Here is a 57,671-nt window from a genome sequence, read left to right as displayed (position 1 = left end):
GGATCTCCACGAGGCCCGCAACCGGATCACAGATGAGGCCCAGTGTATTTTTTAACGCGAGACCTACCGCATGGACAACCTGCTCTGGTGTACCTCCTCGTAGTTCAACCATGGCACCCGCAGCCATGCCGATTGCTGAACCTACTTCCGCCTGACAGCCGCCTTCAGCCCCGGAAATAAACGAGTTGTTGGCAATAACATATCCAATCGCACCTGCACAGAACAGACCGTTTACCAAATGCTCGTCACTCCAGCCAAAACGCTCCTGGGAGCTGATAAACACACCTGGAATAATGCCGCAGGAGCCCGCTGTCGGTGTCGCTACGATCCGGCCCATGGAGGCATTCACTTCCGATACACATAAGGCATACGCCATAGCTAATGCAGAAGCATCTCCAGAGCAAGTCTCGCCTTGGCGAATATATTCGGCCATTTTTTTGCCGTCTCCGCCTGTCAGACCGCTGCGTGATGTCGTATCTTCAGTCAGCCCCTTGTGCACAGCTTCCTTCATCACCTGATAGTAATCCGACATCTGCCGCACAACATCGGCTCTCGGAGTATTGGTTTCCTGAACCTGCTCTTCGATCATCAGTTCGGCAATGGTTTTGGACTCCGCTGTACAAATGGTATTCAGTTCATGTAGATGTTTAAACCGCATCCGGCTCCACTCCTCTCTTCAAATCGATGACGCGAATTTCAAGGACATGGTCCAGCGATCGCAGACGATTCAACATCTCGGGATTTGGCACACCATCCATCTCCATCGCAGTCAAGGCTTCACCATCCCTGGCTTTCCGATCAACTTGCATATACCCGATGTTCACACCTGACGAGCTGATTGTGGACGTTACCGAAGCGAGAACCCCGGCTTTGTCTGAATGACGCAGAACAAGCGTCGGAAACTCTCCGCTGATCTGTACCCGGAAATCATTCAAGGCATGAACCGATACACTGCCACCACCAATGGATGCACCGATTAAAGAACATTTGCGCTCCCCATGCCACAATTCAATCTTGACCGTATTCGGATGGGGAGCCGGCAGACCGCTTGTGAAAAACTCAACCTCCATGCCCGCTTCCTCAGCATATTGCTCTGCATCCGGGATACGCGGATCGTCGGTGACATAATCAAGCAGACCACCGATCAACGCGAGATCCGTGCCGTGCCCCTGATACGTATCGGCAAACGAGCCGTACAGAGTAAGCCGGGCCCGTTCTGGCGTGCATCCCAGCCACTGACGGGCAATTCGTCCCAATCGTGCCGCTCCAGCCGTATGTGAACTTGATGGCCCTGTCATCGACGGGCCAATAATTGAAAAAACGTCTTTAAAACGCATCGCAAACCCTCCATTTATAATCGTCATTTTCATCCAGACCTACGCCCATAATGTTCCTTTATTACTGAATGATGACATCAAAAAAGGACAGAAGAAGGCTATGAGCCCTCTCTCTGTCCTCGATACCTGAGAGTTTCATGATAAGAAGCACGTTAGATGCCTTCCCTGTATTTCACAGGTTACACCTTGCCGCTTGATCATATACCCCTTGGGTGGCGCATTTCGCGCACTCTCCAGAGTTGCGTCCAACGATGGTACATTTACCTGAGAGATTAACTGCTGCGCCGGGTGCGCAGCAGCTTGCTCCTTCGGTGCCTGAATGCCAGCCATAACTCAGCCTGCCCAGGTCTCTCCCGCTCGCTATCATCCGCTGTATGGAACCATTCTGATCTTGGATCAGAATGATAATTGAAGTTTTGACTACTTTCTCATTAAGATTAATCGACCGGAAGATCAGTGTCAACAAACTTAACGATTTATTTGTTAACATTCGCTTATTTCCATTTTACACACAGAAAAATCAACAAATTGTAAACTTTCATCACATGAATGTGTTAATGCTTTTCATTACGAAAGCGCATACATTATTTTATTTTCTATGAGCCATATCTGTGGTTAGTACTATTTATGTTACGATCGACAGAACGGTTCGGGTATTCATCGCCTTCTTTGTATCAAATTAGAGTGGTACGTACGAATATCGTAGTATGATTGTTTTTATTATGGGAAACTATTCCATATGAAGGATCATACAAAAAAGCATAACCCCCGAACTATATCGCCCGGGTGTTACGCTTACTTCTCTATTTATAGCTCTATACTGTACTCCATCCAATTCAATTCGATTAACCGAAACGTCCCATAATATATTCCTGCGTCAGACGGTTGTCCGGGTTGGTAAAAATATGCTCCGTATCCCCGTGCTCAATCATATTTCCCAGGTAAAAATAGGCCGTATAATCCGAGATGCGTGCCGCCTGCTGCATGTTATGGGTAACGATCACGATCCGCAGCTCCTTCTTGAGCTCCGAGATCAGCTCCTCAACCTTGCCCGTGGATACCGGGTCAAGCGCAGATGCCGGTTCGTCGAGCAGCAAAATTTGCGGCTCAACTGACAATGCACGGGCGATGCAGAGACGCTGCTGCTGTCCGCCCGAGAGGGCCAGGGCTGACTCATTCAGTCTGTCCTTGACCTCATCCCAGAGCGCAGCGCGGCGCAAGCTTTTTTCCACAATCTCATCCAGTGCCTTCTTACTCTTGATACCGCGGTAGCGGGGGCCAAACGCGATATTGTTGTAGATGGACTTGTGGAAAGGGTTAGGCTTCTGCCACACCATGCCAATCTTCTGGCGCAGCTTGATTACATCTGTGCCGGGTTCATTCAGATCATTGCCATCCATCCAGATATGTCCCTCCGTGCGGGAACCGGCAATCTCGTCGTTCATCCGGTTGAGCGACCGCAGGAATGTGGATTTCCCACAGCCGGAAGGCCCGATGAGCGCCGTCACACTCGCTTCGGGAAACGTCAGGCTAATCTGCTTCACTGCCTGAAAATGCCCATAATATATGCTTAACTGTTCCGTACCGAAAGGTATGGCCATGTTGGTTCCTCCTTATTTCGAAGCTGTCATGCGGCGGTAAACCACCCGACCGATCCAGCGTGCACTCAGATTGAACGCCAGGACGAGAAGTACAAGCACGGCTGAAGCGCCAGCTGCTATCTCTTTGGAATCCGGGCCAATGCCTTCACTGTTCACTTTCCAGATGTGCACGGCCAGTGTCTCTGCCGGACGCAGTGGATTGATCGGTGATCTTGGGCTGGTTGGATTCCAATCCGTGAAGTCGAGCGGAGGACTACTCATACCCGCCGTGAACATCAGGGCTGCTGCCTCACCGAAGATCCGGCCCGATGCCAGAATCGTACCTGTAATTAAGCTGGGCAAAGCCACAGGCAACAGAATGGAAGTGATAATCTTCCATTTGGACAATCCGAGTGCAAGACCCGCTTCCTTCTGCTCTTTCGGTACGGCTCGGAACGCCTGCTCCGTTGTTCGCACCATCAGTGGAAGGTTAAATATGGCAAGCGCCATGGCACCCGATAACAGGGAGAAGCCTAGACCAAATGTATTAACGATCAGCAAAAGTCCGAACAAACCAATAACGATGGACGGGAAGGAAGATAACACTTCGACCACCAGACGAATAAAGCTTGTAATCCGGCCTGGTTTGGCGTATTCCGCCATATAAATACCGCCGCCCCATCCAAGCGGAATAGTAATAATCAAGGTCAGAACAAGCAGGAAGATCGAGTTAAACAGCTGCGGGCCGATCCCGCCGCCGCCCTTGAGCAACTGTGGTGCACTGGTCAGGAAGTGCCAGTTAATCTGACCAATACCCCGTATCAGAATGAAGCCGAGCAAGCCGAGCAGAAGAACAACAATGAACAGGGCCAGCACAACGATAACCGAAGTTGCAATTTTATCTACCGTTTTAGCCTTCATTTTCATACCCGGTTCCTCCTTTCAAGCAGGCGAACCAGAATGACGAAGACAAAGGTCATCACCAGCAGGACAAGCGCCATACTCCACAGTGCATTGTTATGAACAGAACCCATCGTGGTGTTACCCATACTCAGGGTAATTACACTTGTTAACGTTGATGCCGATTCGAGTAAGGATGTCGGTACATGCGGCGCATTCCCGATGACCATCTGTACAGCAAGGGCTTCACCAAATGCGCGAGCCATACCCAGTACAATCCCTGTCAGCAAGGCAGGCAGAACGGTCGGAATAATGACCCGATAGATCGTTTGCCAGCGAGTCGCACCCAAGGCGTAGGAAGATTCACGAAGACCTTTAGGCAAGGCAGACAATGCATCCGCCATAATACTGGTTACGGTAGGCAGAATCATAACGGACAGAACCAGACATCCGGCTGCAATCCCGACGCCAGCTCCACCAAAGATACTGCGCAGCAAAGGTACGATTACACTAAGACCGATAAAACCGTACACAACGGAAGGGATACCGGACAGAAGCTCTATCGCAGGCTGCAAGATTTTTTTACCTTTACCCGGTACGATCTCCGTCATAAAGAGCGCAGCACACAGGCTAAGCGGACTTGCAATCAGCGCTGCAAGAAATGTCGTTATGAAAGAGCCCGTAATGAACGGTAACGCCCCATAGGCAGCGGGTTCACCCGCCGGATTCCACGTTTTGCCGGATAAAAACTCACGCAAACTTACGCCATCCTGGAAAAAGGTCGACAAACCTTTGGACGCTACAAAATAAACGATGGAAAACATGACAACGATCAGGAAAACGACACAAATCGACGTATAGATTCGTCCCGTCCACTCTTCCCAGTAATGCTTTTCTCTCAAGGGCCGGCGCGATTTCAACTTGTTGTTCATTACCGTTCCCCCTTCGGTCTGTTCCATAACAACCATCCTTCTATAGTAGAATTCATGCAAAATATGGGATAAATCCAGAGCAAACCGCGCAAAGAGGCAGGACCTGGGTCCGCCTCTCTCGCTGTATGCGCAAGTTCAAAGATTATTTCGTCACAGTGCCTGCTGCATCACGTTTCACTTTCATGCCGGATACCGGGATGTAACCAAGCTCAGTCACGTCTTTTTGCTGAATTTCATCACTCAGGATGTAGTCGAGGAATGCTTTTGTTGCTGCGTCAGGGTCACCCTTGGTGTACATGTGCTCGTAAGCCCATACTGGATAAGTTCCTGCTTCTACGTTCTCAACCGTCGCTTCTACACCTTCGTATTTCAACACTTGCAGGCTGTCATCCAGGTAGGACAGAGCCAGGTAACCAATAGCTCCCGGAGTTTCAGCTACCAGCTTCTTAACTGTACCGGAGGAATCTTCCTGAATCGAACCTTGGATATCTTCTACTTTTGTGCCCAGTGCAAAGTTCTCAAATGTTGCACGAGTACCGGAGCTGCTAGGACGGTTTACGATAACGATCGCTTGATCCTTACCGCCAACATCTTTCCAGTTCGTAATTTTACCGGAGAAAATGTCGATAAGTTGTTGCTTCGTCAAGTCTTGTACACCTGCATCTTTGTTGCTTACAGGAGCGATTGCTACTACAGCCACTTGGTGATCTTTCAGTTCGCTCACTTTTGCTGCATCGTCGATTTTCTCTTCTGCAAATACGTCAGAGTTACCGATTGTAGCTTGTCCGTCGGATACTTGTGTCAGACCCGTACCACTACCGCCGCCTTGTACTTGTACCGTTACGTTCTTATATTCATCAACTGCCATAAATTTTTGTCCAGCTTGCTCTACCAGAGGTTGCAGTGCTGTTGAACCAACAGCCAGGATGTTCCCGCTGAGTTCAGTAGCGGTTTCGCCTGCACCATTGCTTGCGGCACCGTCTGTACCTGCGTCATTTTTCGATCCGCATGCTGCGAGCACCAGTACGAACGTTAAGGTCATCAAAATAAACGGCAACTTTTTAAACATGTTTTGTTTTCCTCCCCCAAATTAGTGATGGCGTTTTGTGAATTTGTTTGATCACCATCAACTCTTTACTCATTGTAGTTTTGTTATGTCATCTCAAAATCATTGTTTTGTAAACGCAATGTTAAAAATGTAGGCTGAATATTGAAATATTTGGGTTAAATCAACTTTCGAGCAACCATTCCGGTTCCGGATCGTTCTTCCGATCGCTGTTGTTTCCAAATTTTTTTGATCTAATATTCCAAATGGTAAAATTCAGAAACAAAGGCGAACGCTTCGCTTCTTCAGAATCGATTCCGTCTCCTCCACTACTTCGTTGTTGTTTGGTAGCTCCCAGACGTTTCAATCCACAGCCTGGGAGAAAGCAAAAAAAAGGCCAGCTCTATAAAAGGCTGGCCTTGTGTAAATACTTTATGTAGATATTGAATCAATCCGATATATAGAACAAACAAAAAACTTCTCTAACCAGCCAGTGCATGGCACCAGCTGGTTAGAGAAGTTATGCAGATTTCATAGTGGTTACGGCTTTCTTTTCTGATGGCTCGTTTGTATTACTCTGTGGTTGGTATACAGGTTTCTTTAACAATCCAATCATACAAGCTGTAATGATGGAACCTACTAAAATACAGACAATATAAAGTAATGGATTACTTGCCGCAATCGGAATAACAAAGATCCCACCGTGAGGAGCTTGTAACGAAATACCCAGAGCCATGCACATTCCTCCACCAATCGCTGCCCCTACAATGTTGGAAGGAATAACTCGCAAGGGATCATTTGCGGCAAACGGAATCGCGGCTTCTGTAATAAACGATGCACCCATAATATAAGCTGCTTTGCCTGCATTACGTTCTTCGATTGAAAATTTATTTTTGAATAATGTTGTAGCTAATGCAATACCCAATGGCGGAACCATGCCTCCAACCATCAGAGCAGCAGAAGGTTCAAAGATCTGGTTGGCGAACATCGCCAGTCCAAATGCAGATGCTGTTTTGTTAATCGGCCCTCCCATATCAGATGCCATCATTCCAGCCAGAAGTGCTCCTAATAAAATAGCATTCGAGCCTGTTAAGCCATTTAGCCAACCTTGTAACGACTCATTGATCCAAGCCATCGGACTGTTGATGACAAAGTACATAATCAAGGCGGTTATAAATGAACCTACTAATGGCAAGATCAGCACAGGTGACAGGCTTTGTAGTGAGTCGGGAATGCCTTTGACTAATTTTTTCAAAGCTAGGATCGTATAACCGGCGATAAATCCAGCTAGCATACCTCCCAAAAATCCTGAACCTCCAATAGTTGCCAGCATCCCACCAATCATACCAGGTGCCAAACCTGGACGGTCAGCAATACTATACGCAATATACCCTGCTAATACAGGAACCATCAATGCGAAAGCAGCACTACCCCCTGCTGTACTTAAAAAAGCGGCGAAAGCATTATAGTCCGGGCTAGTTGGATCAGCCGCATGAATACCAAACATAAACGAAAGCGCAATCAATATACCGCCTGCGACTACAAAAGGAATCATAAATGATACACCATTCATAATATGGCTGTATATTTTAGGCTGCTTTAAGCGTGTTTTTTCTTTTGCTTCTTTAAGATTACTGTTGCCTTGATTCAAAACGACACCTTTTCCAGCAATCGCATCTTCAATTAACTCTTGTGCATGATGAACTCCATTTTTGACAGATGTTTTGATCACTGGACGATCGCCAAAAACATCCATATCGACTTTGACATCTGCCGCCACAATAATACCATCAGCTTCAGCAATATCTTCAGGAGTCAATTGATTTCCAACACCTGTTGATCCATTGGTTTGCACTTTAATGTTTACACCGAGTTCTTTAGCCGCATTTTTCAATGCTTCCGCTGCCATAAACGTATGGGCGATTCCTGTAGGACAGCCTGTAACTCCAACCACTTTTTTGCCAGCATACTTTTTAGGACTATGAAGCGCCTGCGCATCTTGCTCTTCTGCCTGTTCAAATAAACGGACAATATCTTCTTGATCTCGAGCAAGGATAAGCTTCGCTCTAAATAGTTCATCCATCAAAAAGGTCGAAATTTTGGATAATGTCTGCAAATGCTCTGATGAAGAGTCTTGATCGACTGCAATCATAAAAAATAAATTACATGATTCGATACTATATTCAATACCGCTTAATGATCTGCCCATAATAATGGCAGGGGACTGTACTCCAGTAGACTTGGCATGTGGAATGGCTATTCCGAATCCCACTTCTGTAGGAACCTGTTCTTCACGTGCCCAGATATCTTTTTTAAATTGCTCAATATCGCTTAAATAGCCGTTATCGTTTAACTTTTGCGACAATTCATCTATTAATTCGGCTTTGGTCGTAGCGGTGACATCTAATATGATATTTTCTGGTTTTAAGACATTAGAAATCTTCATTATGGATCTCTCCTCTTAAATTTCTCCCAGTTTATAAAGGGATGCTTTACCTGTAGAACCGAACAGATCCATTTTTTTCTTCACCAGTTCTGTTGCCGCTTTGGTCGCCTCAGGCATCAGTTGATCCGGTTCATATGCATTCGGATTCGCATCGAGTGTCGCTCTTAATTGGTTATAGAATGCTCGCTTCATATCGGTTGATAAATTGATCTTCGCTATCCCATGCTTCACTGCTTCTCTAATCTCTTCATCAGGATTATCTGATCCACCATGTAGCACTAACGGAATTTTTACTTTTTCATGAATTTGTTTCAAACGATCGATCTTGATCGAATGATCTTTGGATTGAGGATAAATACCATGTGAAGTACCTACAGCGACAGCAAGTGTATCGATACCTGTTTGTTCTACAAAAATCGCCGCTTCTTCTGGATTTGTATACAAAATCTCGTCAGCTCCACCTTCTGAGCTGCCTTCATTACTCCCGATCGTACCTAGTTCACCTTCTACAGATACATCGACCAGATGAGCCAGTTCAACCGCTTCTTTGGTTGCCGCAACATTTTCCTCAAAAGGTAAATGAGATGCATCCATCATGACTGATGTATACCCATTACGAATCGAACGCGTAATATCTTTGATCGTCGCTCCATGATCCAGGTGAATAACAAACGGCACTTTAGACTTGGATGCCGCTTCTCGGACATAAGCTATAAACCCATCAGTGACTAGATCGATTTCATTCGGGTGAATCTGCATAATCGCAGGCGAATTCTGCTCCTCTGCGGCTGTAATTACCACTTTGACGAACTCGCTATTGGCTACATTAAATGATCCGACTGCAAATTTATTTTCATACGCTACTTTAAGTAAATCTTTCATATTGATTAACATTTGAATTCCTCCTAGGGTTTATTTGGAAGACCAGACTTCCAAAAATTCATCGTAATTGGTGATATGGAGTAGTTTTTCTGCCATATTGGTCTGCTTAAACACATCGTAAATTTCTTCGAAAAATTTGGTGTTATTCACCTTCTGATCTTTCGGCGGAATAAACAGAAAAATGATCTGCGCCATCTGATCACCCCATAGTATTTTCTGCTTATTAATCGCCACCAGTACACGTAGTTTTTTGTTATCTCCACAATCAAATGGATGGGGCATCGCGACCAAATTCCCCATATTGGTACTCGACATTTTTTCTCTTTCCACAATACTGGTATATAAATGCTGAATATCGCCTAGTTCTGTAAGTTTTTTTAACAAATCGATTGGATTGTCTTCATTTAAGAAAAAAACATCATCTGGTGATAAATAATATTTGAGTAGTCCACGATTTAGCTGAATCGAAATATTCTTCATATCATCACTTGTAATCATTTCACTTACCAGAATGATATTTTGTACATTTAACTGCTGTTGCTCCGCAATCTCGCTCGTTGCAATAATCGTTTCAATTCCTTCGGGAAGAAGATGTATTTCATGATTAGCTAGTAAACTATCGATTCTAATATTCGGAAAATAGAGATTAATCTTACGCTCCAACAGCTTGCCGACTAATAGATTTTTGCCATAAATAATTGCAATACGTTTTCTGTTATCTTGAGAGTTCTCAATAATGCCCATAATGTGTAGCGTCAAGTAACCGATTTCATTTTCAGGTATTTTGATATTTAGGCAAAATTGCAATTCTTTTGCCAACACAACCGCGACATTATAAGCATTGGTGTATTCTGATTTTATTTGAGCAATAAAAGGATTTTCGACAGGGAAATAATACTTTAATGGGTATAATAATTTGGTAATATGCGCTAATAATCGATCAAATAACTCTTCGTTTTTGTGGCTGATAAATCCGTATTGCTCTCCAACTTTTTGGATCACTAATTTGATTTTTTGTTCAATTTCATTACCGTGTTCATGTCCAATTTCTTCATTTTTCTTAGGTAAGATCTGCAATGCGATAAGCAGGTAGCCTAAATACTGATACTCATATTCATCAAAAGGAACATCCATTTCTTGAGCCAGACGGATCAGAATGGATTGGGCTATCTTTAATTCTTCAAAACTTGTATGATCCAACCTCATATCTTGTTCAGTTATTTTTTGTGCAAGACTTACTCGTTTAAGACTGATCAACACATTCACACAGATCGAGAATAATTCTTGAAAACTTAGCAGTAAATTATACTTGGCAACCTCTTCTTCAATACAAGCGTAGATACAATGAATAGAAGATTCGCTGAACCAATCACCGAAATAGTATTGCAATGCTTCGTCTATCGGCATGTGTTTGAGACAATCGGTAGTGACTAGTTTTTTGAGCAAAATCCGTTTCTCGACTTCGCTTCCTTTAAGCCGAATACCTTGGAAAATAATCGCTTCAATTTCGATGTTCTGCTTTTCTGCTTGAATCGTTTGTACTAATTTTTGCACATCTTTACGGATCGTTTGAGTCGAAAAATAAAGTGTTCTAGCAAGGTCTTCATACGTAATAAAATCAGTCTGCGATAACAGAGCTTTGATAATATGAAATGCTCTTTCTTCGTCATCATCTTCATTTTTATGCAGGCTGGATAAATCCCCGACTAACTTGTATCCTTTGCGAGTATTGCCAATGATCATTGCTTTATCTAAATAATTTTCATTCATTTCTTTGATGTCATTACGAATCGTTCTAGTCGTTACATCAAATAGATTAGCTAATTCGCTTCCACTCACAAAATCATGCTCAGATTGTTTTAAATGCTCTAATAGCTTAATGTAACGTTTTCTCATTTGGCTTCCTCCTTACACTCATAGTAATGCAAGCGCTTTATATCCACCAAGCCTATACTCTTTCCTAATAGTTAGGAAGTGATCGTGTATTCGTTTAATGATGCCTATTTTTCTAAGTTAATATACTATTTAAGGATCGTTTGGGAAGGACAACAGAACGCAAAAAAAAACCAACCTTCTGCAAGGGTTGGTTTCTGTATATAGTACCACTACACCAATGACAATAAGCGCGATCCCTACAACACTACCTGTATTGATCTTTTCTTTCCAGATCAACACAGAAATTAATGCTGTTGCTACAGCACCTACTCCAGACCCTTAACGGTCTGTTCTACTTTTGAAAATGTAAAATCTGACTTTACTAACCCAAAATCCATAACCACAGAGCCAGTCCGACGAGGGTGATTAATAGTGTAGGGATCGTTAAGATTATGCCTGCCTTGAAATAATATCCCCATGTAATCTTCACACCTTTACGGGACAGCACATGCAGCCACAGCAATGTGGCAAGTGAGCCGATCGGGGTCATTTTGGGGCCCAAGTCGGAACCAATTACATTGGCATAAATCAGTGCCTCACGCACAATGCCTTCGGTGTGTGCACCCTGGATCGCCAATGCGTTAATTAACACAGTGGGAAGATTATTCATTACTGAAGACAATATCGCTGCAATCATGCCCATCCCTATTGAAGCAGCCAGCAGACCGTGGTCCGCTATGGCATCAAGCCAGCGGCTTAGGTAATCGGTTAACCCGGCATTGCGTAGTCCATATACAACGATATACATGCCCACCGAGAACACCACAATCGACCATGGAGCTTCCTTGATCACGCGTTTCATGTCAACGGCTTCGCTCTTTCTCGCTAATATGGCGAACAAAAGAGCCACTGCACCAACGATAACCGATACTGGAATCGGCAAGAACTCGCTGGATGCATAGGCAACCAATAGCAGCACCAGCATGAACCAGGAGATGCGGAACATCCGAGGGTCACGAATAGCTTCCCTTGGATCACGTGCTGCGGAGATATCATAGCGAAGCGGGATGCTTTTGCGATAAAACAAGAATAGCATGCCTGTACTCGCCACGATCGAAAATAGATTGGGCACGATCATCCGCACCGCATATTCCACAAAGGTGATACCGAAATAATCGGCAGATACGATATTTACCAGATTGCTGACCACCAGCGGCAACGAGGTTGTATCTGCGATAAATCCACTAGCCATAACAAAGGCGAGCACCATGCGCTCATCGAACTTCAATGCACGTACCATCGCCAGCACAATCGGAGTCAGGATAAGCGCTGCACCATCATTGGCGAAGAGAGCGGACACCGCCGCCCCCAGCAAAATGGAATAGATAAACAGTCTGCGTCCATTCCCTCCCGCCAATCTTGCCATATGAAGAGCCGCCCATTCGAAGAAACCCGTCTCATCGAGTATTAATGAAATCATAATAATGCCGACAAAGGCCAGCGTTGCATTCCATACAATGGATGCCACATCAGATGCATCGTTCAGACTGACCACACCACATATTAATGCCAGCACAGCCCCACCCATGGCGGACCAGCCGATTCCCAATCCACGTGGCTGCCAGATGACCAGTGTGATGGTCAGTACAAAAATCAGAATTGCTATATACGTCATAAAGCCTCCTGCGCCGCTATATTCCCATCATGATTACACCGCAATTCCTGCGGATAAACCAGACGATCTATTTATACATGGCTACAGGAGAAATGTCTATCTTTATTTCCTTCTAATTATGGTTAGGACTTGTCCCCATCCTTCGGTGTGTCCTCCACCATCTTGAACATCCCCAGCAACCCTTGCAATTGCTCTGCCATGCTGTTCAGATGTGCCGAAGACGAAGCAATCTCTTCCACCGATGCCAGCTGTTCCTGCGAAGATGCCGAGACGGATTCCGTATTCGCAGCAGATTCTTGGGTCACGATGGAAATATCGTTCATTGCTTGGGCAACGTGGGAAGCACCATTCTCCAGTTGCTTCGTCGTTTCGGACAAGTCATCCAGCGTATGAACAGCATCTTCCACGGCCCCTCGAATCTGGGCAAAGGATTGCCCGGACGTGTTCACGGCCTGAAGCCCGTCTTCCACTCGAGTCTGAGCTGCATTCATTGCGTTCAGCGCAGCATCCATGTCCTGACGGATATTGTGAACCAACTCACCAATTTGCGCTGCAGAGCTCCCCGATTCTTCTGCAAGCTTGCGCACCTCTCCCGCAACAACAGCGAAGCCGCGGCCAGCATCGCCCGCTCTTGCCGCTTCAATAGAAGCATTCAGGGCAAGCAGGTTGGTCTGTTTTGAGATGGTGGCGATTACATCTACCATGCTACCAATCTCGACGGACCGGGCATTCAGGGACTGAACCACAGTCGCCAGATTTTCCACTGTTTCCTGAATGCTGTTCATCTGTTCCACAGCCTGGCCTGCAGCCTCATTTCCTGAGTATGCCGCTCCTGAAGTGTGTCGCATGTTCTCTGTAATAGATTGCACACGTTCGGACATCAAGCGAACATCTTCCGCCATACGACTCATCATTCCTGATCCATCCGTTACACTCTTCACTTGCTGCTCGGCACCTTCGGCGAGTTCCTGAATAGCCATCGTTGAATGTTCAATGGCCTTGGTTGTTTGATCTGCACTGGCGGATAATTCCTGCGAAGAGGCAGATACCTGCTCAGCCGTTTCCTGCACACCTAGAATCATCATTCGCAAATTATCGACCATTCGCTCAAAGTACTTCGCCAGATCGCCAACTTCATCTTTGCGTCCTGTTTCCATTTTCACAGTCAGATCACCTTTGCTCACGGCTCTCGCGGATTCCTGCAGACGTTTGATTGGACGCAACATGGAACGTGTAAACCAGATAATGAACAATAACGTTAGAAGAGTAGCCGCCACGATAACTATCAAGGTTGCCATCCGGATCTCTTTGCTTGCATTGGATACTTCACTCTTTAACAACGTGCCGCCTATTTTCCAGCCTGTCGCTTCATTGGTTGAATAAATCATCGTTTTGGCATCTTCATTATAGATATAATCGAACTCGCCTTCGTTACTCTCATACATTGGATCAAGTGTTGTCGTCTGTTCTGGTGTACCAGCTTCCACAACTGGCGATACGACATAGTTTTTTTTCGAATCCAGGATAACGACATATCCTTCTTTGCCCACCTTAATGGACGCCTGCTCACGCAGCTCAGTCAGATTCAGGGATAAACCTACAACACCCGATTGATCTTCAAGCGTTTTGGATACAAATACAACCGCAATACCATCCGTATTCTTTGACACAGGTGAAACTACTGCAGTACCCGGTTTCTCCATTGCAAGCTTGTACCATTCCCGTTCCCGCGGATCATAACTGGACCCTTGTCCACTACCAGTTGATTCCTTACCACGGACCATCACGCCCTCTTTGGTCCCCACAAAAATATTTAAAGCATCTGGATGCAGTCCTAGATACTGTTTCAGTTTCGTCTCAAGTTCAGGACTGTGACTTTGCCCTTTGATCACGGCCTTTTCGATCACACCGGCAAAATAATTGATATCATTCATCTTCGCATCCACATGTGTCTCAATGATGGAATTCGTTGTGTCCACACTTTGTTTGGCACTATCCATCAGTTGGTCTTCCACCGTATGATCCGCGATAAGCAGCGTAACGATCCCTATGGTCAGACTAGGCAACAGTAAAACTGCCAGGAAAGACACCAGTAATTTATTTCTGATGTTCCAGACGAAACCTTTTTTCTTCTTGTTCTTCTTTTTCGGTTTATTATCTTTGGATTTGGCAGGTTTGGTTGCTGCCTTTACTTGCTCTTTCTCCCGAATTTCACTCATCATACTTCTCCCCCTCCAAATAAATCTGCCCTTTTTCTTTTTATGTAGAACCTTCCTGTTCTGAATAATCAGGTGTCATATAGACATCAATGTAATCTGAAGGCCTATCTTATATATCGGCTGGAAGAGCATATTTATTTGTGTGAAATATTAGCATGGCATGTCAAACAAACCACTCTCATAACGCAAAGTGGCTTGTTCGGTTTAACGATATTTTACTGTATGTATCAGGCAGAGGTTTTTCCATAGGGTCCTTGTGGCGGATATGCCGACGGCTTTCCAAAGTAATACCCTTGCGCCAGGCCGATCCCTACAGAACGACAGAATTCAAACTCCTCGATTCGTTCGATACCTTCCGCAAGTACCCGCCCGCCAAATCGGCGCGACATCTCAACAATATCGATAATTTGCTGTTGTTTGGTCAAATCATGATCACAACGATCAATGAGACTCCGATCTATTTTGACAAAATCCGGTTCCAACCGGTTCATTAATTCAATTGTCGAGAAGCCGGCACCCACATCATCCAAGGCAACCGACATTCCATGAGAGCGATACACCTCAAAGATATGCTGCAAGATGGACATTTGCTGAATCTGTTCCGTTTCCACCACTTCAAATACAAAATCCTTAGGGTCGAGCGAAAGGCGTTCAATCGCTTTAAACGTATGTGTCAGGCAATATTCGGGGTTATAGATGGAAGAAGGCAGGAAATTTACGAACCGTTTGACACCCTGCGGTAAAAGAACGGCACTCGTCTCAATGGCAGCAATACGTGCTGTCCGATCCAGAAAAGAATGCAAGCCGGTATCCCGTGCAACTTCAAATAATTCATATGCACTGAAGAATCTACCATGATCGGCAGGACGAAGTAAAAATTCAAATCCGATAATCTTCTCCGATGCATCTACGATCGGCTGCATATAACTGCTGAATTGATGTTCCAGGATAATGGAAACCAGATCTGCATGCTTAAAACGGGACTCCTGCATGGAGGGGCTAATCCAGCTGTCATCATCTACCTGACCATGCAGCGGAGTGATCTGGACCATTAGCCTATCCAGCAGAGTCGCCTCAATTTTCAAAATATCCTCTATACACCCCTGTACAGATTCCAGATTCAAAAAATGCATCCAGACGAGTTCATCCGAATGTTCGACATGTCTTCCCTGCATTTGCAGTGCATCCAGCAAAGCGGGGGAGATGGGACGCATATACAGGGTACCTTGATCCTCTATAGGATGAATTGGACTGCATCCACTGCAATTCATGTAGAACCCCCTTGCCAGTTTGTGATTCCATCTCATTAATGTTTACTGGTATATACCCAAAGTTTGTAAATATTATAGCATGGGCATTGAAATTTATCTCTACTGTTTTGATGACTTCAACTATGACGGTTACTGATGCTTTAACGTATCCGCATAGGATGAAAAAGACCGACAGTCTGATGACTGTCGGTCTTCATTTACCGCTAAAGATCTTAAGAAGCGGGAATTACGATTTTCTGTCCAACTTTAAGATTGTGCACATTTGTAATTTGGTTTGCGGAAACCAGCTTGCGCCAGTCGACACCATATTTCAGACCGATACGGTAAAGGTTATCCCCTTTTTTCACCACATATACCACTTTGCCGCCTGTTGGTTTCTCAGGTTGCGGCTTGGTTGTAGGTTTAGTTGGAGTTGGGTCCGGCTTTGTAGGCGTTGGAGCAGGCTCCGTACCCGTTTCTGGAGTCGTTGTGGCTTCTCCTGTCAATTTCAAGCCATACTCAGCAAAACCATCTTTGTTCGTACCAATGAAGGACATCGCCGGGTTCGCCTCTACCAGTGCTTTGGCATCCGGGGAAGACGCGAACACCACTTCAAGATCGTTAAGCGCTGCTGCAGTTACACCTGCAGAAGGCTTGATCGGTGCAAGCGACCAGTTGCCGTCTGCTGTCGGGTTAATCGTTTTGTTCTCACGGATGTAATCAATGATCACTTGACGGTTCTCATCCGGTGCAGCCAAGACGATACGTTTACCGTCCGGGTTAGCCAATTTGGACGAAGAAGCACGATAGTTATTCGTTGCCACAATGAATTTTTGTGCTGGATCAACCGGTTTGCCATTAAAGCTCAGGTCTTTGATCCGACTCGCCGATGCATTGACGACAGTTGCTTTGCCATCGTACTTGGCTGGTTGAGTTACATCAATTTGGTACGTAACTCCATCGATAACATCAAAGTTATACGTTGGGAAGTCCATATTGACGAGCTGTTGTTGTCCGCCTTTTGCCGGGTCGATCTGGTTGAATTGACCTGCAGACCATTCCAGCCATTCTTTCAGCTCAGCGCCGTTAACCATAACAGCATGTACCGTATTTGGATACACGTACAAGTCAGCTACGTTTTTGATGGCAATTGTTCCTTTAGGAATATTCGTGTAATACGAAGCTCCTGAACGTCCACCTGCTTTGAACGGAGCTCCTGCAGACAATACAGGTATACCTTCATATTCTGTTCCTTGCATCTGTTTTTCAACATACCACTTCTGTGCATTCGTTACGATTTGAATGGATGGATCATCCTGAACCAGTGCAAAGAAGCTGTTGATAGGAGCTGTCGTTTCACCAACTGGACCACGTACATACTTAAGAGTACCTTCATGCTCGTCATGAACAGCATCAACGATCTCTTTATCCGCATCTACCAGCGCTTTTTTGTTGGCTGTATCATAGATTGGGCGTGCCTCCACTGCGGAGTCTACCACTTTCCATTTGCCATCTACCTGCTCGAGTTCCAGATCGATAATACCAAGGTGGTCTCCCCAGAAGCCTGGTTCAACGGAAGGAACACCATTAATTGTACCTTTTTCAAGGTCTACACCTTTTTTACCCGCAAAATCAGCGCTCGGGAATACTTTGTGGGCATGTCCGAACAGGATGGCGTTAATACCTTCAACTTGGCTCAGGTACAATACCGAGTTCTCCATCAGATCCGTTTGCGGAATATCTTCAAAACCGGAGTGAGGAATAGCCACAATAATGTCGGCACCTTCAGCTTTCATTTGTGGAATGAATTTTTTCGCAGTAGCGATAATGTCCTTGGCAATGACTTTGCCTTCCAGATTAGCGCTGTCCCACTGCATGACTTGTGGCGGTACAAATCCGATGACACCCACCTTGATCGTATGCTCTTTGCCACTCTCGTCGGTAACTTTTTTGTCCAAAATTTTATACGGAGTAAAATAGTTCTTGTCATTCGTCTCATCGTCATCGCCGTCATCTACATATACGTTGGCATTAATGTAAGGGAAGTTCGCACCTTCCAGCGTCATGTCGAGGAAATCCAAACCATAGTTAAACTCATGGTTACCGATGTTCCCTGCATCATAATCAAGCAGATTCATCGCTTTATATACAGGGTGAGTTTCACCCTTTTTGAGTGGATCAATCTTCGCTACATAATCCCCGAGCGGGTTACCCTGGATCAGGTCACCGTTGTCGAACAGCAGGCTGTTCTTTGCTTCATCACGGGCTTTTTTGATCAGCGTAGCCGTCTTCGCCAGACCATACTGGTCTGTCTCTTTGTCGGAATAGTAGTCATAGTTAATCAGGTTGTCATGAATGTCCGTTGTTTCCATGATCCGCAATTTAACTTTGGTAGCGTCCGCAGCCGATACAGGTACCGGAAATACCGCAAGCACGTTTAATGCAACCAAAGCGGCAGTTAGGCTCGATAATACTTTTTTACTCTTTCTCAAAATAACCCCTCCCGGTTATGTACATTGAATCATGCATTAGTAAGCAAACGAATAAGCGCAGAAATAAAGGTAGATCTCATGGGTTGTTCGTACCGGCTCTCTGATCATACACATCAAAATTCCAGGTTAGTTTATCTCACATGAACATCTATTCATATCTGTGCGTACCGTTTACATTCCAAATCATAACGCAATGTCCAACCATTGAAAAGCATTATTTTTACGTTATCCGCACATACCAGCTTGAGTTTACGCTATCATGCGTGATTTCGACATGTTTTGCATGTTTTTGGATGAAAACACTTTACACACGCTGTTAAAAACGTATATTACATACGGCTGACATCCATATCCATTTCAGCTTAATCCATGTCGAAAAACCGTGAAGCCTTCTGGCATCCACGGTTTGATATGTCTTTTCTGAATCGTCAACGCTGCCTTTCACTTCGGAAAGGAGATGTTCATGAGTTGGATTTTACTGCTCCCACACGTGATGCTCATGATCTTTGCCCGTATATTCAATCCGACTTGGTGTAATGTCCAAAATGACGTAGTTCGGATCGTTTGGGCCGTCAAACCATGCCTTCAGCTCATCATTCCATACCTGCTCGCGCAGTCCTTCATTTTTTGTCACTTCGCATGTTCCTTCAATCTCGACCACTTCCTTGGAGCCACCCGCTTCATAACCAAGCAAAAGGCTGACGTGGGGATTATTCTCCAGTTCCTCCACCTTGTGTGTACGGCGATTAGTCGCCAGATGAATGTTCATTCCATCGTTGAACAGCGCCATATAGCGGGATTTCGGTTTACCATTCTCCACTGTGGAGAAACTGCAAAAAGGGTTGTTTTCCAATGCTTTTACAATATTTTGTTCCAATTCAGTCTGGTTCATGGAAATGCTCCTTTCAGTTTGGGGGATATGTTTGAAGAATCTTGTAGGCGGCCGTTACGGGTACGGATCGTTCTTTCGATCGCTGTTATCCCCAGATTTTTTTTGAAATCCTATTTCATAGGATAAAATCCGGGGATAAAGGCGCACGCTACGCTTCTTCAGAATCGATTCCGTCCCCTTCACTACGTCTACAGTTCTTCCAAAATTGAGGAGTGGGTAAGCTAAAGTTCAAACAGAAACCTGTCACGCCTCAACTTTGCAGGTTTCGCTTCTTTATGTTTTATCCGCTCCGTTGCCGTGTAACTCTTCGTTCCGCTTATATTAAGATGTTGTATATAAGCCTGTACTTATAGTGTACCCGCCTCACCTGTGGTGAATCCATGAACCCGTTCGTAAACGTGACAGTTCTGGTAATTTATTTATATAAATGTTTGCATAAAAGAACATGCCTTTATTTACTTTTGACTGATTTTAGTTCAAATCCCCAAGGTAAATGCGTGAAGAACCCTCATTTCGCAATAACTCACCAATGGTTTTTGGATACAAACGAACCTGGGATAACTCTTCAAGAGGAATCCATTCTACGGCTACCTGATGGTCGTCCGGGTTCGAGCCTTCAAAGATTGTAGCTATCGGATCAATCAACTTGCATTCAAAATAAAATTCAACCTGATGAACATCGGCATCCCACTCGGCAAATTCATGGTTTTTTCCGATATATTCCCGGATATGCAGCAATTCTCCCACAGTCACCGCCTGGCCAATCTCCTCCAGACATTCACGGGCAACGGCATCCTTGAGTTCTTCGCCTTTCTCCTGTCCTCCGCCAGGGAAAACATAAGCGTCACCATATTGATCCTCCAACCGGATCACCAGCAAACGCCCATCCTGTACAATAACAGCCTTCGCCGAATTACGTATCGGTTTCATGCTCTGATTTCACTCCTTACAAACTCGTATAGTTCGACCTCTGGCCCTCGGTTCCTGTAGCAGTCATCTAGCAATTCCAGGCGCAGACAGTGTAACTCCCTGAGATTCAAGCAACGTGCGTATCTCTTGAGCAAACGCAAGTGCGTGAGCTCCGTCACCGTGGATACAGATCGTCTCAGCCTTTATGGGTACAAGTGTACCTTCCGTGGACACAACGATTCCCTCTTTCACCATCCGCAGCACTTGAGCAAGAGCTTGTTCCGTCTGCTGAATGACAGCCCCGGGCTTACTGCGTGGTGTTAGCTTCCCATCAGGTCCATAGGTTCGATCTGCAAAAACCTCACTCACACTTCGCAGTCCAATACGATCTGCTGCCTGTATCATTGCACTTCCGGCCAGACCATAGAGATACAAATCCGGTTGTACCTTATAGATGGCCTCGGCGATGGCCTCAGCGAGCTGATTGTCCTCAGCAGCCATATTATACAAAGCTCCGTGAGGCTTCACATGATGCATGCGCCCCCCGCATGAACGGACAAAAGCATCCAGCGCGCCAATCTGATATACCACCATGTCATAGGCTTCCTGTGGGGTAATGTCCATACGTCTTCTGCCAAAGCCCTGCAAATCCGCCAGACCGGGATGGGCGCCGATAGCGACCTGATGTTCCATGGCTTGCTGCACCGTTTGACGCATCGTTGTCGGGTCACCCGCATGGAATCCACAAGCGATGTTGGCTGATGTGATCAGCGGCAGAATCGCCTCATCCGAAGCCATTCGATACACCCCGTAACTTTCGCCGAGATCACAATTGATATCCACCGTATTCATTGATGATCCCCCATTTCTGCCAATCTCCCGCGAACGAGCCGAACAGTCAGTCTCCAATTCAACTCCTGCTCCAGGAATAGTTGCTGTGCTTCTTCATATGTAATCCGTTCAAAGGTAACCCGCGCCCCTGGCCCTGCCTGTGCCAGTATCGGCAAATCCACTCGGGCCACCTGTGCAATCACAGGATAACCCCCAATGGTCTGATGATCGGCCATCAATAGGATCGGCTGACCATCCGCTGGCACCTGGACCGTGCCATAAGTGACGGCTTCAGATAACCGCTCCAGCGGCTGACGGAGTTCCAGCTTCGTACCCTTCAGTCGATACCCCATCCGATCCGATTGGGGAGAGATCACATATCGCTCCTTATAGAATCGTTCCAGGCTACTTTCATCAAACGCTGCACTGTCTTTGCCTGGCATAACACGAATGACAGGGTCAGTCTGGTATGCGGGCCACTCATTGCTGGACAAGTACCAGCCAGGTGCTTCGATCCGCCGGTTGTTCTTTTCAGCGAGCAAGCTCAATCCATGTAACGTCGCTTGCGCTTCAAGAGAAACTTCTCCCGCAAACAACCTGTCTCCCTCCTTCAAGGCACGCCCTTCAATCCCACCGAAGCCTGTCTTAAGATCCGTGCTTCGACTGCCCATGATCTCAGGTACTGCAATCCCACCAGCAATCGCCATATAGGTCCGCAAGCCGGAACGGCATCGTCCAAATCTCAGCACACTTCCAGCAAGCAATACGACCGGACGCCATAGCGGAACAGGTTGGCCATCCACAGTAGCCGACAGATCCGCACCACATAAAGAGATCAGCCGATTTTCATGGAAACGAAGCTCTGGTCCCGTCAACGTTATCTCAAGCACAGCCGCATCAAGGAAATTACCAATCAGTACATTGGCTGCTCTGGCTGCAAATGTATCCATAACCCCGCCCGGATGTACCCCATATTGGCGAAAGCCCGTTCTCCCTTCATCCTGGACGGTGGATAACAGACCTGGGCGAATGACCTCGATACTCATCGTTCGCCCTCCTTTTGTTCCAGATACTCCTGAAGTGATATCGATGCAAAACGAACCCGGTCACCCGCTGCAAGCAGGCTTGGTGGATTTTCCTTCGGACGAAATAACGCCAGCGGCGTGCGGCCGATACATTGCCATCCGCCGGGAGTCGCCACCGGGTAAACTCCCGTTTGTTTGCCGCCAATGCCCACCGTACCCGCTTCAACCGAAAGCCGCGGTGTGGCTCTTCTGGGCGTAGCGATCTTCTCCGATAATCCGCCCAGATAAGGAAAACCCGGTGCGAACCCGATCATGTGCACCAGGTAATCGCCGGATGTGTGAATGGCTATCACTTCATCTGGCGTAAGCCCATGTTCAGTAGCTACATAATCCAGGTCAGGGCCCAGTTTACCACCATAACATACGGGAATCGTGATGGTTCTGGGTTGTACCAACGTTGCTTCTTTCATCCTATTCAACTCATGAAGCAGCATCCTGCATACCTCATGGTACGGAGAGATCAACGGATCATAGAACAGCGTGACTGATGCAAACGATGGTAACCACTCGATGATGCCCGGCAGTTGGCTCTTTTCCAGCAAAGCACATACAGACATCACCCTGCGGTGCACCGCCTCGGATATCGTATTCCCACAACGGATCATAACTCCTGTCTCACCCAGAGGAGACAGCAAATCCTCAGTCCATGAATACGGCAGTTCAGTCATGCCATCTCCCTCCTCGTGCACAAGTTTATAATCCCTTGATCATTTTTTCTCCAAAGCCTGCAATATAAGTGAACGAACTGCCGGAAAGGGCTCTGCTTCTTCTGTGCGTATGGCCAGATAAAGCGTCTGCAGAAAGACGCGCACATTCAGGCTCATCTGGCTGATCTCCAGAGGGGATTTCCCCTCCGTCTTATCGTTTGGATTCAGTGAATCGATCCACGATGCAATATCGCTTTGCTCCAGCAGATTGCGACGAAGGATGGTGACCACGGCATGGGCCATCCGCTGATCCTCATCATGAATGTAGACAACACCTGATTCGGTTATTTTCAACGTGAGCGCATGCAAAAGTCCCAGCAAAGCTCCCCGCTCCATATATGGCGACTGTGCCAGATCTTCAACCGCATCTGCCGCGTGTGCCGGAGCGTGCGCCCAGCCCTTATCATCGGTATAGCCGCGAACATCTTTTTCAAGCTCCAGATACGCAGTCAACCGATGATGGATAACTTCTATATCTTCCTTTTTCAGAAAGGAACGCTGACGATCCACATTCAGAATTGGAGGCAGTAACAATACGGAGAAGGTACGGGTAAACACACTGTCTGTCCCCTGTTCTCCGATCCCATGAAAAAGGTGCTGGTCATCCAGCGCCATCTGTAACAGCTGCCTAAGCTGTTCTTCCGAAAATATGTCCTGTCCAATCCAGGTCGCAAAGATAACATAGATCAGTTCATCCCGCAGGACCGGGTCTGGACTTCCAATATGCTGCATCATATGCATAGCCCATTGGTAAGGCTGTTCCACTTCCTGGGCGGATAGATTAGTCGACTGAATATGCTGTAATTTCTGTTTGAGTGCCAGAGAGCATCCATCTATAACGAATCCTTGTTGGAGTCCAAATGTACGCTGCAATTATATAACTCACATTGCCAAGACTCCGCTTCCTTAGAGATCCGGGTGATCGACGTGTTGGACAGCTTTGCGCTCACATCCAGTTCGGGCACTAGCCCTCGCAGTGTATTCCGAAGAATGGCGCCATGGCTGACAACAATCACTCTACCATGGGGATGCTGACGTACAATATCTTCAATCGCGGCACTCCCTCGAATCGTACCTGCATCCGCAAGCTCCCGGCCCAGGTCCAGATTACTCCAATTCGCTCCCCACCGGGCTAGACGCTCGGCTTCGGTCGTACCTTCCACCTGTCCACCGCCCATTTCACGTAACCTCGGGTCCAAATGAATTTCCTGAATGCCCAAACGGTCGCCAATGATACGAGCCGTCTCACTTGCACGCTCCAGGTCACTTGCATAGATGGCATCCCACGTTTCCTCACTCAATCTTGCAGCAAGCAATAGCGCCTGTTCTCTTCCTTCCTGATCCAGCGGATTATCCGTCTGTCCCTGGGAACGTTTTTCCTTATTCCACGCCGTACTGCCATGGCGAATCAATGCGATCTGTGTCATTGCTGTTCCTCACCTTTACCTTTTTCTATGCGTAATTCATCATCTGTAAAATGTTTTCGTGTCTTCGGTTTGGCAAATTTGCCACCATTATATTGATCCGAACCGTTTTTCGGAATGGAAAGACTGTCCCACGAAGTTTCTTTGAGCATTTTGGCTGTATGGATAATCTGCCCTACATGATAGGGATAGTGCGCTAATTGCCGAATAACGGCTTCCATGACGGTATGCCCTTCATTGCGAATGTATATGATATGAGACAGTTGCTCCGGTGTAAAAGAACGAAGGGCTCCAAGCAGACAGTTCCAGCCTTCCTCCCATTTGGCGAGCAGTTCTTCCCGGGTCGAGAGTTCATTCACGAATTCGGCATCACGTTCACGCCACGGCTTCTCTCCATCGCTTGTCAGCACATCCGTCCAACGGGACAGCATATTGCCCCACAGATGCTTCACAATAACCGCAATGCTGTTCGTATCTTCATTCCAGGATTGAAATAGTTGCTCCGACTCCAGTTGCTCCATGGCCTTCTCTCCAAGCTGCTTGTAATACAAAAATTGCTTCTCGGCTGTATCCAGGAATACCTGATTCATATCCACGCCTTCACAACCCTTCGTTAAATGTCTTTATTCCGGAAAAGAAAACGTCCCATCCTCATTCGGTTTAAAAGAAATCACTTTTCGTACAGCATCCAGATTAAGTTCACCATAAATATGTGGAAATAGTTCATTCAACTCATAGAGATCCTCATACACCAACTCAGGCTTCAAGGCCTTCTCATCAATACCAATCAATAGCAAATCCGTACGCCCCTGATAATATTGGGCTGCAACCCATGGGATCTGTTCTTTGGTGGAACAATGAATGAAACCATCCGTCTCCAGACTATCCGGTGCATATACGCTCTGCTTGGATACCTGCTCCCATACCGCTTGGGAAATAATACTGTAGATCATTGTTCCGCCTCCTTCAAATTTCTTCTATGTATCTGTACACCATTGGAAATATTATAGATCATCCCGGATACGGGAGTACAATTTTTGATCCGTAAACACACCTTTGATCTTCAACTGTTTACGCAGCAAACCTTCAACCGACATGCCCAGCTTCTCCATCACTCGTGCAGATCCGATATTGCCTGCATTGCATTTCCCCTCCAGCCGATTGCAGTCCAGTTCCTGAAAACAGTATTCAACAATCGGCTGCATCGCTTCTGCTGCGAGGCCTTTGCCCCAACAACTGCTGGCAATCGCGTATCCCAGTTCAGCACTTTGCATGGACTCATTCAGATGAAAAATGCCGCCTCGCCCGATCAGCTTTCCGGTTTCCTCTAGAACAAAGGCCCATATATAGACCATTTTTTTCTCATAGTTGTCCAAAGCTCTCTGAATATATTGAACGGAGTCATCGATCGTTTCATGGCAGTTCCACAAACTTTGCTGACTCACTCTCGGATCGGAGGCAAAGCTAAAGTAATCATCGAGGTCGTTGAGCGTAATACGTCTCAGTATCAACCGTTCTGTCTCAAACTCGGGTGATTCCGCAAAAAGCTTCTCAATATTCAAGTAAGTCACTCCCCATCATCAAGCCTTCTTATTTCTCAGGAAATAACGATCAATCCCATACACACACAGAATGCCGACAGCATACCTCAGCAAATCCATCGCCAGAAATCCATGTCCCAAAATAAGCGCACCCAGCACCGTTGAACGTACTTCGTTTAGCCCAGGGGTCTGAATCATTTGTGAACATTCGACGGCCCAGCTAAAAACCAGGCTCACCATCATCGCCAACTCTCTGCTGCGATTGATCCATACCATGCGTACCCCAAAATAAATCATCCCTGCCCATAAGGCATCACCGAAATGCTCCCGCACAAAATCCGGCAAAAGCACGCCAAAGTGTCTGGAAGCCAATCCTGTCATCATGGTTATGATAACTGCGATGAAATAAACCAGCCTGCCTTTGAAGAACGACGTCATCAATGGATCAAATGCTTTCATCAAGAACTTGTAAAATAAATTCCGTTTTGGCAGCGGTATATGCTTCTCTGTCGTCCTTATTTTCATCAGCAAGCTTAGATTTCAAGGTCGCGTAGGTCTCTACCAGGTCCGGGCGCCGTCTCAGCACATCCCGAAACTGGATTTGGCGATCCCAACGTTCCTCTCCTGGACGCATCAGATGAAGATGTACCACTCTCTTGCCATCTTTCACTCTGACCCAGAATCGTCTGTATTCCCGACCATCCAGTTCAGGCGGAACGTAGTTCCAGTCGGCCGGATTCAGCTGATCGGCAATCCGTTCCATGTCATCCCATGACTGCACTTCTCCCATCAGATCAATGATGGGCTTGGCGGGCAACCCCGGAATGGACGTGCTCCCGATATGTTCGAATCTATGAATATTGAGCTGCTGTAAAAGGTCTCGGAGCTGGCGGATTTCTTCCTCAGCCTGTGAGCCCCACATGGGATTAGCCTCAACAATCTGTACCGATTCTGTTGCCCATGCAGGCCAATTTTCCGGTTGCAGATGGTCTCTCATTCAGATGCTTCCTCCTTTATGCGATTGCATTTCAGTCGGTATTTCTCAAGGTACTTCAAATGGGCTTGTTTCTTCGTGTTCTCAACTGTCTCAATCATCCCCAGTGTCAGTATCGAGAGTAGGGTAAGAAGAAGATATTTCATGTAAACCAAACCATCGGGTTTGTTATCTGAGCTTATAATTGGAGAATTCAGTTTCATCACGTCCAATGCCTTTTTTTTGGTTTAAAGCATCTGTCTTCTATATCCTAGAATTTTTTATACCTAAAAGGGGCGTATGTCTACGCCCCATCTGTTTTTGTTCACGATGATGAAAATACCTCAATTGATATGCTTCAATCGTTAAAACTTTATTTTACCGTTACCGGTATTGTAACTTTTTTGTTGCCCCACTTGGCGGTGATGGAAGTTTTGCCTTTACCCACGGCTACAATCTTGCCACCTGTTACTGTAGCTACACTTGGTTTGGTGCTGCTCCACACGGCACTGCTTGTTACGACCGTGGTCTTGCCTGTATCATACTGCGCCATCACACTCAGTGTCGTGCTTGCCTGCGGTGATAACACCAGTTTTTTCTGGCCTGCAATCAGCTTTTTGAGCAAAGGGACGACGGTAACCTCTGCCTTTATTGTCTGATTTTGATAAGTTCCTGTCAAGGTGGCTTGTCCTTCGGTCAGTGTTTTGACTGTCCCATTTTTGACAGATGCAACATTATTATTGGAAGAGGTCCATGTCACCTGTTTCGAAAGATTAATCGTTTTCCCATTGGCATATGTACCGATCACCTTCAAAGCCTTCGATTTCTTAATATTCAATTGCATGACGGCAGGTGTCACTTCGACTTTGGTAATCTCATCCGTAATGGCTACGGGAACTTTAACGGTCACTGAGCCATATTTGCCTTGCAGCAGCACTCTGCCAGGCGTAATCCCTTTAATTTTGCCACTCTCCAGCACCGCCGAAGCACTCGATACCGACCATACAATCTCAGACGTGACGTCTTCTTCCTTACCGTTCGCACGCTTAATGCTTACTTTAGGGAGAGCACTCTCACTGCCTTTAACAAAATTATAGGATTTCGGTGAAGCGGTAATGCTTTTGATTTTATCCTGAACCTTAACAAGCAATTGCGCTTTCGCACCATCTACCTGTGCGTATATCGTTGCTTCTCCCGCTGATACAGCTTTCACTTTGCCTTTTACGATGGTGACGACAGCTGCGTTACTTGTGGACCATGTGACGCCCTCCGTAACATCCTGCTTGTTATCAAATCCTTCAATAACCGCCATCACTTGAAGCGTAGTTGTCTGGGATACACTCATCTGTTGCGGACTGCTGTTGGTAATCTCGATGGAGGTCACATCACCCGTGGCTGCTTGGACCAGTGATGGAGCCAGCATCGTGCATACGATGAGCAAAGCGAGCATCCCACGCAATGCTATTTTCATTCGATTCATCTCAATGTTCATCTCCTATAATCCATTATTTTACTCCTATTATATTATATCGGAAATGTATTGCATGATAGTGAATAATGTAGGAGCAATATTTCGGATAAGAGGAACATTCGACATCTTCCTGGATGGAGTTGTGAAATACTGTTAATAGAAGCTACGTTAAGAATAGGGGTGAACTATGGATTGAATAGAAACGCCTGAAATACAGGAAAGAATCAACTGGGCTAGCTGTCTTAACAGGGATTTCTTCCTCGCTCCTGGCGCTAACGAACCCGCCGCATCTTAAAAGGTGGATGATCAAGGACGGCAGCGTTTAACGAATCTCAATAACGTTATTCCATCATAAAATGGCGTTAGAAGCTATAAATCGACCCAATCGACAAAATAAGGTCTCTATGATTCGTTATAACTCAAACCTGTGAAAATTGGAGCGAATAGTGTGTGCTCGTTTCGTTAGAACTAAATAACTCTAGAAAGGGATGTCTCATAAGTCATGCGCATGACTTATGAGACATCCCTTGTAATTTTAGCTAAGCACGTATCGCTTATTCTTTATGCCGTTGTGGCAAATTCAAATATTCAGAACCGCCCATATAGGGCTGAAGTGCCGCCGGAATGCGAATGCTTCCATCCGCCCGCTGATGATTTTCGAGCAATGGAATCAGGATACGTGGCGAAGCTACCGCTGTATTGTTCAGCGTGTGACAGTAAGCCAGCTTGCCTTCGGCATCACGACAGCGAATATTGGAACGACGAGCCTGGAAGTCATGCAGATTCGACGACGAATGCGTCTCTCCGTAACCATTGCGGCTTGGCATCCAGGTCTCGATGTCATACTGTTTGTACGTTTTCTGCGACATATCCCCTGTGCACACCGCCACCACACGGTAAGGCAGCTCCAGCAGTTGCAGCAATTCCTCGGCGTGTCCCGTGATCTCCTGCAGCATACGTTCTGACTCTTCCGCAACAGGCGCACTAATAATCACCTGTTCCACCTTGGCAAACTGATGCACCCGGTACAACCCGCGCACATCCCGCCCGCCTGATCCAACCTCACTGCGGAAACACGTCGATACGGCAGCCAGCTTGATCGGCTCCTGCACATCCACAATCTCATCCGCATAATACGAAACCAGCGGCACTTCCGATGTGCCCACCAGCCACTTGTTCTCGCCTTGCAATTCATAGACCTGATCCCGTCCTGTTGGGAAGAACCCTGTGTTCAAAAGTGTATTCTCCCTCACCATCAAGGGAACCTCCATCGGGGTAAATCCATGCTTCAACAGCAGATCAAGCGCAAGCTGCTGTACAGCCCGATGCAGGAGCAGTCCTGCTCCTTTGAGCACGTAGCTTCGTGTTCCGCCGATTTTCACCCCGCGCGGAATATCGATCAGATCATGCCGTTCACCGAGTTCTACGTGGTCCTTAGCCTCATAATCGAATACCGGCAGCTCACCCACACGTCGCAGCTCCACATTATCCGCGTCCGATGCGCCCATTGGCGTATCCGGTGATACAACATTGGGTACCAACCATTGCAGCCTTGTCACTTCCTCTTGCACAACGGCAAGCTTGGCTTCAACATGCTCCAACTGATCGTTCAGCCGTTTCACCTGTTCCCTTAAACCCTCGGCCTGTTCACGCTCACCAGCTTGCATCAGCTTGCCGATGTCCGCTGATAAGGTGTTCCTTACCCTGCGTCCTTCTTCGCTTTCCTGCAAAAGTGCTCTGCGTTCTTCGTCCCGTTCCAATAATTCACGAATACTGATATCCATTTTCTTGCCGACTGCTGCAGCTTGCACCTCTTCTGCATGCTCCCGAATCCACTTCATTTCCAACATGGTCACCGTCTCCTTTGGCTGTAAAAATACAAAGAGCGCCCTCATCCCTTGGGACGAGGAGCGCTCTGCTCGCGGTGCCACCCAACTTGCCGAACCAGAATATTCAGGTCCAGCCTCTTGGTCCGCGATAACGGGCGGTTCCGGTTAACTTGGGGAAATGTTCGCTCCCCTGGCGAAAACGCCTCCGAGTTGGATGCTCTTCAACGGCATGGTCCGATCTGTAATTGTTGTGTTTCAGTATATACGATCGTTCGCCTCATCGCAAGTTATCCGTGCACCCCCTTACATGTCCTGTTATGATAGAGATTGTTTGTTTTTGGGAAATGCTCCTGAATGGCAGACTCGCTACATATACATCATATATTTAGAAGGAGTTTTTCTTCATGAAAAAATTGCTTTGGATCGGATGCTTGTCCTATTTCCTCATCGGACTTGCCCACGTGGTTCTCGGCTCCATCCTGCCTGTTGCCCTTGAACATTATGGCAAGGATTACAGTCAAGGAGGAACGCTTATTTTCGCCCAATTTGCCGGGTTCCTGGGTGGGGTACTATTATCTCCGTGGTTGAATAAACGCTTTGGCAAACGAGGCGGTCTATTAATTGCCGCGGCCCTGCTTTGCATTGCAGAGTTATCCTACATGCTGCTGCCTCCTTGGGGCTGGATGTTCGTCATTGCACCCGCGGCCGGATTCGGATTCGGCATGATTGAGGCTGTCATCGGTACAATCATCATTGCTGCAATCAAAGATAATACCGCGGTTGCCATGAGCCGACTTGAAGTGTTATTCGGTATCGGGGCCATGGTCATGCCGCTCATTGCCAGCGGTCTGATCTCTGCCGGATACTGGCGGCTGTCTTTCCTCGTGGTTGCTGTCTGTGCAGCGATGACCTTCATTTTCTGGGCCAAAAGTTCATTCGGTGAGCTGGACAGCGAGCTGAGTCGACGCAGCTCAGACCAGACTCCTGTACACGCTCACGCTGCAGCATCGCCAAATGGAACGAATCCAGAAGACATTACACCAACTCGTTCAACCTATCGCGGCCGCAATTTGGCTCTTCTGTCTTTATTTGTTCTGTTTTTCTTTCTCTACGTCGGAACCGAAATGAGTCTTGCCAACTTCATGCCCGCCATTCTGATTGAGAAAATGAACATGAAGGAAGCGGGTGCCGCGCTCAGTGTTACCTGCTTCTGGATCGCCATGTCTGTTGGGCGGCTCTTCGCCGGATATATTGCGGAGAAGTTCCAATATCGCGTCTACGTTCTGTACAGCTGCCTTGCAGCAGTTGTACTGCTGATGATCTTTCCTTTTACCAACCAGATCTGGTCGGTATTTCTAATCATTCTGTTGCTCGGGCTTGCACTATCGGGTGTGTTCTCCATTGCCCTTGTCTTCGCCAGCAAAATGATGCCTGGTACAGAAGAATCGACGCCCAGCATCCTGATTGCATCAGGTGGAGTTGGCGGTGCCATTCTGCCTTTGGTTACAGGCTGGAGTCTGGATCATCTGGAAGTCAATCAATCCGCATGGATGCTCGCCATTTTTTCAGTCGGTCTGCTCATTATCAGTATAATCGCCTATCAATGGCAGCGCAGATATGATGTAAGTTCCGCATCGTAACACCTACCGAACTAGATAAGAACTTAGATTCAATTGAATCATAGCTGTAAAAAGTTAGGCTTCGTAGCGGTAAATGCTATGAGGCCATTTTCATTTAAAATGAACCATTACTTCTTTATCTTAGAGCAGTAGACGATTGCCCAGGAAATACTTTCAGGTGCTTTAAGTTGGCACTAAACTTTATTCAGGTTGAAGGGACTACACTCCCTCTATCCTTAATGAATTTACCGAATACATATCGAACGAGTGGTCCCAGAATAATAATTTGGTAAGGAAGCGCCAGGCTGAAATTACGAGCAATCGTATGAAGATATGTACTTAGTACGGATGCTCCACTTAATTGATTCGCAAGATAAGCGGAAATCATTCCGTACAAGGACATGATCAGAACCATCCCAATGACCATGAAAAATGACATAGCGAGCACACCCAGGATTTTGTTGGACTTGTCAAAAGGTAAGGAAAATGCAATTTTTCTCGCTACAGGTCCGACAATGAAGGATTCCACTAAAAACGCAATGATAAAGCACAATATGAATTGAAGCAGTATTTCAAGCGCGGACATCTTGCTCAATAACCCATTGTGCCATAAATTGAAGGTCATCATGACGACGACCATCCCTGTGCACATCATCATTCCAAAAACAATCTGTTCTTTCTTCGTTGTTGGCAATTCTCTCATCCTCTCTGTTTACCTTCGTAATTATAGAGATGACGACACCCTCCTCATAAGTGAACATTATGTGAACAATTATAATTTTTCCAAATTAAACTCTTATTTGACAACCTCGCAGCACAACCCTATGATATCCCTTAAAATGGTAGAAAAGATTCACTGAATATAAGGAGGATTTGGATTATGAGTTTTCAAAAGCGCATTGACCACGTCGGCATTGCCGTTCGTGATCTGGAGACCACACTCCGTTTCTATACGGAGATTGTTGGTCTTGAATTGAAAGACCGGGTAACCCATACCAACGGCGTCATCCAGCTCGCCTTTCTCGGATTCAACGGAAGCAACGAGACTGAGATTGAGTTGATTCAGGGATACAGCGACAAGCTGCCTTCCGAAGGAACAGTGCACCATTTTGCCATCCATGTCGATGACCTTGAGTCCGAGTACAACCGCATTAAGGCAACCGAGGCCGAGTTTATTGATGGAGAGATCATTACACTGCCCAACGGTTACCGTTATTTCTTCATCTATGGACCCGAGAAGGAATGGATTGAGTTCTTCCAGCGCTAAGCCATTTACTGACTGGACATGCATTGGCCTCTGGCCTATAATTACACCTAGTAATGCCCGTAACTTCATAGTTTCCCAGGGGAGTCGGAATAGGCCGGCTGAGAGTGTATCCCACCAAGATACTGACCCTTAGACCTGATCTGGATCATGCCAGCGTAGGAATCGGAGTATATCGAATTGGCCCAGCCTCTTTGCTGAGTGCCACATCTCTAACGCCTGCACGCGTCCCGGATTAACGGGGCGCTTTTTTAATGTTCTTTTATATAGCCAGAGAGCTAAAAAAAGTGACGTCATCCGGATCATAGCTGGTATAAATCTGTCGATTTATGCAAGAAGCTTGGATATGAAGCCAAGGAGTACCCCGCGCCACTGGCCGGACAACATGAAGGAGAGAAATGAAGATGAGATGGCGTAAAATGATGGGCCTATTGCTCTTGTGCGTGCTGCTGGTAACTGTTTCCGCATGTGGCAGCAAAGAAGCTGCACCTTCAGGAGAAAATGGCAGCAGCAACACCGAAAACAGCAATGAAGGTGACAACGCAGCCCTCAAGGATATTAAAGTGGTGCTGGACTGGACACCAAATACGAATCATACCGGCCTGTATGCGGCCGTAGATCAAGGTTTTTACAAAGCCGAAGGCTTAAATGTCGAGATTGTACAGCCAGGTGCCGGAGGCGCGGATACCATGGTGGCTTCGAACGAAGTGCCTTTTGGCGTAAGTTATCAGGAGAGCGTGACTCAGGCCCGCACACAAGGCGTACCACTCGTGTCCATCGCTGCGGTTATTCAGCATAACACGTCCGGATTTGCCGCTCCGGTGGATCGAAGCATCAAGTCCCCCAAAGATTTTGAAGGCAAAACTTATGGGGGCTGGGGCTCCCCGGTAGAAGAAGCCGTGATGCAGTCTATTATGGAAGGCGAAGGCGCTGATGTATCCAAAGTAAAAAATATTAATATGGGCGATGCAGACTTCTTCACTGCTGTGAAACGCGATATCGACTTTGCCTGGATTTTCTACGCGTGGACGGGTATCGAAGCCGAATTGCGCGGCGAACCGATCGACATGTTATATGTGAAGGATTATTCCGAAGCACTGGACTACTACACACCTGTACTCGTTACCAATGAACAGACGATTCAGAACGATCCCGAGCTGGTTAAAGCGTTCTTGAAAGCGACTTCCGAAGGATATCAATATGCGATCGAACATCCCGAAGACGCTGCCAACATTCTGATTAAGGCCGTACCGGATCTGGACAAGGACCTTGTACTCGCGAGCCAGAAGTGGCTGAGTCCGAAATATCAGGATGACGCACCGCACTGGGGTGAGCAGAAGCAGGAAGTATGGCAGAACTATACCGATTGGATGTTTAGCAAAAAACTGCTTGATCAGCAGGTTGATGTATCCAAGGCGTATACAAACGAGTTTTTACCCCAATAAAAATTGTTTAAGTTTAACTTTTTTACACCAGAACGAAGAGTGCAGAACCCATCTGTAGAAACGAAGTGGTCGCCTAAAAGCTTTCTGAAAGAAAGCTCCTTCGGAAGCATATGCCATCCCCGGATTTCCTCCGTTAAAAATCGTTAAAGAAATCCGGGGATAACAGCGATCGGAAGAGGGTACTGCAATCGGAGTGGTAAAGTGTAAAGCTGGTTTAACTCATGCAATTTAACCCGAAAGGAAACGTGATCTTTCATGGCAAGTACACTACTTAGCATTCAAGTCATTCCCAAAACGCCAAATGGCGAAAATTCCTATCCTTACGTTGATCGTGCTATCGAAGTTATTCAGCAGTCAGGCTTGAAATATCAGGTTAACCCACTCGATACCACGATGGAGGGAGAACTGGAGGAACTGCTTGAGGTTGTCCGCAAAATGCACGAAGTTCTCGTGGAAGCTGGCAGTCCGAGCATTATCTCGCAGATCAAGATCGCCCATAGCCCGAGCGGCTTCAGCATGGACACCCTGACGGAGAAATATCGCTAATGCATGCCTATTGGAAAAGCGTATGGCCGCCCTTTGTGGCGGTTATTCTCTTTATAGCGGTATGGCAGGGAGCCGTCTCCCTGTTTCATATCGAGAAATGGATGCTGCCAGCGCCTTCGGACATCGCCCATGAAGCCGCGTCACAGTCCGAGCGACTTGGCATGCATGCATGGGCAACCATTCAGCTGACATTGATAGGGTTTGCAGCAGGTACGCTCGTGGGATTACTGATTGCAATGGTGCTGCATTTGATTCCATTTTTGAAATCTGCACTCTACCCATTACTTATTCTTAGTCAAAATATACCGACCATTGCGCTTGCTCCGCTCTTGCTGATCTGGTTCGGATTTGGGCTGCTGCCCAAACTGATTACCATCATTCTGGTCTGCTTCTTCCCGGTGGCTGTAGCTGCCATGGACGGGTTGACCCGTACCGATGCAGCGATGATGAACTATATGCGCATGGCTGGTGCAAAACGAGGCCAAATTTTCTGGAAGCTCGAACTTCCACATGCCTTGCCCTCGGTGTTCTCGGGGATTAAAATTGCCGCTACGTATAGCGTCATGGGTGCGATCATCGCTGAATGGATCGGTGCAGATAAGGGCATCGGCTATTATATGATGCTGCAAAAATCAGCCTATCGCACGGATCGTCTTTTCGTGGCCATCATGATTATTGTGGCATTGAGCCTGCTGCTCTTCCTGCTCATTGCGCTACTGGAGAAACTGCTCGTACGCTGGCGGCCGCAGAAGCGATAACTTTGAAATAAGCTCCATATAAAGGTTAGGAAGTGATAACGAGATGACACCCGAACACAACGAGCGGGGAGCTGCTGCTGCGCCGGATGCTGTTGTAACCACTCCAACGCATGGTGGAGGTCCTGAACATGGAGCCATGGCTATAAAAGAAAAAAACTCACCGCCAGCGCTGGAGGTATTGGATATACATGCCTCGTTCCGCGAGCGACGCAGTATATTGCCCGTTCTGAATAGCTTGTCCCTGACCGTGGAACAAGGAGAATTCGTAGCCATCGTCGGTCCTTCCGGCTGCGGAAAAAGCACCCTGTTTCACATCATCGGCGGCTTACTGAAACCACAGGAGGGCCAAATCCTGATGAATGGTCAGGATGTTACGGGACAACGCGGCAAGATTAGCTATATGCCGCAGCAGCCTGCTCTTTTCCCATGGCGCACCATTGAAGACAATGTGCTGCTTGCAGGCGAAGTGTCTGCGGATGCACCACCCCGAGCTGAGGCGCTCGCCGATGCCCGGAAGTGGCTGGGAAGTGTGGGCCTCGCCGGGTTCGAACGAGCCTATCCGCATATGTTATCGGGTGGCATGCAGCAGCGGGTGGCATTTCTGCGTGCCCTGCTCAGTCCGCAGGAGCTGATGCTGCTGGACGAGCCTTTCAGTGCGCTGGATGCACTGACCCGCAGCGACATGCAGCGTTGGCTGCTCGATATCTGGGAACAGAACCGCCGCTCCGTGCTGTTCATTACCCACAATATCGAGGAAGCATTATTGCTTGCTGACCGGATCTATGTTCTATCCAACCGGCCTGCCACTGTACTGCACGAGGTCGATGTTCCCTTTGATCGTCCACGTCGCGAAGCGATCACGGAGGAGTCTGCTTTTCTTGAACGGAAACGGCAGATTTCCCAGTGGATGAGAGAAGAACAGCAGAAAACCCGCCTATCCAAATAGCGCGGGTTTTTAAGTTATTTTTTTCCTTAAATGGGTGATCCAACACACACCACTCTGCGTATCATTTGTAAAAGACAAAAAGGAGGGGCCCATCTCATGCATTCTACAGCCTTTGCACCCTTGATCGATGCCCATCTTCACCTGGACAAATATACATCCGACGAACAACGAGAGTTGTTAAACTCTTTCCCGTCCCAGCAGGTTGAAGCGGTTATCGCCGTTTCTATGAATCTGGCATCTGCCCAAACCAACCTGGAACTGGCTTCACAGTACCCTCACACCGTATATCCGGCCTTTGGTTTCCACCCCGAGCAGTCCCTTCCGTCCCTGGCAGAGCAGGATCTGTTCTTCGACTGGATCGAGAAGCATATCGGACGAGCTGCAGCCATTGGGGAAGTTGGATTGCCCTACTACAATCGGCAGGAAGCCGAACGAGCTGGACAACCCTTTGATCAAAGCGGCTATGTCGATCTGTTGGAGCGATTTATCCAGCTGGCGAAACGACATGGTAAACCGATCGTACTGCATGCTGTATACGAGGACGCCGATATCGCCTGTGATCTGCTGGAGCAATATCATTATCGCCGGGCTCATTTTCACTGGTTCAAAGGTTCGAAGCGGACCGTCCAGCGAATGGCTGACAACGGATACTTTGTCTCATTCACTCCTGATATCATATACGAAGATGAAATTCGCGAATTAGCTCGCCAGTATCCTTCCGAGCAGGTTATGGCAGAGACCGATGGACCTTGGCCCTTTGAGGGTCCTTTTCAGGGAAGAATGACACACCCTGTCATGACCCGACAAGTCATTCAAGCGTGGAGCGAAGTGACCGGTATGGGAACGGAGCGAGCTGCGCGTCTCTTTTATCAGAATACGAAACGCTTCTATGGTCTGCTTTAGGCGCTTAGACGTATCCATCTACCCTGACAACTCTCACGCCAAGGAAGCAAATTTAATCAGATTGGTGCCCAACCTCTTGCTGATTCCCAACAAAAAAGGGGCAACACCCAAAAGAAGTCAGTCGGCTCCGGCCGAACTGACTTCTTTTTTTGGTTTATCATTAACGCTTCAAGAATCCCTTGCCTTCGAGAAACGGCTTCATCTGTAAACGTACCGGCTCGGTAATACGCTTCGCCATCATTTCGGACCACGGTGTAGAACGTTCCCCATGGGTGCGTTCCTTCATGTATGCAGCGGTCGTTTCGTCATAGCTCTCGACACCTTTGAGGGTCTGCTCGGCATTATAGCGGCCATGGTGTAAGACCGCATCAAGCGGTAGACGCGGACGAATACCCGTCTCCTGATCAGCAACACCAATGCACATTCCATATACTGGATATACACCTTCAGGCAAGCCCAATAGTTCGCTAACTTCCTCAATGCGGTTGCGCAGCCCACCAATATATACAATTCCGAAACCCAGTGACTCTGCTGCAAGCGCAGCATTTTGCGATGCGAGTGCAACATCAATTGTGGCCACCATAAAGTTTTCAGTGGAGTCCTCATAGGATTCCTTTTCAGGCAAATGACGCTTGGCAGCATCGCTCAGCCGATAAAGGTCAGCACACCATACGAGAAACACAGGACATTCGTTGACGTAAGACTGATTGCCTGCCAATTCAGCCAATTGGGCCTTCTGCTCCGGCTCCGTAACCGCAATTACAGTATAGGCCTGCACACTACTTGAAGAGGAAGCCATCTGTCCCGCAGCCACGATTGCAGCCAGCTGTTCCTCGCTTACCGGATCCGGCTTGAATTTCCGCACGGAGCGGTGCTTCATCATCAATTCAATGGTTTCGTTCATTGCTATTCACTCCCAATCCTCGTAGTACGAATTCAATGGTCTGCTCGGCCAGTTCATCTTTGTTCATATCCTGATAGTCAAAGCTAAATCGTGAGTTCTTGGCCCGTTTGTGCGCCAAAGCTACACCCATGACCTGAAGCATCGCATAAGATACGGACTCGATCTGAAATACACCCTGCTCCTTGCCTTCTTGCAGCAGTTCTCTCACTCTGGTCCAGACGGGGTCCAAAAAACGAAACACGGTAGCTGTGCGATGAGTACGCAGCGTAATTTCCAGCTGCACAATATCGCTCATCTCCCGATCCGTCATTGTGAACTTTACAACTTCACCTATGATTCGCCGGATACCCTCCACGGGGGAGGACATGGACTCTTCAGCCAGCTCGTTCATCATATGATCAGGAAAAAAGTGCTCAAATAATGCTTCGAACACCTTTTCTTTCCCGCCAAAATGGTACGAAACCAGTGACACATTCGCACCCGCCTCATCACAGATTTGACGAACACTTGTCCCGTCATACCCCTGCTGTGCAAAAAGTTTTTTGGCTGCAAGCAAAATCCTCGTTTTTATATCCAATTCCGGTTCCGTCATTCCGTCCGCTCCTCTTGTCCGTTCTATTCATTGCTCCAGCTCATGGGGCTGCAGCGAGACTGCTCTATCGTTTTATTATGAAAGTTTGTGCATCAAAGCGCAAGGTGTGCTGCCCTGATCCTCCAAAGCCGGCCACCCTCAACCTACCATTAAACCAAGCCCCCCGGCGAAAAATCACCGGGGGGCTTGATCATTTCCTATGAAGACCCGTACATCTGCTGCAAATTAGCTGTTCATTGGAGCTGGACTTGGAGCCCCAGCTGGCATATGTTGTTTTTTCAACAACGTCACCATCAAAGAAAGTGCTACAGCAACGAGCAATACAATAGCAACCGAGCCAGCAGCGGATTGAACTCCAGGTCCGCCCAGTTGAACGCTCAGAATACCTTGAACGGCATATGTGGCTGGCAGATACTGACCAATACCGCTGTAGAAGCTGTTCAGCAGTTCACGTGGCACCATGGCACCGGAAGATACCAGTTGCATAGACAGTGAAATGATGTTGAACAGGCTTCCCGCTGGACCAAAGCAGATCAGGAAGAACTGGGAGAAGAACATGAACGTGCACAGGAACAATGCCTGGAACAACCAGAATGAGATAAAGCCTTGCTCGATCTGTCCACCCAGCGCAACGATCAACGAAGAACCGAGCAGAGATACTATCAGGGCAGACCCAATGTTAATGACCATTCTTGCGCCAAACAGAGTTAAACGGGAGTAAGTAGCGGACAGCATGCCCATCGCTGCCTGCAGGTTCATACCCATGATCATGGCTCCCACATATGAGGCCAGTACCATCATCATCGGAACCATCTGGTTATTCATGCCGTTAACCGAATTGATTGAAGTGGTTGTACCTTCTACACGGGTAGTCAGGTTGGCAGCAGCTTCAGCGGCCTGATCCGCAGGCGCCCCGGAAGCCGTTAATACCGTCTGTACGCCTTGAGCTGTTGCTTGCTTGTTAATCGTGTTTGTCACGCTTTGCGATACACCTTGCATCATGCTTTTAATTGTAACCGGGTTCGCCTCGTTAATGGTGTACTTAATCTCGGCAGTGGAACCGGCTGTCTGAATCAGCTCGTTAAAGCCCGCTGGAATATTCAGCACCATATGAATCTTGCGATGGTTCAACTGATCAAGTGCTTCAGCAGCACTCAGATTAGATACCGTATGGAATGGAAGCGTCTCAGCTATGCGATCTGCAATCCCCTTGGACTGCTCTCCATCCTCATTCACCACGGCCACTGTCAATTCATTCACCCGGTCATTCACTCCGGAATATGCTGTCATCCAGATCACGCTGAAGATCACTTGGAACATAAGTGCCGTCACGATCCCCACAATTACTGGCGGTTTTTTCAACAAAATGCGTAAAGCCTGCAACATAAATGATGTCCTCCATTACTGATTAGTTCAAATTTGATGTAAACGATTGTTTGAATCAAACGATTGTTTTAAATTTTAAATCCATATGTCTATATTGTCAATCAATTTCTGAAAGGTTCAGAAAGATAAAGATGTGTTTCACAAACAATGATATCCGTTTCATAAGAGGACAACATTGTACATCCTCACTCTATTAACAAGGAAAGGATACTTCATTTAACATATCTCAACCACCTTTCCCCAACAAAAAAAGCACGGTCCGCCGTAGCGGACCGCACTCTATGCTTACTATTGAGTACAATGAAAAGTTGAACCACGTCCCTCAATGGACGTCAGTCATTGCTTTTCAGTTTCATTCGTTGCAGACGTAGCGAGTTCAATACAACTGACACAGAGCTGAACGCCATTGCCGCACCTGCCAGCCACGGTGCCAGAAAGCCTACTGCTGCAATAGGAATACCAATAACGTTATACCCCAGTGCCCAGAACAGATTCTGCTTAATATTACCCATGGTGCGCCGGCTCATCTCGATCGCATCCGCAATACTGTTCAGATCACCTCGCATCAACGTAATATCCGCCGCTTCCATCGCTACATCCGTTCCGGTTCCAATCGCCATGCCAATGTCGGCTGTAGCAAGAGCTGGAGCATCATTGATACCATCTCCAACCATCGCTACCTTGAGGCCGCTCTCCTGAAGCTTTTTCACTTCCGCCGCTTTGCCTTCAGGCAGTACCTCGGCCAAAACTTTACCGATTCCCGCCAGTTCTGCCACGGCACGAGCGGTTCGCTCATTGTCTCCCGTAATCATGATGACATCGATTCCCATGGCCTGTAATCTGCCAATCGCTTCACGGGATGTTTCCTTGATGGTATCAGCCACTGCAACGATCCCAGCCCATTGACCATCCACGGCGACCAGCATTGCCGTGCGTCCTTGTTCTTCCAGGTTGTTCATCTGCTGCATGATGTCTTCGGAAACACTCACCTTCGCATCCATAAGCAGTCGGCGTGTCCCGACCAGGATCTCTTGTCCCTGAACCCGGGCCCGCACACCATATCCCGGGATGTTCTCGAACTGCTCTGGCTGGGTCAGCTCCAGACCTTTACCTCGAATTCCTTCCACAATCGCCTCAGCCAAAGGATGCTCTGAACTCTGCTCTGCCGCTCCCACACGTTGAAGCAGCTCTGCTTCCGTCCATTCTGGAGCCGACACTACATCCGTAAGCACGGGCTTCCCTTGGGTAACTGTACCTGTTTTGTCCAGTACAACGGTCTGAATCTGCTGTGCCGATTCCAGATGTTCTCCGCCTTTGAACAGCACGCCATATTCAGCCGCACGTCCTGATCCAGCCATAATGGACGTTGGGGTTGCAAGTCCAAGCGCACAAGGACAGGCAATGACAAGTACAGCAATGGCCTTCTCCAGCGAGCCGGCAAAGTCACCGGGACTTGCGAACAGATACCAGATCAGGAACGTCACTGCCGCGATGCCTACAACAATCGGAACAAAGATGCCTGAGATCACATCGGCTATCCGCTGAATAGGGGCTTTGGAACCCTGCGCTTGCTCAACCACTTTAATAATCTGCGATAAAGCCGTGTCCGAACCGACGCGAGTCGCACGCAGTCTTAATACCCCGTTTTTGTTCAGCGTAGCGCCTGTAACGGCATCTCCCGGTTTTTTATCCACGGGCAGGCTCTCTCCGCTTAACATGGATTCATCGACAGAAGACTGCCCCTCCTCCACGACGCCATCTACAGGAATGCTGTCTCCCGGTTTTACCAGAACCAGATCACCTACCGCGACATACGCCGACGGTACAATAACCTCCTGTCCATCACGAATCACTCTTGCTTCACGCGGAGCCAGTTCAATGAGACTCTTAATCGCTTGAGACGAGCGCCCTTTAGCTACGGCTTCCAACCATTTTCCCAGTAGGATCAGCGTAATCAAAACTGCACTCGTCTCATAATAAAGTTCCACGGTTGGCATGGCTGCTGCAGCCATTCCCGTCCCACCATGATCCATCATGGTCGAAGCTGCATTGCCACTGGTCAGGGTCAGATACAGACTGTAGAAGAAAGCCGCACTTGTGCCCAAAGCAACCAGTACGTCCATATTGGCACTGCCATTGCGCAGCGCTTTATAGGCTCCCACATAGAATTGCCATCCGATGACAAACTGTACCGGTGCTGCCAACACCAACTGGAACCAAGGGTTCATGAACAGATCCGGTACCCAGATCCACGAAGTGAATGAGAAATGACCCACCATCGCCCATAGCAATGGCAAAGATAACATAGCGGAGATCATCCATTTCCACTTTTTGCGCTGTAATTCACGCTCACGTACTGATTGGGTATCTTCCTGTGTCTGCTGCAATTCAGCGCCATAACCAAGCTGCTTGATCTTCGCAGTAATATCGGATGCCTTCAATGCTCCCGCTGCGAATTCCACATGTCCCGTTTCCAGCGCCAGATTCACGTTTGCACGGGATACACCCGGCAACCGGGAAAGACCTTTTTCGATTCGAGCAGAACAAGCAGCACAGGTCATGCCTGTAATGTTCAGATCCACGGAATCCGTTACTGTACCATACCCAAGCGCCTCTACCTTATCCCGTAATGCGTTAATGTTCGTTGTCTTTGGATCATAGGATACGGTTGCTTGTTCTATGGCGAGGTTAACATTCGCCTGATTGACCCCTTCCATTCGGGACAACCCCTTCTCAATCCGGGTAGAGCAGGCAGCACAGGTCATCCCTGTAATTTGCAGTGTAGTCTGTAAGCCCGCTGCTTCCGGTGAAGGTGAAGGTATGGGTTCTGATGCTGTTGCGTTTTCCGTTGTTGATGACTTATCCATGTTGTTAGCTCCTTTCATTATGAAATATTACCACGCATCCAATACCCCCAAGGGGTATATAAAAGACAGAAAATCAGGCTTAAACCATGAACTCATTCATTGGAAAAGATCTGTTGAAGTCCTTTCCATGCAAAGGGAAGTTCAGTTTAAGCCTGCAATGATTAGACTACGTCGTACCCTTGATCTTCAATGGCAGCCTTGATCTGATCCACATTGACTTTCTGCTCGTCATATTCAACTGCGACGGTTCCTGCTGCCAAATCAACCTGACCCTTCGCTCCCACATTCTTGACGGCTTCTTCAACCGAATTCACACAGTGATTGCAAGACATTCCTGTAACGTTCAACGTAATATTAGACATGGGTAGTTCCTCCTTATGATATAAATAACTGCTTCAATTAAATGAATTACTTCATTTTTACTTCATTAGTTTCCTCACCGTTACCAGCAACTCATCCACAACCTCATGTTCTCCAGCCTGAATGCGCTCAACAATACAGCTCTTCATGTGACCTTCAAGCAACAGCTTGCCTACCGAATTGAGAGCAGACTGAGCCGCCGCGATCTGCGTCAGCACATCGTCACAATAGGTGTCCTTGTCAATCAATCCCTTGATCCCGCGAATCTGTCCTTCAACACGGTTCAAGCGAGAAATCAGGTTGCCCTTCATCTCCTGGGAGTGATGGCTCTTGCGAACAGGCTTTCCGTCACTGCCTGCCGTATGACATGAAGCTGCTGGTTGAATAGCCAGTGAGACTTCTGATACATCTGTTACATCTGTTACTGATGGTTCCATAGGTTCCTTGGGATGGCTCTGATGTTCCATCGCGAACACCCCTTTTCTTTCGTTCTGTTATAAGAATAACATACCCCGTGGGGGTATGCAAGACTGTTTTATTATTTTAATCAAAATGAATGATTACCATGCTTTGCTCCTGCATGATCGCGCCAGTTACCCCATTAGTCTTCGTATAGGCGCACTAGAGTATGTATTCCATTCTGCTGCTGCGGCCAACCAAACCCAATTGTTCATAGAAAGCCTGTGCACCCGTATTAAATGTTGACACCGTCAGTTCAACACTGTCGACCTGGATCTCTTTACCAAGCTCAATGAATACCTGCATCAATTGTTTGCCTGTCCCATGTCCACGATGCTTGCTGCCAATAATGATTTCATTGATATACAGCATCTTTCGATCCAGTAACAAGTCCACATTCTGAATAACATTTAATTGTGCGCTCGCATATCCAACAATTTCACTGTTATCCAGCATTTCTGCAACATATAGATACCGCTGATCCGTCCCCAGTAGTTGCTCATATTCCTTATAACTCATTCTCGTCTGCAACTCTCTGTATACGTCTGGCCGAGCCTCCACATGCAAGTGATGCAATTCATCCATTAATGCGGATACTCCCGTGTAATCTCCGATGACAGCCCGTCTAATGTTAATCTCACTCATCTTCACATTCTCCCCTCACAAACGTTTCCATGATTATACAATAAAAAAAACATCTGTCGATGTGATTCATGAACCCCGACTGCGTGTTGCAGAAAATCCCCTTAAATATCAGAACGATGATCCTCCAGAGCTTATCCTTTTCTTATTTTATAAAAGACCGCTTCAATGGTGTTGCAACCTATGAGAATACCTCATCGAATAAGAAGAATATGTTGGTCAAATCATGTCTATTTACTGTGACCGATAAGAATACCAAACTTCGGCTATCTGCTTATTCTTGTTAAGCTAACTGGCAGATTACTTTAATAGACCACAACAAATACAGGTAATCATCGTCTAAAATATGGAACTTATTTCTAAAAAAATCAAAGGGGATACGAAATGTCAAAAAAACCAGTCGGGGCAGCTGCTGTGATCATGGATTCAGAAGGGCGAATTCTTCTAGTAAAACATAACTACGGAAAATACAATTGGGAACTACCAGGAGGGTTATCAGAGCTTAATGAATCCGCAGAGGATACTGCAAAGCGAGAAGTGTTTGAAGAAACTGGTCTTGAAGTCGCTGTAGGTCGCTTAACAGGCGTGTATTATGAACCCGCTCACGATATGCATCATTTTGCATTCATGTGTAAGGCAGTCCATAATCAACAACCACAGCCTGATGCTGCGGAGGTAACAGAATGTAAATATTACAACGTAGATGATTTGCCTAGACCGATTAGCGACTTCACTATTGCACGTATACAGGAAGCTTTGAATACTGATAGTAATCAATTATTCCACATCATCGGACCAAGACAGTGGTTTGAATAGTCTGGGAGCATCATTTAGTCTATTCAACTATCTGAGACGATAGCTCAAAGAACCGCCTTATTCACCAAGGCGGTTTTCTTATGCTGGAAAATCAACATTAGACTTTAACATAGCCTTATAAAAAAAAGCAGATACCTTAACGGTACCCGCTTCTTTTTAAGCTATATTTGGTTCCTCTTATTCTTTGGATGATTTGCCTTCATCAAATGCTACAGGTGATGGCTTGGCAGACCATTCGTCCGCTTGCGGCTCAATATCCACACCGCTCAAAATTTTCTTTTTCTCCATCAAGGAATCCCCGTCTTCATCCAGTTTGTTGCGAATTTCTGCCTCATCCTGAGGTTGATTGTTCTGTTGTGTCATGCTGGAGTCCTCCTTTTTCGTATTCATGGTGATGTTCCTATATATAACTTACCCAATTTTTGCATTGTCATTCTGAATGTATATAAGGTTCATCACCACTGGAAGAAAGTTCGCCCCACACTCTATATTTTAGCCACCTTGCTGCCTTTCACTTTAACGTTCACGAGCAGGATGCTGGCAATAATCATAACAAGACCTGCAATCAGATTAACCGTCACCGACTCTCCGAGGAATAGCACACTGCAAAACAGGGCAATCAGCGGAATCAGGAACGTGAACGATCCTACTTTGCTGGCTTCGCCAGAGCTGACCAGTTTGAAGAACGCGAGCCAGCCCATCGCAATGACAAACACCGAAATAAACAGCATATCCAGTATAAAAGGAAGCACCCACTGCACATCAGCCCAGCTTTCTGTAACCGTACCTGTCAATGTCAGCACAACTCCGCCGATCAGAATCGGAATGGCTGTCATCCAGATGCCATCGACCTTCATTGAATTTCGCTTCATATATACGGTTCCGACCGCCCAGCTAATGGCACTGAACAACCCAAGCATAACCCCCTCAGGGGATACTTTGCCTGTCATGCCACCAATACTGATCGTAGCCACGCCTGCAAAACCTAGCACCAATCCCGCAATTTTCATTCCATACATGGACTCGCCAAGCCACAACCAGGCTCCGATTCCAAGCAGCACAGGCTGTAGGAACACGATGGATGAAAATAATCCTGCCGGCACTTCTGTCAATCCAACGGTCTGAAAGCCGTAGAAAAAAATAATATTAAGCAGCGCAGATATGGCATAGATATGCCAGGTTTGCTTCAGCCTCAGCGTTTTGTAGCGGGGAAAAGCATACAACCCCAGCACCAATCCTCCAATTAACAGGCGCATGCCTGCAAATATAAGCGGAGGTGTAAAATTTAATGCGTATTTGGTCAGGGGCCAATTCACTCCCCACATGAGTACTAGAAAAGCCAGGAACCAACCTGCTTTTGCACGTGATAAAGCCATATGTCATTCTCCTATCCGGCACACATTTACAGGCCAGTTTAATCAATCGTACTCTTTATCCTGCGCTCTTTCTGTGCCTGCAAATCATTTGGAATCCGACCCAGACCAGACGATATAAGCCCGTTGATCGTTCCGTTTCTCCATGATACAATAGTGATCGAAATAATTGAAATGCATGTTAATCATAAGGAGCATACCATATTTGTTATGAACAACTCACAGTTACAGTTATTCGTGAAAATTGCAGAGACGGGAAGTTTCACCCGTGCTGGCCAGGAACTGAATATGACACAGCCCGCAGTCAGTCGAGCCATCTCTTCGCTGGAGAATGAACTGGATGTCACTCTAATCATACGAGATCGCAGAAACGGCATCGTGCTTACCGATGTGGGACAGCGAATTTTGGTCATTTTCCGCCGAATTTTACAGCAATTTGATAAGGTACAGCAGGTCGTTGCCGCCGAAAAAGGGTTGGAGATCGGTACGATTCGCATTGGTTCATTCCCCATGTCATCTGCCCATCTGCTGCCGAAAATTATCCGCTCCATTCGTGACCGCTACCCTCAGATTCAGTTTGAGCTGCACGAGGGGAACATCCTTGAAATTCAGGAGTGGCTAAGCTCACGGGCCATTGATGTGGCTCTCATTATTGCAACAGACAAAGAGCCCGTAGATACAGCTTATGAAACGTTACCTCTGTATAACGAAGAGATGCTGGCTGTGTTTCGGGACGATGAACCGTTTGCGAATCAGGAGGTACTGCCTGTACAAATGCTGGACAAGCACCCCATGATCATATGCAAAGGCGGTTACGAAGTACCGATTGTTGACCTGTTCAATCGAGCAGACGCGGAATTACATTATGGATTTGTGGTGTATAACGTAAACACGTGTCTAAGCATGATTGAGCAGGGACTCGGAACCGCCATGCTGCCTGCCATCTCTCTATCCTGGCTGCCTCCAGGTGTCAAAGCACTCCCGACAGAGCCGAAAGCCTATCGAAATATCGAGATCGCCGTTCCTTCCCTTGTCGAAGCTTCCCCTGCATCCCGGTTATTTATTGAGACGGCGCAGCAATTGTTTGGACAACGCTAACGAATCGATTGCACCTTATTGTGGTAAATAACGTAGATTGAATATTCTTGCGAACTCCAGACATGTTATTACGGATAGAAAGTTATGAGATAAGGTTCGGAAACGCGAAATAACGTGTCTACGATTCGTCTGCTCCCCAAATCTGCGAAAACCCCCATCATAAGACCTGCTGAATTCGTTAAAAAATTGCGGCTTCGGTCATTGTGAGGGTATGACGGTGACGGTGACGATTTTAAGGCTATAGTTGCAGTGATAGTTACAGTTACAGTTACAGTTACAATCACGATCGCTACAGTCACACATGCAGCGCCAGTCGCTCCCTATACCCAAATCAAAAGGGCGCCCCCAAGGTCATATTCATGACCTTATGGGACGCCCTCTAGTATGGTCCACCTCAGATGACATCATTTACGTGTTTTGCTTTTTATCAGCAGCAGCACCATAAAATTCCCTGATGATCTCAGCTTTACGCCTGATCCTGACGAGCGATTGCAGCCAGCGCACGCAGCGCCGCTTCAATCTCGTGCTCCACCGCCTGGGCTACCGCTTCCGTATGCGGATCATACTCGGCTGCCAGATCGCTGTCCGCAAAGCCGTCGATGGCAACAATTGCTCCCGCACGTGCACCGCGCAACGTGCTGACGATGTAGAGCGCCGCAATCTCCATCTCGGCGGCAAGCGCGCCTGCCTGCTTGTATTTGCGATGCGGAATATCCTCCACCCCGGCGAAGAAGGCGTCCAACGTCACGGTTATCCCCGCGCCGACTTTGCCCCCGCCCAAGGCTGGCATCCCCGCCTCATCAATGGCTGCTTTGTTGCTTGCTCTGGTATCCAGCCCTCGGGCTGCGGCGATTAATGCACTTGTGACGCCAATGTCCGCTACCGCAGGGAAACCATCCGGTACCAGCTGACGTGTCAGCCCGTCCGTACGTACAGCGGCCGTGCTGACGATTACACTGCCCGCTGGGTAATCCGCGGTATACGAGCCCGCTGTACCTACACGAATCAAGGTTGTCACCCCTGCCCGGATCAGTTCCTCAAAGCAGACCGCCGCTCCGGGTGAACCTACGCCATGACTGACCACAGCCATTTGAACACCTTCGAATTCCCCTACAAAGGTACGATATTCGCGGCTAAATGCGAGTTCCTTCGCCCCATCCAGCTTGCGGGAAATCCTCTCTGCCCGTGCCGGGTCACCGCAGACGATGGCATAAGCGGGCATGTCTTCTGAATGAATTTGCAAAATGGGCAGCAACATGTCCATCCACTCCTTTTAATCAAACTTCATTTACTCAAAAATCCTATACTCAAGCTCTTCTAATCAAACTCCTTCTTCGTCCATTCGTCTTCCGGAATCGGCAGATCTTCACCCGAGAAGCGTTGTTCCTTGAACGGATCGGCAAAATGATGGAAGCCATTGACTTCCCAGAATCCGTTACGGTCTTCTGTCATAAACTCCAGACCCCGTATCCACTTCGCGCTCTTCCAGAAGTAGAGTTGCGGAACAACCAAGCGCAACGGATAACCGTGCTTCGGTGTAAGCGGCTCACCGTTATATTTAAAAGCAAGCAATACGTCGTCATGCATTAATTCTTCGAGTGGAACATTTGTCTCATAATCATGATCCGCGTGGATCATGACATATTTGGCCTCCGGTTTGACGCCCAGAATCTTAATGAAATCCGAGAACCGTATGCCTTCCCACGGCGTGTCGAACTTGGACCAGCGGGTGACGCAGTGGATATCACTGACCGTATTTACCTGCGGCATGGCCTGAAGCTCAGCAAAGGAGAACACCTTTTCCTCTTCTACCTCGCCGAATACTTTCAGATCCCAGGTGGAGAGATCATATTCCGGCACTTCACCTTCATGCAGAATCGGAAATTTCTCCGTCAGCACCTGCCCTGGCGGCAGCCGATCCCCGTGCTCAGCACCCGCTTTGGGTGCAGGGCTTTTCGTTTTTTTCAGACGTTCAGCCTTATTATGCATGTGTGGATTCCTCCTTCTTTATATGCCTCCAGCATAACATTCAGGAATTAACGCGAACTTCCGCCCGCTTTGAGTGCATCTTGTGCATAGGTGCGATCCTTGAAGAAGAACATGGCCACCAGTGTCACAATATACGGCAGCATCATGGTAAAGTGCGTTGGCAGAGTGAAGCCCTGCAATCGAATACTGAGTGCTTCCATGAATCCGAACAGCACACTGGACCCCATAACGCCAAGCGGATTCGCTTGACCTAACATCGTTGCTACCAATGCGATAAACCCGCGACCTGCGGTCATGCCTTCGGTAAACATCGTAACCTGACCGAGTGATAACTGTGCACCCGCCAGGGCGCACAATACGCCGCACATCAGTACTGCACCATATTGGATACCGCGCACCTTGATGCCGATACTCTGTGCCGCTACCGGATTCTCGCCAACCGAACGAAGACGGAAACCGGAGACACTTTTGAACAGATAAAACTGCAAGGCAATTACGATAATAATTCCGAGATACACCAGCGGGCTATGCCCTGAGATCACATCGCCTACCCACGGAATGTCCTTAATAAGAGGAATGTCCCATTTGGGGAGTCCCACCATATCCTTGTCATAATAAGCACCTTTTACATCAAAAATAGCCCGCAGCGCAAACGTCGTCAGTCCTGTCGCCAGAAAATTAAGCGAGATCCCGACCACAATGGCGTTGGCCTTCAGATTAATACTAATAAAGGCAAACAGTGCAGAGAACGACATAACGATCACAATCGAGAAAATAACGGCCAGGAGTACATTACCAAACAGATAGTTACCGACAATAGCGGAGAAAGCGCCGATCAGAACGAGTCCTTCCAGACCCACGTTGAACAGACCGACACGGGAGCACAAAGCCCCACCGAGCGCTGCAAGCAGAATCGGCGTCATAATCCGCAGAGTAGAGCCAAACATGGCTGCATCAAACAGTTGTTGCATTGGACTTTTTCTCCTTTCTCCGCTTCAGGAATGAATATCCGATCTGAGCCGATACAAATAACGTCAATACCGCTTGGATGACACTGCCGACTTCCAGCGGCACATCCGTATTCCGTTCCATCCCCATGGCACCTGTCTGCAATGCTGCAAGCAGGATTGCCGCCACAGCTGTTCCCAGCGGATGAGAGCGGGCAAGCAAAGTCGCCATAATGCCGCTCCATGCATAACTTGCGGATGACAACGAGCCGTCTAGGAAACGGTACTGTGTACCCAGTACTTCCCCTGCACCCGCAAGACCGGCAAGCCCACCACTGATGATCATGGACAGCATCATCATGCGGATACGGCGCACGCCCCCATACGTTGCAAATGAAGGATTACTGCCCAGCATACGAATCTCATAACCGGTTACCGTCTTGTGTGTGAACCAGTAGATGAGAATTGCCGCTACGATCGCAATGATGAATCCGGCATGCAGCCCCATGCCCTGGAACAGCTTCGGCAGCCAGACACTCTGATCAATCATGGGCGTCTGGGCCATAGCCGCCGATCCGGTGCGGTCTTTAAACGGATAGGATACCATGTATCCTCCAAAATATATCGCAATATAATTGAGCAGCAGCGTAGTGATTAACAGATTCATGCCAAAGCGGGCATCCAGCCATCCTGCAAACAGCGACCAGACTCCTCCGGCAATGATCCCTGCCACAATGGCTGCAATACAGACAAACCAGCCAGGACCTGGCAGGTAGAGCGCAGTCAGCGCTGCACTAAGTCCACCGAGAACCATCTGTCCTTCGGCACCCATGTTGAAAAATCCTGCGCGGAACGCAAGTGCTACGCCCAGTCCCGCGAGAATAATTGGCGTGGAACGTGCCAATGTATTGGTGAAGAAGTAAAAGTTGCCGAAGGCCCCTTTCCACATCTCCGCATACGTGTCCACCACGGACCCGCCAACGACCAGAATGGCTACAGCACCTGCCAGCAAACCGATGAATACGGCAAGCAGCGGCTGGACGAGTCCGCGAAGTGATTCTTTTACCCGATTCATATCCGCTCTTTCCCTCCTGCCATCAACAAGCTGATCTGTTCTTCTGTGGCTTCATCTGCCTTCAATTCACCAGCGATTCCGCCTTCATACATGACAATGATCCGATCCGATAATTGCAAAATCTCGGACAACTCGGAGGAAACGAGTAAAATACCCGCACCCTCATTCCGTTTGCGAAGCAATTCGGCGTGGATGGTCTCCATCGCTCCGATGTCTACGCCCCTTGTTGGTTCAGCCGCAATCAGAAACGGCGTATCCTGGGCAAATTCACGCGCGGCAATCAGCTTCTGCAAGTTTCCTCCGGAAAGGAATTGTGCCTTCGTTTCGGCGGAACCCGTCTTGATGCTGAACTGCTTGATCCAGTTCTCCACCATGGTCCGTGCTGCTTTTGCTTTAATGATCCCGCGTGATTGAAGCCGGTGATGATGGCCCATCAGTCCATTTTCACGAACGCTCGCATCCTTCGCGGCCCCCCACATATAACGGTCTTCCGGGATATGGGCAAGCCCATGCTCCCGAATGCGCCGCACAGGCCAATTGGTTGTATCCTGCCCTGACAGCAGGACACGACCGCTGTCTGCCTTGCGCAGTCCCGCAATGATCTGGATCAGTTCCGACTGACCGTTTCCGGAAATACCCGCAATTCCAACGACCTCGCCTTTTCGAACTTCCATATGGATATTCTGAAGTGCAGAACGGTCCTCTGCCCCTGACAGATTTACCGCTTCCACCTGAAGCACAGCTTCTCCCGGAACGGATGGCTGCTTGTCCATGCGAACCAGCTCACGCCCAACCATCAGGCGGGACAGTTCCTCTACATTCGTGTCTTTCGCTTCCAGCGTACCTGTCACCTGACCATCACGGAGAACCGTGATCCGATCTGCCACATCCATGACTTCCTGCAGCTTGTGCGTGATCAATACAAAGGTTTTGCCGAGCTTGGCAAGGGATTTCATATTCGCAAGCAGTTCTTTCACTTCCAACGGCGTCAATACTGCTGACGGTTCATCCAATATAATGATATCCGCGCCCTGATGCAGCACTTTCAAAATTTCAACACGCTGCTGCATGCCGAGCGGGCATTCAAATACTTTTTTCCACGGATCTACCGGCATGCCATACGTTCTGCCGAGCTCATTTACCTGGGCCGCAGCCTGCTTGCGGTCAAATACACCTGCGGCAGACGGTTCACGGCCAATCACGATATTCTCGGCAACCGTAAAGGAAGGAAACAGCATGAAATGCTGATGTACCATGCCGATACCGCTTGCCATGGCCTGAGACGGGGTAGCGAAGCTTACCTCGCGTCCACGAACTTTGATTGTGCCTGATGTCGGTTGCTCCATTCCATACAACATGCGCATCAGGGTTGTTTTACCAGCTCCGTTCTCCCCTACGAGGGCATGAATCTCTCCTTCTCGCAAATTAAAACGGATGTCCCGATTAGCGGTGAAGCCGCCGTATTTCTTCGTAATCTGTTCCATCTCCAACAGCATATCTCGCGTTCTCTCCTCTCGGCCTATATACGCTCTACTAAAGCTTATTTACACTAGCCACTACGATGACAGAACAACCTTCCGATCGCTGTTATCCCCAGATTTTTTAATTTTTTTCTCCAAAGGGGAAATCCTGGGATAAAGGCGAAGCATATGCTTCCGATGCAGCTTTCTTTCAGAAAGCTTTTGCTTCGCTTCTCCAGTTTTTTTCTGTCCTCTACGTTCTCGTGTACATGTTTAGTTGAACATATATAGTTCATTGTAATAGCAGCAAAACCGGCTGCCTGGTCGGGCAGCCGGCTGATCAACTCCATCACTTACTTATGGAACAAACAATATTACTGTTGCAATGGATCTTTCACAACGATTTTGCCGGATACGATGTCGTCCTTGATCGCTTTAACCTTGTCGATTACTTCTTGTCCAACAAAAGCATTCAACGGAGATTCGCTATCACGTGTAACATAAGTCAGGCCAACGCCATCTTCTTTCAGACCGTAGTTTACAGCGCCCGCTTTGAAGTTTCCTTCTACAAAATCCTTCACAGTCTGATACGCAACCGTGTCGGTCGACTTCAATTGAGACAATACGATATGTTCCGGATCTTCAACGGTACGGTCCGTGTCCTGTCCGGAAGTATAGAAGCCTTTTTCCTTCGCGGCTTCGAACACGCCCAGATCGCCTACAGCAGATGCACCAGCGATGAAGTCAGCACCTTTCCCAAATTGCACCAGCGCCAATTCTTTTGCTTTGGCTACGTCGTTAAATCCGCCAACATAGTTTACAAGGAATTCCGCTTTTGGATTTACCGATTCCAGACCGGCTCTGAAACCTTCGGTGTATTTCTTGATCAATGGAACGTCCATCGCAGCGATCATGCCGACTTTGTCCGTTTTCGTAGACAATCCTGCAGCTGCACCAAGCAAATACGCCCCTTCATATTCACGGAAACCAACGCTTCGAACATTCGGCAGATCAACGGTGGTATCCACAATGGCAAAGGACTTGTCCGGATTCTCCGCGGCAACCTTTTTCAAAGCATCTTCTGCCTGGAATGTTGCTGTAATAATCAGATCGTAGTTCTCGGCAACTGCAGCACGCAGATTTTGCTCAAATGCAGCCGGGTCTGTGGATTCAATCGTTTTGGTATCCACCTTGAACTCTTCACCTGCTTTTTTGAAACCTTCATCCATTTGTACAAAGAACGGGTTAACCCCGATTTTTTCAGGAAGGACAAGCGCCATGCGCAGTGATTTCTCCGAATTGCTGCCTTGGGCAGAATCGTTACCTTGGGCCGATTGTTCGTCTTTAGGAGCCGAAGTTCCACAAGCCGCCAATAAAATAGCCAACATCATGATCGATAAGACGAACGATAAACCTCTTTTCATTTTGAAAATTCCCCTTTTCACAATTCTTTTTTTATAATCCTAGCGGATACTGTCGATCCTTGTCAATAAATCTTTGAGCGTTTACACTCAAATTAAATATAATTGCTGTTTTGAATATTCCGAAGTGCTGGAAGAGGCTTTATATCAGGCTTTTTCCCGTTGACATCCAGTGCTTCTCCGTGCTAAAGTCAATCCAATTATTATATTCAGATAGGATTTGTCAGAATTATAACCCGATCTTCATTATTTTCCAACCCATTTTAAGGAGGCTATTCATTTGAAAAAGATCACCAAGATCACCCTGTCAGCACTACTAGCCGCTCCGGTTACGTTCAGCAGCTTTGGCTTGCCCGCTTCTGCTTCAGCAGCAAATGCCACGCCAGTAGGACAAGCTTCCTCTCATACTGCCCCCGGCCCGGCATCTCAGGCTCCATCGGTTTCTTATACCGAAAGCGCTGCCGATTACGCTCAATTTTTGCAGGCCAAGTATAATGTGCACTTGCCCCAGCAGTTGACCAAGGGCGCCTTTATACAGGCAATTGCTGCCCTTATACAAGCAGATCAAGCGGCTGATACAGATGAGACAACTAACGGTGAAACCAAGGTGCCGACCTTTACCGACCTGACCTCGGATGATTCCACTTATGATGCTGCCGTTTCCTTATATAACAACGGTATCCTATCAGGCACGGAAGTACGTGCCAACGACAAACTGAGCACTTATGCTGCTGTCTTCATCGCAGTCAAAGCAGCCGGATTCAAAGAGCTTGCCTATACATATCCTGAAGCCAAAACAGCGGAGGCACTTGCAAAACTCGGCATTAGCCCGAACCGTGTTCAGGGACAAGCTGCCCAGGAACTGGCCGCTGCCATTGATACCGGTCTGATCCCGGAAAGCCTGTACCCCGCTCTCCGCAAGGGCGGCGAAGCAAGTTCCGACTTTGCCAACATCTTGCTTGGACGAGTACTGACCAGTCAGGGTAAATATAAACATGAGATTGGACGCTCCGGTGATGCCGACATCTATTCCAAGCTATATGATGCATACCGTACAGCTGATCTTATTGAAGCTCCAGAATTGAAACAGATTGTGGATCAGGCTCTGCGAGACAATCTCGTCACAGGATATAACCTGAAGGATAACCGCTACAATTCCAACTTTATTGATGAACTGACACTGTCCTATGGACATGACGATATCAAACATGCGGTTCAACTGATTGGTTTGCTGCGCAGCGAGGGCATTGATGCGGACGTACAGTTCCAGCCGAAGACATCGGCCTTCATCTATTTGAAAGAATGGGGCGAGCCCAAGGAAACACCGGATTACAAGGTGACACAGATTGAGAACGGCAACTATATTGCCTACGCCAAGGAATATGATATTCAATTCGAGTTTAACAATGCAGCGGACAAAGCCCGTTTCAATGACATCATTTCGAAATATGCCAAAAAGAACAGTGATGACACATCTGCCCTGATCTACGCTTCCTGGTGGCAGCCGCTGTACTACTCGCCAACCGCAATTGCAGGTTACCCTGTGATCGCCAATACCAAAATTACGCTTGGCAACTATTATGCGCAATCCTTCTCCCTGAAAGAGAATGCCAAAGCCATTCAGGAGGGCTTCCGCAAGCTGGCTCCTGAAGCCAATATCTCCAGCTACACCTTCTGGGTGGATCAGCCATTTTTCAACTATCTGAATGGAGAATCCGAATAGATAACACGCAACACCTTGCAATAATCAACATTCTTTGACTCAATAAAAAGCCGTCTTTACTGAACTTTACAAGGGTTTCGACCCCTTGGTTCGTAAAAACGGTTTTTTATTTGTTTTTCCGCAAATTTCTTTTGCTGAAAAATGATTTCGTTGCAGGATTTACCAGTAAAAGGTCGAATAACATAGGTACATAAACACGCAATGACATTACACATATCCGCACGAACAGGAGTTACTGATGGTATACGATGGTATTCTGCTTGGTTTAATCGTTGGACTCTTCCGGGGAGGATTCCGGTATGGGCTCCACCAGTTCGCAGCACTCAAGCTGCGAGGCGGCTGGATTTTCCCGTTGTTGTTACTGGCCCAATTCGGCATCTTTTTCCTACAGGAGAAGTTGGCGTGGGTCGCATCCATTAACGGTTATCTGTTTGCCGCTGTGTATATCACCGGCCTCGCGTTTCTATGGTTGAACAGGCATTACCAGGGATTCATGCTGATTTGGATTGGGGTACTTCTCAATTTTATCGTCATGGCAGTGAATGGCGGACGCATGCCGGTTTCCATTGAAGCCTCGGCCGTGCTAGGCCCTTATTATGTAGATATGTTGCGGGAAGGTGGCGCAATCTCGAAGCATTTTATGATGGATGCCTCGACTCGTCTGTCCTTTCTTGGCGATATTATCCCGCTGTCCAACCCGTACCCGCGTACTCAGGTCATCAGCATTGGTGATGTTGTCATGAACGTTGGCATATTCCTGTTTATCCAGTACATGATGGTGAA

54 protein-coding genes, 1 pseudogene and 3 riboswitches (2 of these 58 running past the window's edge) are annotated in these 57,671 nt (G+C 47.5%); of the genes and pseudogenes, 11 read left to right on the top strand and 44 right to left on the bottom strand.

The genetic code is table 11. From position 1 onward, the window contains the following. From sdaAA to serS, 28 genes and pseudogenes are all read right to left on the bottom strand, one after another. Window positions 1-658 carry the 5' portion of an L-serine ammonia-lyase, iron-sulfur-dependent, subunit alpha gene (sdaAA, locus tag ACFTRD_RS24900; protein ID WP_379384718.1) on the bottom strand. 281 nt of this gene lie to the left of the window's left edge, so 658 of the gene's 939 nt are visible here — the first part of the coding sequence; it begins with the start codon at window positions 656-658; its stop codon lies beyond the left edge, outside the window. Continuing rightward, window positions 648-1,337 (bottom strand): L-serine ammonia-lyase, iron-sulfur-dependent subunit beta, encoded by a 690-nt coding sequence (sdaAB, locus tag ACFTRD_RS24895; protein ID WP_192262729.1) that lies wholly within the window; start codon window positions 1,335-1,337, stop codon window positions 648-650. The genes sdaAA and sdaAB overlap by 11 nt, the downstream gene beginning before the upstream one ends. Before the next feature lie 111 nt (window positions 1,338-1,448). Beyond that, window positions 1,449-1,576: riboswitch (glycine riboswitch) on the bottom strand. Between the two features lie 4 nt (window positions 1,577-1,580). After that, window positions 1,581-1,703, bottom strand: a riboswitch (glycine riboswitch). A gap of 479 nt (window positions 1,704-2,182) precedes the next feature. Then, window positions 2,183-2,938, bottom strand: a complete 756-nt coding sequence (pstB, locus tag ACFTRD_RS24890) for a phosphate ABC transporter ATP-binding protein PstB (protein WP_192262728.1) — start codon at window positions 2,936-2,938, stop codon at window positions 2,183-2,185. 12 nt (window positions 2,939-2,950) lie between these two features. Further along, window positions 2,951-3,838: a phosphate ABC transporter permease PstA gene (gene pstA, locus ACFTRD_RS24885; protein ID WP_192273088.1), complete on the bottom strand. Its 888-nt coding sequence runs from the start codon at window positions 3,836-3,838 to the stop codon at window positions 2,951-2,953. 2 nt (window positions 3,839-3,840) lie between these two features. Beyond that, window positions 3,841-4,749 carry a phosphate ABC transporter permease subunit PstC gene (pstC, locus tag ACFTRD_RS24880; RefSeq protein ID WP_379384715.1) on the bottom strand — a complete coding sequence of 303 codons (909 nt, stop codon included), beginning with the start codon at window positions 4,747-4,749 and terminating at the stop codon, window positions 3,841-3,843. A gap of 142 nt (window positions 4,750-4,891) precedes the next feature. Next, the gene (locus ACFTRD_RS24875) at window positions 4,892-5,818 is read right to left on the bottom strand and encodes a phosphate ABC transporter substrate-binding protein (protein WP_192262725.1); all 927 of its coding nucleotides are present in this window, start codon (window positions 5,816-5,818) and stop codon (window positions 4,892-4,894) included. 496 nt (window positions 5,819-6,314) lie between these two features. Further along, entirely contained in the window at window positions 6,315-8,240 is a 1,926-nt protein-coding gene (locus ACFTRD_RS24870) for a PTS fructose transporter subunit IIABC (protein ID WP_379384713.1), read from the bottom strand. Between the two features lie 15 nt (window positions 8,241-8,255). After that, complete coding sequence (locus ACFTRD_RS24865) at window positions 8,256-9,134, bottom strand: ketose-bisphosphate aldolase (protein WP_379384711.1); 879 nt, start codon at window positions 9,132-9,134, stop codon at window positions 8,256-8,258. A gap of 18 nt (window positions 9,135-9,152) precedes the next feature. After that, window positions 9,153-11,018 (bottom strand): BglG family transcription antiterminator, encoded by a 1,866-nt coding sequence (locus tag ACFTRD_RS24860; protein WP_379384709.1) that lies wholly within the window; start codon window positions 11,016-11,018, stop codon window positions 9,153-9,155. A 201-nt stretch (window positions 11,019-11,219) separates the two neighbouring features. Beyond that, window positions 11,220-11,333, bottom strand: a pseudogene (locus ACFTRD_RS24855) (DMT family transporter); the annotation flags it as partial. A 46-nt stretch (window positions 11,334-11,379) separates the two neighbouring features. Beyond that, window positions 11,380-12,672 carry an arsenic transporter gene (locus tag ACFTRD_RS24850; protein ID WP_379384707.1) on the bottom strand — a complete coding sequence of 431 codons (1,293 nt, stop codon included), beginning with the start codon at window positions 12,670-12,672 and terminating at the stop codon, window positions 11,380-11,382. 122 nt (window positions 12,673-12,794) lie between these two features. Further along, window positions 12,795-14,894: a methyl-accepting chemotaxis protein gene (locus ACFTRD_RS24845; RefSeq protein ID WP_379384705.1), complete on the bottom strand. Its 2,100-nt coding sequence runs from the start codon at window positions 14,892-14,894 to the stop codon at window positions 12,795-12,797. A gap of 224 nt (window positions 14,895-15,118) precedes the next feature. Further along, complete coding sequence (locus ACFTRD_RS24840) at window positions 15,119-16,162, bottom strand: EAL domain-containing protein (RefSeq protein WP_379384703.1); 1,044 nt, start codon at window positions 16,160-16,162, stop codon at window positions 15,119-15,121. A 212-nt stretch (window positions 16,163-16,374) separates the two neighbouring features. Continuing rightward, window positions 16,375-18,633 carry a bifunctional 2',3'-cyclic-nucleotide 2'-phosphodiesterase/3'-nucleotidase gene (locus ACFTRD_RS24835; protein WP_379384701.1) on the bottom strand — a complete coding sequence of 753 codons (2,259 nt, stop codon included), beginning with the start codon at window positions 18,631-18,633 and terminating at the stop codon, window positions 16,375-16,377. 475 nt (window positions 18,634-19,108) lie between these two features. Next, window positions 19,109-19,525, bottom strand: a complete 417-nt coding sequence (locus ACFTRD_RS24830; RefSeq protein WP_062322544.1) for a pyridoxamine 5'-phosphate oxidase family protein — start codon at window positions 19,523-19,525, stop codon at window positions 19,109-19,111. Window positions 19,526-19,996: 471 nt separating this feature from the next. Next, complete coding sequence (locus tag ACFTRD_RS24825) at window positions 19,997-20,455, bottom strand: NUDIX domain-containing protein (RefSeq protein WP_379384699.1); 459 nt, start codon at window positions 20,453-20,455, stop codon at window positions 19,997-19,999. 63 nt (window positions 20,456-20,518) lie between these two features. Beyond that, the gene (locus tag ACFTRD_RS24820) at window positions 20,519-21,286 is read right to left on the bottom strand and encodes a LamB/YcsF family protein (protein ID WP_379384697.1); all 768 of its coding nucleotides are present in this window, start codon (window positions 21,284-21,286) and stop codon (window positions 20,519-20,521) included. Beyond that, complete coding sequence (locus ACFTRD_RS24815; RefSeq protein ID WP_379384695.1) at window positions 21,283-22,311, bottom strand: 5-oxoprolinase subunit C family protein; 1,029 nt, start codon at window positions 22,309-22,311, stop codon at window positions 21,283-21,285. The genes ACFTRD_RS24820 and ACFTRD_RS24815 overlap by 4 nt, the downstream gene beginning before the upstream one ends. After that, window positions 22,308-23,018 (bottom strand): 5-oxoprolinase subunit PxpB, encoded by a 711-nt coding sequence (gene pxpB, locus ACFTRD_RS24810; RefSeq protein ID WP_379384693.1) that lies wholly within the window; start codon window positions 23,016-23,018, stop codon window positions 22,308-22,310. Before pxpB ends, ACFTRD_RS24815 begins: the two co-directional genes overlap by 4 nt. Before the next feature lie 39 nt (window positions 23,019-23,057). Further along, complete coding sequence (locus tag ACFTRD_RS24805; RefSeq protein ID WP_379384691.1) at window positions 23,058-23,930, bottom strand: DUF2785 domain-containing protein; 873 nt, start codon at window positions 23,928-23,930, stop codon at window positions 23,058-23,060. Beyond that, a complete protein-coding gene (locus ACFTRD_RS24800) occupies window positions 23,891-24,484 on the bottom strand; it encodes a histidine phosphatase family protein (RefSeq protein WP_379384689.1) in 594 nt (197 codons plus the stop codon). Before ACFTRD_RS24800 ends, ACFTRD_RS24805 begins: the two co-directional genes overlap by 40 nt. Further along, on the bottom strand, window positions 24,481-25,071 hold the full coding sequence (locus tag ACFTRD_RS24795) for a DUF1572 family protein (protein WP_379384687.1): 591 nt from the start codon (window positions 25,069-25,071) through the stop codon (window positions 24,481-24,483). The genes ACFTRD_RS24800 and ACFTRD_RS24795 overlap by 4 nt, the downstream gene beginning before the upstream one ends. A 33-nt stretch (window positions 25,072-25,104) precedes the next feature. Beyond that, window positions 25,105-25,434 (bottom strand): DUF952 domain-containing protein, encoded by a 330-nt coding sequence (locus ACFTRD_RS24790; protein ID WP_192262687.1) that lies wholly within the window; start codon window positions 25,432-25,434, stop codon window positions 25,105-25,107. A 51-nt stretch (window positions 25,435-25,485) separates the two neighbouring features. After that, window positions 25,486-26,043 (bottom strand): GNAT family N-acetyltransferase, encoded by a 558-nt coding sequence (locus tag ACFTRD_RS24785; RefSeq protein WP_379384685.1) that lies wholly within the window; start codon window positions 26,041-26,043, stop codon window positions 25,486-25,488. Window positions 26,044-26,061: 18 nt separating this feature from the next. Next, entirely contained in the window at window positions 26,062-26,481 is a 420-nt protein-coding gene (locus ACFTRD_RS24780) for a ribosomal maturation YjgA family protein (protein ID WP_379384683.1), read from the bottom strand. After that, a complete protein-coding gene (locus ACFTRD_RS24775) occupies window positions 26,468-27,019 on the bottom strand; it encodes a GrpB family protein (RefSeq protein WP_379384681.1) in 552 nt (183 codons plus the stop codon). Before ACFTRD_RS24775 ends, ACFTRD_RS24780 begins: the two co-directional genes overlap by 14 nt. Before the next feature lie 349 nt (window positions 27,020-27,368). Beyond that, on the bottom strand, window positions 27,369-28,475 hold the full coding sequence (locus ACFTRD_RS24770) for an Ig-like domain-containing protein (RefSeq protein ID WP_379384679.1): 1,107 nt from the start codon (window positions 28,473-28,475) through the stop codon (window positions 27,369-27,371). Between the two features lie 545 nt (window positions 28,476-29,020). After that, window positions 29,021-30,316, bottom strand: coding sequence for a serine--tRNA ligase (gene serS / locus ACFTRD_RS24765; RefSeq protein WP_379384677.1), 1,296 nt, complete (start codon window positions 30,314-30,316; stop codon window positions 29,021-29,023). A 383-nt stretch (window positions 30,317-30,699) separates the two neighbouring features. Here serS and ACFTRD_RS24760 point away from each other — a divergent pair, with 383 nt between their 5' ends. Further along, window positions 30,700-31,935 carry an MFS transporter gene (locus ACFTRD_RS24760; protein WP_379384675.1) on the top strand — a complete coding sequence of 412 codons (1,236 nt, stop codon included), beginning with the start codon at window positions 30,700-30,702 and terminating at the stop codon, window positions 31,933-31,935. Between the two features lie 184 nt (window positions 31,936-32,119). Here ACFTRD_RS24760 and ACFTRD_RS24755 read toward each other — a convergent pair whose 3' ends face one another. Continuing rightward, window positions 32,120-32,608, bottom strand: a complete 489-nt coding sequence (locus tag ACFTRD_RS24755) for a DUF2798 domain-containing protein (RefSeq protein WP_379384673.1) — start codon at window positions 32,606-32,608, stop codon at window positions 32,120-32,122. 186 nt (window positions 32,609-32,794) lie between these two features. On the opposite strand from ACFTRD_RS24755, the gene ACFTRD_RS24750 reads away from it, so the two are divergent. From ACFTRD_RS24750 to ACFTRD_RS24725, 6 genes are all read left to right on the top strand, one after another. Beyond that, window positions 32,795-33,181, top strand: a complete 387-nt coding sequence (locus ACFTRD_RS24750; protein ID WP_192262673.1) for a VOC family protein — start codon at window positions 32,795-32,797, stop codon at window positions 33,179-33,181. 67 nt (window positions 33,182-33,248) lie between these two features. Further along, window positions 33,249-33,361: riboswitch (TPP riboswitch) on the top strand. Window positions 33,362-33,582: 221 nt separating this feature from the next. Further along, window positions 33,583-34,623: an ABC transporter substrate-binding protein gene (locus tag ACFTRD_RS24745; RefSeq protein WP_379384671.1), complete on the top strand. Its 1,041-nt coding sequence runs from the start codon at window positions 33,583-33,585 to the stop codon at window positions 34,621-34,623. A gap of 255 nt (window positions 34,624-34,878) precedes the next feature. Beyond that, the gene (locus ACFTRD_RS24740; RefSeq protein WP_024632265.1) at window positions 34,879-35,169 is read left to right on the top strand and encodes a thiamine-binding protein; all 291 of its coding nucleotides are present in this window, start codon (window positions 34,879-34,881) and stop codon (window positions 35,167-35,169) included. Further along, window positions 35,169-35,927 (top strand): ABC transporter permease, encoded by a 759-nt coding sequence (locus ACFTRD_RS24735; RefSeq protein WP_192262666.1) that lies wholly within the window; start codon window positions 35,169-35,171, stop codon window positions 35,925-35,927. The genes ACFTRD_RS24740 and ACFTRD_RS24735 overlap by 1 nt, the downstream gene beginning before the upstream one ends. Window positions 35,928-36,063: 136 nt before the next feature. Beyond that, entirely contained in the window at window positions 36,064-36,873 is an 810-nt protein-coding gene (locus ACFTRD_RS24730; RefSeq protein ID WP_379385236.1) for an ABC transporter ATP-binding protein, read from the top strand. Window positions 36,874-36,969: 96 nt separating this feature from the next. Next, window positions 36,970-37,776: a TatD family hydrolase gene (locus ACFTRD_RS24725; protein ID WP_379384668.1), complete on the top strand. Its 807-nt coding sequence runs from the start codon at window positions 36,970-36,972 to the stop codon at window positions 37,774-37,776. A 160-nt stretch (window positions 37,777-37,936) separates the two neighbouring features. On the opposite strand, the gene nfsA is transcribed toward ACFTRD_RS24725, so the two are convergent. From nfsA to ACFTRD_RS24690, 7 genes are all read right to left on the bottom strand, one after another. Beyond that, entirely contained in the window at window positions 37,937-38,680 is a 744-nt protein-coding gene (gene nfsA, locus ACFTRD_RS24720; RefSeq protein ID WP_379384666.1) for an oxygen-insensitive NADPH nitroreductase, read from the bottom strand. Beyond that, window positions 38,664-39,272, bottom strand: coding sequence for a TetR family transcriptional regulator (locus ACFTRD_RS24715; protein WP_192262659.1), 609 nt, complete (start codon window positions 39,270-39,272; stop codon window positions 38,664-38,666). Before ACFTRD_RS24715 ends, nfsA begins: the two co-directional genes overlap by 17 nt. A 225-nt stretch (window positions 39,273-39,497) precedes the next feature. After that, window positions 39,498-40,658 carry a YhgE/Pip domain-containing protein gene (locus ACFTRD_RS24710; protein ID WP_379384664.1) on the bottom strand — a complete coding sequence of 387 codons (1,161 nt, stop codon included), beginning with the start codon at window positions 40,656-40,658 and terminating at the stop codon, window positions 39,498-39,500. 332 nt (window positions 40,659-40,990) lie between these two features. Continuing rightward, complete coding sequence (locus ACFTRD_RS24705) at window positions 40,991-43,525, bottom strand: heavy metal translocating P-type ATPase (protein ID WP_379384662.1); 2,535 nt, start codon at window positions 43,523-43,525, stop codon at window positions 40,991-40,993. Between the two features lie 161 nt (window positions 43,526-43,686). Next, window positions 43,687-43,887: a copper ion binding protein gene (locus ACFTRD_RS24700; RefSeq protein WP_192262653.1), complete on the bottom strand. Its 201-nt coding sequence runs from the start codon at window positions 43,885-43,887 to the stop codon at window positions 43,687-43,689. A gap of 57 nt (window positions 43,888-43,944) precedes the next feature. Beyond that, window positions 43,945-44,352 carry a metal-sensitive transcriptional regulator gene (locus ACFTRD_RS24695; protein ID WP_379384660.1) on the bottom strand — a complete coding sequence of 136 codons (408 nt, stop codon included), beginning with the start codon at window positions 44,350-44,352 and terminating at the stop codon, window positions 43,945-43,947. A gap of 154 nt (window positions 44,353-44,506) precedes the next feature. After that, the gene (locus ACFTRD_RS24690; RefSeq protein ID WP_379384658.1) at window positions 44,507-44,989 is read right to left on the bottom strand and encodes a GNAT family N-acetyltransferase; all 483 of its coding nucleotides are present in this window, start codon (window positions 44,987-44,989) and stop codon (window positions 44,507-44,509) included. Window positions 44,990-45,370: 381 nt separating this feature from the next. Here ACFTRD_RS24690 and ACFTRD_RS24685 point away from each other — a divergent pair, with 381 nt between their 5' ends. Further along, window positions 45,371-45,802: an NUDIX domain-containing protein gene (locus ACFTRD_RS24685; protein WP_379384656.1), complete on the top strand. Its 432-nt coding sequence runs from the start codon at window positions 45,371-45,373 to the stop codon at window positions 45,800-45,802. A 177-nt stretch (window positions 45,803-45,979) separates the two neighbouring features. Here the strand turns inward: ACFTRD_RS24685 and ACFTRD_RS24680 are convergent, their stop codons facing one another. Then, complete coding sequence (locus tag ACFTRD_RS24680) at window positions 45,980-46,165, bottom strand: hypothetical protein (RefSeq protein WP_062322497.1); 186 nt, start codon at window positions 46,163-46,165, stop codon at window positions 45,980-45,982. A 122-nt stretch (window positions 46,166-46,287) separates the two neighbouring features. Then, window positions 46,288-47,178, bottom strand: coding sequence for a DMT family transporter (locus ACFTRD_RS24675; RefSeq protein WP_379384653.1), 891 nt, complete (start codon window positions 47,176-47,178; stop codon window positions 46,288-46,290). Between the two features lie 207 nt (window positions 47,179-47,385). On the opposite strand from ACFTRD_RS24675, the gene ACFTRD_RS24670 reads away from it, so the two are divergent. Then, window positions 47,386-48,273 carry a LysR family transcriptional regulator gene (locus ACFTRD_RS24670; protein WP_379384651.1) on the top strand — a complete coding sequence of 296 codons (888 nt, stop codon included), beginning with the start codon at window positions 47,386-47,388 and terminating at the stop codon, window positions 48,271-48,273. Window positions 48,274-48,739: 466 nt separating this feature from the next. On the opposite strand, the gene ACFTRD_RS24665 is transcribed toward ACFTRD_RS24670, so the two are convergent. The 6 genes from ACFTRD_RS24665 to ACFTRD_RS24640 form a co-directional block, all read right to left on the bottom strand. Beyond that, entirely contained in the window at window positions 48,740-49,531 is a 792-nt protein-coding gene (locus ACFTRD_RS24665; protein ID WP_379384649.1) for a nucleoside phosphorylase, read from the bottom strand. Between the two features lie 59 nt (window positions 49,532-49,590). Further along, on the bottom strand, window positions 49,591-50,262 hold the full coding sequence (locus ACFTRD_RS24660; RefSeq protein WP_379384647.1) for a sulfite oxidase-like oxidoreductase: 672 nt from the start codon (window positions 50,260-50,262) through the stop codon (window positions 49,591-49,593). Between the two features lie 47 nt (window positions 50,263-50,309). Then, window positions 50,310-51,233: an ABC transporter permease gene (locus tag ACFTRD_RS24655; protein WP_379384645.1), complete on the bottom strand. Its 924-nt coding sequence runs from the start codon at window positions 51,231-51,233 to the stop codon at window positions 50,310-50,312. Next, on the bottom strand, window positions 51,217-52,284 hold the full coding sequence (locus ACFTRD_RS24650) for an ABC transporter permease (RefSeq protein WP_192262633.1): 1,068 nt from the start codon (window positions 52,282-52,284) through the stop codon (window positions 51,217-51,219). The genes ACFTRD_RS24655 and ACFTRD_RS24650 overlap by 17 nt, the downstream gene beginning before the upstream one ends. Next, a complete protein-coding gene (locus ACFTRD_RS24645) occupies window positions 52,281-53,780 on the bottom strand; it encodes an ABC transporter ATP-binding protein (RefSeq protein WP_379384643.1) in 1,500 nt (499 codons plus the stop codon). Before ACFTRD_RS24645 ends, ACFTRD_RS24650 begins: the two co-directional genes overlap by 4 nt. Window positions 53,781-54,118: 338 nt before the next feature. After that, on the bottom strand, window positions 54,119-55,168 hold the full coding sequence (locus ACFTRD_RS24640; RefSeq protein ID WP_379384641.1) for a BMP family lipoprotein: 1,050 nt from the start codon (window positions 55,166-55,168) through the stop codon (window positions 54,119-54,121). A gap of 277 nt (window positions 55,169-55,445) precedes the next feature. Here ACFTRD_RS24640 and ACFTRD_RS24635 point away from each other — a divergent pair, with 277 nt between their 5' ends. Together ACFTRD_RS24635 and ACFTRD_RS24630 are read left to right on the top strand one after the other, a co-directional pair. Continuing rightward, a complete protein-coding gene (locus tag ACFTRD_RS24635) occupies window positions 55,446-56,888 on the top strand; it encodes a hypothetical protein (protein WP_379384639.1) in 1,443 nt (480 codons plus the stop codon). A gap of 238 nt (window positions 56,889-57,126) precedes the next feature. Continuing rightward, window positions 57,127-57,671, top strand: the 5' portion of a protein-coding gene (locus tag ACFTRD_RS24630) for a DUF5317 domain-containing protein (RefSeq protein ID WP_062322478.1). The gene runs 46 nt beyond the window's last position; 545 of the gene's 591 nt are visible here — the first part of the coding sequence; its start codon is at window positions 57,127-57,129; the stop codon falls past the right edge of the window.

Source organism: Paenibacillus sp. NPDC056933, from assembly GCF_042674385.1.
Taxonomy (GTDB): domain Bacteria; phylum Bacillota; class Bacilli; order Paenibacillales; family Paenibacillaceae; genus Paenibacillus.
This window is presented reverse-complemented; position numbering and strand designations above follow the sequence as displayed.

What these genes read in the sequence shown, in the direction of transcription:
- sdaAB (WP_192262729.1), bottom strand. Translation starts at nt 1,337, where the DNA reads ATGCGTTTTAAAGACGTTTTTTCAATTATTGGCCCGTCGATGACAGGG.
- pstB (WP_192262728.1), bottom strand. Translation starts at nt 2,938, where the DNA reads ATGGCCATACCTTTCGGTACGGAACAGTTAAGCATATATTATGGGCAT.
- pstA (WP_192273088.1), bottom strand. Translation starts at nt 3,838, where the DNA reads ATGAAGGCTAAAACGGTAGATAAAATTGCAACTTCGGTTATCGTTGTG.
- pstC (WP_379384715.1), bottom strand. Translation starts at nt 4,749, where the DNA reads ATGAACAACAAGTTGAAATCGCGCCGGCCCTTGAGAGAAAAGCATTAC.
- ACFTRD_RS24875 (WP_192262725.1), bottom strand. Translation starts at nt 5,818, where the DNA reads ATGTTTAAAAAGTTGCCGTTTATTTTGATGACCTTAACGTTCGTACTG.
- ACFTRD_RS24870 (WP_379384713.1), bottom strand. Translation starts at nt 8,240, where the DNA reads ATGAAGATTTCTAATGTCTTAAAACCAGAAAATATCATATTAGATGTC.
- ACFTRD_RS24865 (WP_379384711.1), bottom strand. Translation starts at nt 9,134, where the DNA reads ATGTTAATCAATATGAAAGATTTACTTAAAGTAGCGTATGAAAATAAA.
- ACFTRD_RS24860 (WP_379384709.1), bottom strand. Translation starts at nt 11,018, where the DNA reads ATGAGAAAACGTTACATTAAGCTATTAGAGCATTTAAAACAATCTGAG.
- ACFTRD_RS24850 (WP_379384707.1), bottom strand. Translation starts at nt 12,672, where the DNA reads ATGACGTATATAGCAATTCTGATTTTTGTACTGACCATCACACTGGTC.
- ACFTRD_RS24845 (WP_379384705.1), bottom strand. Translation starts at nt 14,894, where the DNA reads ATGATGAGTGAAATTCGGGAGAAAGAGCAAGTAAAGGCAGCAACCAAA.
- ACFTRD_RS24840 (WP_379384703.1), bottom strand. Translation starts at nt 16,162, where the DNA reads ATGAATTGCAGTGGATGCAGTCCAATTCATCCTATAGAGGATCAAGGT.
- ACFTRD_RS24830 (WP_062322544.1), bottom strand. Translation starts at nt 19,525, where the DNA reads ATGAACCAGACTGAATTGGAACAAAATATTGTAAAAGCATTGGAAAAC.
- ACFTRD_RS24825 (WP_379384699.1), bottom strand. Translation starts at nt 20,455, where the DNA reads ATGAAACCGATACGTAATTCGGCGAAGGCTGTTATTGTACAGGATGGG.
- ACFTRD_RS24820 (WP_379384697.1), bottom strand. Translation starts at nt 21,286, where the DNA reads ATGAATACGGTGGATATCAATTGTGATCTCGGCGAAAGTTACGGGGTG.
- ACFTRD_RS24815 (WP_379384695.1), bottom strand. Translation starts at nt 22,311, where the DNA reads ATGAGTATCGAGGTCATTCGCCCAGGTCTGTTATCCACCGTCCAGGAT.
- pxpB (WP_379384693.1), bottom strand. Translation starts at nt 23,018, where the DNA reads ATGACTGAACTGCCGTATTCATGGACTGAGGATTTGCTGTCTCCTCTG.
- ACFTRD_RS24800 (WP_379384689.1), bottom strand. Translation starts at nt 24,484, where the DNA reads ATGACACAGATCGCATTGATTCGCCATGGCAGTACGGCGTGGAATAAG.
- ACFTRD_RS24795 (WP_379384687.1), bottom strand. Translation starts at nt 25,071, where the DNA reads ATGAATCAGGTATTCCTGGATACAGCCGAGAAGCAATTTTTGTATTAC.
- ACFTRD_RS24790 (WP_192262687.1), bottom strand. Translation starts at nt 25,434, where the DNA reads ATGATCTACAGTATTATTTCCCAAGCGGTATGGGAGCAGGTATCCAAG.
- ACFTRD_RS24780 (WP_379384683.1), bottom strand. Translation starts at nt 26,481, where the DNA reads ATGAAAGCATTTGATCCATTGATGACGTCGTTCTTCAAAGGCAGGCTG.
- ACFTRD_RS24775 (WP_379384681.1), bottom strand. Translation starts at nt 27,019, where the DNA reads ATGAGAGACCATCTGCAACCGGAAAATTGGCCTGCATGGGCAACAGAA.
- ACFTRD_RS24770 (WP_379384679.1), bottom strand. Translation starts at nt 28,475, where the DNA reads ATGAATCGAATGAAAATAGCATTGCGTGGGATGCTCGCTTTGCTCATC.
- serS (WP_379384677.1), bottom strand. Translation starts at nt 30,316, where the DNA reads ATGTTGGAAATGAAGTGGATTCGGGAGCATGCAGAAGAGGTGCAAGCT.
- ACFTRD_RS24760 (WP_379384675.1), top strand. Translation starts at nt 30,700, where the DNA reads ATGAAAAAATTGCTTTGGATCGGATGCTTGTCCTATTTCCTCATCGGA.
- ACFTRD_RS24750 (WP_192262673.1), top strand. Translation starts at nt 32,795, where the DNA reads ATGAGTTTTCAAAAGCGCATTGACCACGTCGGCATTGCCGTTCGTGAT.
- ACFTRD_RS24745 (WP_379384671.1), top strand. Translation starts at nt 33,583, where the DNA reads ATGAGATGGCGTAAAATGATGGGCCTATTGCTCTTGTGCGTGCTGCTG.
- ACFTRD_RS24740 (WP_024632265.1), top strand. Translation starts at nt 34,879, where the DNA reads ATGGCAAGTACACTACTTAGCATTCAAGTCATTCCCAAAACGCCAAAT.
- ACFTRD_RS24735 (WP_192262666.1), top strand. Translation starts at nt 35,169, where the DNA reads ATGCATGCCTATTGGAAAAGCGTATGGCCGCCCTTTGTGGCGGTTATT.
- ACFTRD_RS24730 (WP_379385236.1), top strand. Translation starts at nt 36,064, where the DNA reads ATGGCTATAAAAGAAAAAAACTCACCGCCAGCGCTGGAGGTATTGGAT.
- ACFTRD_RS24725 (WP_379384668.1), top strand. Translation starts at nt 36,970, where the DNA reads ATGCATTCTACAGCCTTTGCACCCTTGATCGATGCCCATCTTCACCTG.
- nfsA (WP_379384666.1), bottom strand. Translation starts at nt 38,680, where the DNA reads ATGAACGAAACCATTGAATTGATGATGAAGCACCGCTCCGTGCGGAAA.
- ACFTRD_RS24715 (WP_192262659.1), bottom strand. Translation starts at nt 39,272, where the DNA reads ATGACGGAACCGGAATTGGATATAAAAACGAGGATTTTGCTTGCAGCC.
- ACFTRD_RS24710 (WP_379384664.1), bottom strand. Translation starts at nt 40,658, where the DNA reads ATGTTGCAGGCTTTACGCATTTTGTTGAAAAAACCGCCAGTAATTGTG.
- ACFTRD_RS24705 (WP_379384662.1), bottom strand. Translation starts at nt 43,525, where the DNA reads ATGGATAAGTCATCAACAACGGAAAACGCAACAGCATCAGAACCCATA.
- ACFTRD_RS24700 (WP_192262653.1), bottom strand. Translation starts at nt 43,887, where the DNA reads ATGTCTAATATTACGTTGAACGTTACAGGAATGTCTTGCAATCACTGT.
- ACFTRD_RS24695 (WP_379384660.1), bottom strand. Translation starts at nt 44,352, where the DNA reads ATGGAACATCAGAGCCATCCCAAGGAACCTATGGAACCATCAGTAACA.
- ACFTRD_RS24690 (WP_379384658.1), bottom strand. Translation starts at nt 44,989, where the DNA reads ATGAGTGAGATTAACATTAGACGGGCTGTCATCGGAGATTACACGGGA.
- ACFTRD_RS24685 (WP_379384656.1), top strand. Translation starts at nt 45,371, where the DNA reads ATGTCAAAAAAACCAGTCGGGGCAGCTGCTGTGATCATGGATTCAGAA.
- ACFTRD_RS24680 (WP_062322497.1), bottom strand. Translation starts at nt 46,165, where the DNA reads ATGACACAACAGAACAATCAACCTCAGGATGAGGCAGAAATTCGCAAC.
- ACFTRD_RS24675 (WP_379384653.1), bottom strand. Translation starts at nt 47,178, where the DNA reads ATGGCTTTATCACGTGCAAAAGCAGGTTGGTTCCTGGCTTTTCTAGTA.
- ACFTRD_RS24670 (WP_379384651.1), top strand. Translation starts at nt 47,386, where the DNA reads ATGAACAACTCACAGTTACAGTTATTCGTGAAAATTGCAGAGACGGGA.
- ACFTRD_RS24665 (WP_379384649.1), bottom strand. Translation starts at nt 49,531, where the DNA reads ATGTTGCTGCCCATTTTGCAAATTCATTCAGAAGACATGCCCGCTTAT.
- ACFTRD_RS24660 (WP_379384647.1), bottom strand. Translation starts at nt 50,262, where the DNA reads ATGCATAATAAGGCTGAACGTCTGAAAAAAACGAAAAGCCCTGCACCC.
- ACFTRD_RS24655 (WP_379384645.1), bottom strand. Translation starts at nt 51,233, where the DNA reads ATGCAACAACTGTTTGATGCAGCCATGTTTGGCTCTACTCTGCGGATT.
- ACFTRD_RS24650 (WP_192262633.1), bottom strand. Translation starts at nt 52,284, where the DNA reads ATGAATCGGGTAAAAGAATCACTTCGCGGACTCGTCCAGCCGCTGCTT.
- ACFTRD_RS24645 (WP_379384643.1), bottom strand. Translation starts at nt 53,780, where the DNA reads ATGCTGTTGGAGATGGAACAGATTACGAAGAAATACGGCGGCTTCACC.
- ACFTRD_RS24640 (WP_379384641.1), bottom strand. Translation starts at nt 55,168, where the DNA reads ATGAAAAGAGGTTTATCGTTCGTCTTATCGATCATGATGTTGGCTATT.